General features: G+C 71.0%; 54 protein-coding genes and 3 pseudogenes (2 of these 57 only partly in view). 45 read left to right on the top strand and 12 right to left on the bottom strand.

The window, feature by feature from the left end; all coding sequences use genetic code 11:
- The 23 genes and pseudogenes from ACGF13_RS09525 to ACGF13_RS09635 all read left to right on the top strand — a co-directional run.
- A protein-coding gene (locus ACGF13_RS09525; RefSeq protein WP_392871014.1) for a flavin monoamine oxidase family protein crosses the window boundary here: on the top strand, window positions 1–323 show its 3' portion. Its footprint begins 1,138 nt before the window's first position; only the last 323 of its 1,461 coding nucleotides appear in the window; its start codon lies off the left edge, out of view; it ends in the stop codon at window positions 321–323.
- A gap of 73 nt (window positions 324–396) precedes the next feature.
- Window positions 397–1,545: a cytochrome P450 gene (locus ACGF13_RS09530; RefSeq protein WP_392871017.1), complete on the top strand. Its 1,149-nt coding sequence runs from the start codon at window positions 397–399 to the stop codon at window positions 1,543–1,545.
- A gap of 233 nt (window positions 1,546–1,778) precedes the next feature.
- The gene (locus ACGF13_RS09535; RefSeq protein ID WP_392871020.1) at window positions 1,779–2,150 is read left to right on the top strand and encodes an integrase core domain-containing protein; all 372 of its coding nucleotides are present in this window, start codon (window positions 1,779–1,781) and stop codon (window positions 2,148–2,150) included.
- 652 nt (window positions 2,151–2,802) lie between these two features.
- A complete protein-coding gene (locus tag ACGF13_RS09540; RefSeq protein WP_392871023.1) occupies window positions 2,803–3,399 on the top strand; it encodes a YybH family protein in 597 nt (198 codons plus the stop codon).
- A gap of 251 nt (window positions 3,400–3,650) precedes the next feature.
- Window positions 3,651–4,274 (top strand): isochorismatase family protein, encoded by a 624-nt coding sequence (locus ACGF13_RS09545; RefSeq protein WP_392871026.1) that lies wholly within the window; start codon window positions 3,651–3,653, stop codon window positions 4,272–4,274.
- Window positions 4,271–6,175, top strand: a complete 1,905-nt coding sequence (locus ACGF13_RS09550) for a chorismate-binding protein (protein ID WP_392871029.1) — start codon at window positions 4,271–4,273, stop codon at window positions 6,173–6,175. The genes ACGF13_RS09545 and ACGF13_RS09550 overlap by 4 nt, the downstream gene beginning before the upstream one ends.
- Window positions 6,172–6,519: a hypothetical protein gene (locus tag ACGF13_RS09555; protein ID WP_392871032.1), complete on the top strand. Its 348-nt coding sequence runs from the start codon at window positions 6,172–6,174 to the stop codon at window positions 6,517–6,519. Before ACGF13_RS09550 ends, ACGF13_RS09555 begins: the two co-directional genes overlap by 4 nt.
- Window positions 6,516–7,133, top strand: coding sequence for a phenazine biosynthesis FMN-dependent oxidase PhzG (gene phzG, locus ACGF13_RS09560; RefSeq protein WP_392871035.1), 618 nt, complete (start codon window positions 6,516–6,518; stop codon window positions 7,131–7,133). Before ACGF13_RS09555 ends, phzG begins: the two co-directional genes overlap by 4 nt.
- Window positions 7,134–7,163: 30 nt before the next feature.
- Entirely contained in the window at window positions 7,164–8,996 is a 1,833-nt protein-coding gene (gene asnB, locus ACGF13_RS09565; protein ID WP_392871038.1) for an asparagine synthase (glutamine-hydrolyzing), read from the top strand.
- A gap of 61 nt (window positions 8,997–9,057) precedes the next feature.
- Window positions 9,058–9,459: a RidA family protein gene (locus ACGF13_RS09570; RefSeq protein WP_392871041.1), complete on the top strand. Its 402-nt coding sequence runs from the start codon at window positions 9,058–9,060 to the stop codon at window positions 9,457–9,459.
- Between the two features lie 120 nt (window positions 9,460–9,579).
- On the top strand, window positions 9,580–10,071 hold the full coding sequence (locus ACGF13_RS09575) for a PhzA/PhzB family protein (protein ID WP_392871044.1): 492 nt from the start codon (window positions 9,580–9,582) through the stop codon (window positions 10,069–10,071).
- A gap of 36 nt (window positions 10,072–10,107) precedes the next feature.
- Window positions 10,108–10,518: a VOC family protein gene (locus ACGF13_RS09580; RefSeq protein WP_392871047.1), complete on the top strand. Its 411-nt coding sequence runs from the start codon at window positions 10,108–10,110 to the stop codon at window positions 10,516–10,518.
- A gap of 134 nt (window positions 10,519–10,652) precedes the next feature.
- Window positions 10,653–11,672: a methyltransferase gene (locus ACGF13_RS09585; protein ID WP_392871050.1), complete on the top strand. Its 1,020-nt coding sequence runs from the start codon at window positions 10,653–10,655 to the stop codon at window positions 11,670–11,672.
- A gap of 50 nt (window positions 11,673–11,722) precedes the next feature.
- A complete protein-coding gene (locus ACGF13_RS09590; protein ID WP_392871053.1) occupies window positions 11,723–12,208 on the top strand; it encodes a DUF488 family protein in 486 nt (161 codons plus the stop codon).
- Window positions 12,205–13,881, top strand: coding sequence for an asparaginase domain-containing protein (locus ACGF13_RS09595; RefSeq protein ID WP_392871056.1), 1,677 nt, complete (start codon window positions 12,205–12,207; stop codon window positions 13,879–13,881). The genes ACGF13_RS09590 and ACGF13_RS09595 overlap by 4 nt, the downstream gene beginning before the upstream one ends.
- A 57-nt stretch (window positions 13,882–13,938) precedes the next feature.
- Window positions 13,939–14,790 carry a PhzF family phenazine biosynthesis protein gene (locus ACGF13_RS09600; RefSeq protein ID WP_392871059.1) on the top strand — a complete coding sequence of 284 codons (852 nt, stop codon included), beginning with the start codon at window positions 13,939–13,941 and terminating at the stop codon, window positions 14,788–14,790.
- A 26-nt stretch (window positions 14,791–14,816) separates the two neighbouring features.
- On the top strand, window positions 14,817–16,166 hold the full coding sequence (locus ACGF13_RS09605; RefSeq protein ID WP_392871062.1) for a replication-associated recombination protein A: 1,350 nt from the start codon (window positions 14,817–14,819) through the stop codon (window positions 16,164–16,166).
- Window positions 16,167–17,103: 937 nt separating this feature from the next.
- A pseudogene (locus tag ACGF13_RS09610) lies at window positions 17,104–17,205 on the top strand (hypothetical protein); the annotation flags it as partial.
- 96 nt (window positions 17,206–17,301) lie between these two features.
- Window positions 17,302–17,772: a tetratricopeptide repeat protein gene (locus ACGF13_RS09615; RefSeq protein WP_392871660.1), complete on the top strand. Its 471-nt coding sequence runs from the start codon at window positions 17,302–17,304 to the stop codon at window positions 17,770–17,772.
- A 48-nt stretch (window positions 17,773–17,820) separates the two neighbouring features.
- Window positions 17,821–18,128, top strand: a pseudogene (locus ACGF13_RS09620) (IS481 family transposase); the annotation flags it as partial.
- Window positions 18,129–18,463: 335 nt separating this feature from the next.
- Window positions 18,464–19,930, top strand: a complete 1,467-nt coding sequence (locus tag ACGF13_RS09625; RefSeq protein ID WP_392871065.1) for a recombinase family protein — start codon at window positions 18,464–18,466, stop codon at window positions 19,928–19,930.
- Entirely contained in the window at window positions 19,827–20,330 is a 504-nt protein-coding gene (locus tag ACGF13_RS09630; protein ID WP_392871068.1) for a hypothetical protein, read from the top strand. Before ACGF13_RS09625 ends, ACGF13_RS09630 begins: the two co-directional genes overlap by 104 nt.
- 637 nt (window positions 20,331–20,967) lie before the next feature.
- Window positions 20,968–22,272 (top strand): hypothetical protein, encoded by a 1,305-nt coding sequence (locus ACGF13_RS09635; protein WP_392871070.1) that lies wholly within the window; start codon window positions 20,968–20,970, stop codon window positions 22,270–22,272.
- Between the two features lie 276 nt (window positions 22,273–22,548).
- Here the strand turns inward: ACGF13_RS09635 and ACGF13_RS09640 are convergent, their stop codons facing one another.
- Complete coding sequence (locus tag ACGF13_RS09640) at window positions 22,549–22,677, bottom strand: hypothetical protein (RefSeq protein ID WP_392871073.1); 129 nt, start codon at window positions 22,675–22,677, stop codon at window positions 22,549–22,551.
- Between the two features lie 104 nt (window positions 22,678–22,781).
- Between ACGF13_RS09640 and ACGF13_RS09645 the strand changes: the two genes are divergently transcribed.
- Window positions 22,782–24,347 (top strand): recombinase family protein, encoded by a 1,566-nt coding sequence (locus ACGF13_RS09645; RefSeq protein ID WP_392871076.1) that lies wholly within the window; start codon window positions 22,782–22,784, stop codon window positions 24,345–24,347.
- A 754-nt stretch (window positions 24,348–25,101) separates the two neighbouring features.
- On the opposite strand, the gene ACGF13_RS09650 is transcribed toward ACGF13_RS09645, so the two are convergent.
- From ACGF13_RS09650 to ACGF13_RS09665, 4 genes are all read right to left on the bottom strand, one after another.
- The gene (locus tag ACGF13_RS09650) at window positions 25,102–26,289 is read right to left on the bottom strand and encodes a serine hydrolase domain-containing protein (protein WP_392871079.1); all 1,188 of its coding nucleotides are present in this window, start codon (window positions 26,287–26,289) and stop codon (window positions 25,102–25,104) included.
- Between the two features lie 91 nt (window positions 26,290–26,380).
- Window positions 26,381–26,812 carry an erythromycin esterase family protein gene (locus ACGF13_RS09655; RefSeq protein ID WP_392871082.1) on the bottom strand — a complete coding sequence of 144 codons (432 nt, stop codon included), beginning with the start codon at window positions 26,810–26,812 and terminating at the stop codon, window positions 26,381–26,383.
- Between the two features lie 172 nt (window positions 26,813–26,984).
- Window positions 26,985–27,551: a TetR family transcriptional regulator gene (locus ACGF13_RS09660; RefSeq protein ID WP_392871085.1), complete on the bottom strand. Its 567-nt coding sequence runs from the start codon at window positions 27,549–27,551 to the stop codon at window positions 26,985–26,987.
- Window positions 27,552–27,867: 316 nt separating this feature from the next.
- Window positions 27,868–28,350 carry a hypothetical protein gene (locus ACGF13_RS09665; protein WP_392871088.1) on the bottom strand — a complete coding sequence of 161 codons (483 nt, stop codon included), beginning with the start codon at window positions 28,348–28,350 and terminating at the stop codon, window positions 27,868–27,870.
- 79 nt (window positions 28,351–28,429) lie between these two features.
- Between ACGF13_RS09665 and ACGF13_RS09670 the strand changes: the two genes are divergently transcribed.
- The gene (locus ACGF13_RS09670) at window positions 28,430–28,846 is read left to right on the top strand and encodes a PPOX class F420-dependent oxidoreductase (protein WP_392871091.1); all 417 of its coding nucleotides are present in this window, start codon (window positions 28,430–28,432) and stop codon (window positions 28,844–28,846) included.
- Window positions 28,847–28,984: 138 nt separating this feature from the next.
- Window positions 28,985–30,487: an MFS transporter gene (locus tag ACGF13_RS09675; RefSeq protein ID WP_392871093.1), complete on the top strand. Its 1,503-nt coding sequence runs from the start codon at window positions 28,985–28,987 to the stop codon at window positions 30,485–30,487.
- Window positions 30,488–30,924: 437 nt separating this feature from the next.
- On the opposite strand, the gene ACGF13_RS09680 is transcribed toward ACGF13_RS09675, so the two are convergent.
- Complete coding sequence (locus ACGF13_RS09680; protein ID WP_392871095.1) at window positions 30,925–31,647, bottom strand: DUF4331 family protein; 723 nt, start codon at window positions 31,645–31,647, stop codon at window positions 30,925–30,927.
- A 121-nt stretch (window positions 31,648–31,768) separates the two neighbouring features.
- Here ACGF13_RS09680 and ACGF13_RS09685 point away from each other — a divergent pair, with 121 nt between their 5' ends.
- The 13 genes and pseudogenes from ACGF13_RS09685 to ACGF13_RS09745 all read left to right on the top strand — a co-directional run bounded on the left by ACGF13_RS09685 (window position 31,769) and on the right by ACGF13_RS09745 (window position 45,089).
- Entirely contained in the window at window positions 31,769–32,266 is a 498-nt protein-coding gene (locus ACGF13_RS09685) for a hypothetical protein (RefSeq protein ID WP_392871097.1), read from the top strand.
- Between the two features lie 167 nt (window positions 32,267–32,433).
- Window positions 32,434–33,510 (top strand): terpene synthase family protein, encoded by a 1,077-nt coding sequence (locus ACGF13_RS09690; RefSeq protein ID WP_380454473.1) that lies wholly within the window; start codon window positions 32,434–32,436, stop codon window positions 33,508–33,510.
- 63 nt (window positions 33,511–33,573) lie between these two features.
- Window positions 33,574–34,965 carry a cytochrome P450 gene (locus tag ACGF13_RS09695; protein WP_392871100.1) on the top strand — a complete coding sequence of 464 codons (1,392 nt, stop codon included), beginning with the start codon at window positions 33,574–33,576 and terminating at the stop codon, window positions 34,963–34,965.
- Between the two features lie 287 nt (window positions 34,966–35,252).
- Complete coding sequence (locus tag ACGF13_RS09700) at window positions 35,253–36,329, top strand: polyprenyl synthetase family protein (RefSeq protein ID WP_392871103.1); 1,077 nt, start codon at window positions 35,253–35,255, stop codon at window positions 36,327–36,329.
- 317 nt (window positions 36,330–36,646) lie between these two features.
- Complete coding sequence (gene mvk, locus ACGF13_RS09705; RefSeq protein ID WP_224279311.1) at window positions 36,647–37,678, top strand: mevalonate kinase; 1,032 nt, start codon at window positions 36,647–36,649, stop codon at window positions 37,676–37,678.
- Window positions 37,671–38,723 carry a diphosphomevalonate decarboxylase gene (gene mvaD / locus ACGF13_RS09710; RefSeq protein WP_392871106.1) on the top strand — a complete coding sequence of 351 codons (1,053 nt, stop codon included), beginning with the start codon at window positions 37,671–37,673 and terminating at the stop codon, window positions 38,721–38,723. Before mvk ends, mvaD begins: the two co-directional genes overlap by 8 nt.
- Window positions 38,720–39,847: a phosphomevalonate kinase gene (locus ACGF13_RS09715; RefSeq protein WP_392871109.1), complete on the top strand. Its 1,128-nt coding sequence runs from the start codon at window positions 38,720–38,722 to the stop codon at window positions 39,845–39,847. Before mvaD ends, ACGF13_RS09715 begins: the two co-directional genes overlap by 4 nt.
- Window positions 39,844–40,935: a type 2 isopentenyl-diphosphate Delta-isomerase gene (gene fni / locus ACGF13_RS09720; protein ID WP_360348582.1), complete on the top strand. Its 1,092-nt coding sequence runs from the start codon at window positions 39,844–39,846 to the stop codon at window positions 40,933–40,935. Before ACGF13_RS09715 ends, fni begins: the two co-directional genes overlap by 4 nt.
- 29 nt (window positions 40,936–40,964) lie before the next feature.
- Window positions 40,965–41,993 (top strand): hydroxymethylglutaryl-CoA reductase, encoded by a 1,029-nt coding sequence (locus ACGF13_RS09725; protein WP_392871112.1) that lies wholly within the window; start codon window positions 40,965–40,967, stop codon window positions 41,991–41,993.
- A 2-nt stretch (window positions 41,994–41,995) separates the two neighbouring features.
- Window positions 41,996–43,171, top strand: a complete 1,176-nt coding sequence (locus tag ACGF13_RS09730) for a hydroxymethylglutaryl-CoA synthase (protein WP_224279294.1) — start codon at window positions 41,996–41,998, stop codon at window positions 43,169–43,171.
- A 137-nt stretch (window positions 43,172–43,308) separates the two neighbouring features.
- Window positions 43,309–44,289 (top strand): 3-oxoacyl-ACP synthase III family protein, encoded by a 981-nt coding sequence (locus ACGF13_RS09735; RefSeq protein ID WP_224279292.1) that lies wholly within the window; start codon window positions 43,309–43,311, stop codon window positions 44,287–44,289.
- Window positions 44,290–44,382: 93 nt separating this feature from the next.
- Window positions 44,383–44,694, top strand: a pseudogene (locus tag ACGF13_RS09740) (transposase); the annotation flags it as partial.
- A complete protein-coding gene (locus ACGF13_RS09745; protein WP_392871117.1) occupies window positions 44,691–45,089 on the top strand; it encodes a hypothetical protein in 399 nt (132 codons plus the stop codon). The pseudogene ACGF13_RS09740 and the gene ACGF13_RS09745, both read left to right, overlap by 4 nt.
- Before the next feature lie 33 nt (window positions 45,090–45,122).
- Here ACGF13_RS09745 and ACGF13_RS09750 read toward each other — a convergent pair whose 3' ends face one another.
- Window positions 45,123–45,926 carry an exodeoxyribonuclease III gene (locus ACGF13_RS09750; RefSeq protein WP_392871119.1) on the bottom strand — a complete coding sequence of 268 codons (804 nt, stop codon included), beginning with the start codon at window positions 45,924–45,926 and terminating at the stop codon, window positions 45,123–45,125.
- 355 nt (window positions 45,927–46,281) lie between these two features.
- Here ACGF13_RS09750 and ACGF13_RS09755 point away from each other — a divergent pair, with 355 nt between their 5' ends.
- A complete protein-coding gene (locus ACGF13_RS09755) occupies window positions 46,282–47,055 on the top strand; it encodes a GntR family transcriptional regulator (RefSeq protein ID WP_392871663.1) in 774 nt (257 codons plus the stop codon).
- A 216-nt stretch (window positions 47,056–47,271) separates the two neighbouring features.
- Here ACGF13_RS09755 and ACGF13_RS09760 read toward each other — a convergent pair whose 3' ends face one another.
- The 3 genes from ACGF13_RS09760 to ACGF13_RS09770 all read right to left on the bottom strand — a co-directional run bounded on the left by ACGF13_RS09760 (window position 47,272) and on the right by ACGF13_RS09770 (window position 50,645).
- A complete protein-coding gene (locus ACGF13_RS09760) occupies window positions 47,272–48,435 on the bottom strand; it encodes an ROK family transcriptional regulator (RefSeq protein ID WP_392871122.1) in 1,164 nt (387 codons plus the stop codon).
- A gap of 247 nt (window positions 48,436–48,682) precedes the next feature.
- Entirely contained in the window at window positions 48,683–49,060 is a 378-nt protein-coding gene (locus ACGF13_RS09765) for a hypothetical protein (RefSeq protein ID WP_392871125.1), read from the bottom strand.
- A gap of 40 nt (window positions 49,061–49,100) precedes the next feature.
- Entirely contained in the window at window positions 49,101–50,645 is a 1,545-nt protein-coding gene (locus tag ACGF13_RS09770) for a hypothetical protein (RefSeq protein ID WP_392871128.1), read from the bottom strand.
- 353 nt (window positions 50,646–50,998) lie between these two features.
- On the opposite strand from ACGF13_RS09770, the gene paaK reads away from it, so the two are divergent.
- Window positions 50,999–52,348, top strand: a complete 1,350-nt coding sequence (gene paaK, locus ACGF13_RS09775) for a phenylacetate--CoA ligase PaaK (protein ID WP_392871131.1) — start codon at window positions 50,999–51,001, stop codon at window positions 52,346–52,348.
- Between the two features lie 83 nt (window positions 52,349–52,431).
- Window positions 52,432–53,103, top strand: a complete 672-nt coding sequence (locus ACGF13_RS09780; protein ID WP_392871133.1) for a class I SAM-dependent methyltransferase — start codon at window positions 52,432–52,434, stop codon at window positions 53,101–53,103.
- Window positions 53,104–53,287: 184 nt separating this feature from the next.
- Here the strand turns inward: ACGF13_RS09780 and ACGF13_RS09785 are convergent, their stop codons facing one another.
- Window positions 53,288–54,724: an aminopeptidase P family protein gene (locus tag ACGF13_RS09785; protein WP_392871136.1), complete on the bottom strand. Its 1,437-nt coding sequence runs from the start codon at window positions 54,722–54,724 to the stop codon at window positions 53,288–53,290.
- A 111-nt stretch (window positions 54,725–54,835) separates the two neighbouring features.
- Here ACGF13_RS09785 and ACGF13_RS09790 point away from each other — a divergent pair, with 111 nt between their 5' ends.
- The 3 genes from ACGF13_RS09790 to ACGF13_RS09800 all read left to right on the top strand — a co-directional run bounded on the left by ACGF13_RS09790 (window position 54,836) and on the right by ACGF13_RS09800 (window position 56,936).
- A complete protein-coding gene (locus tag ACGF13_RS09790; protein ID WP_392871139.1) occupies window positions 54,836–55,456 on the top strand; it encodes a helix-turn-helix domain-containing protein in 621 nt (206 codons plus the stop codon).
- A 78-nt stretch (window positions 55,457–55,534) separates the two neighbouring features.
- Window positions 55,535–56,173 (top strand): DUF6461 domain-containing protein, encoded by a 639-nt coding sequence (locus ACGF13_RS09795; protein ID WP_392871142.1) that lies wholly within the window; start codon window positions 55,535–55,537, stop codon window positions 56,171–56,173.
- A gap of 364 nt (window positions 56,174–56,537) precedes the next feature.
- Window positions 56,538–56,936, top strand: a complete 399-nt coding sequence (locus ACGF13_RS09800; RefSeq protein WP_392871145.1) for a hypothetical protein — start codon at window positions 56,538–56,540, stop codon at window positions 56,934–56,936.
- Between the two features lie 96 nt (window positions 56,937–57,032).
- Here ACGF13_RS09800 and ACGF13_RS09805 read toward each other — a convergent pair whose 3' ends face one another.
- On the bottom strand, window positions 57,033–57,142 hold the end of the coding sequence (locus ACGF13_RS09805) for a response regulator (protein ID WP_392871148.1). It continues 544 nt past the right edge of the window; only the last 110 of its 654 coding nucleotides appear in the window; the start codon falls outside the window, past its right edge — the gene reads right to left on this strand; the stop codon is at window positions 57,033–57,035.

Below are 57,142 nucleotides of genomic sequence, written 5' to 3' on the forward strand. Positions count from 1 at the left end.
CGGCGACACTGCGCGACTACACCGTGACGGACTGGGAGGCGAACGAGTTCTCGCGCGGCGGTCCCGCGTACCGCCGGCCCTACCAGCTCACCCGGTTGCACAAGGCGATCAACCAGCCGTTCGGCCTGGTGAAGTTCTGCGCCGACGACCTCGCCCTCGGCTGGATCGGCTACATGGACGGCGCCATCGAATCCGGCCTGCGGGCCGCCGGCTCGCCGACGCTGTCGCCGACGCCCGGCGCGACCCCGCCGTCGGCCGTCGCCCAGCGCGTGGCCCTCCCGGCGGTCGACCGCAAGGTCTACCGGTCCATCTTCGGTCTGTGACAACAACTCAGCGGCCTTCAGATCAGAGGTAGTCATGCCGGCGCAAGAGAAATCCGCAACCGAACCTGTAGACGTGCTGTTCTCCTGGTTCCGCCAGATGCAGGGACAGCACGCGATCCACCACGACGACGAGTACGGGTGGCAGCTGTTCCGCCACGCGGACATCACCCGAGTGCTCACCGACCCGAAGACCTTCTCCTCGGACACCGTGCGGCTGTTCAACGAACCGCAGCCGGACCTCGACCTGTTCCTCACCGGGAACCTGGTCACCAACGACCCGCCCCACCACCGCAGGCTGCGTCGGGCCGTCAACCAGTCCTTCACCCCGCGCGCGGTGGCGGGCCTCGCGGAGCGGATCACCCGGACCACCGAGTCCCTCCTCGACGGGCTGTCCGGAGCGGACACCTTCGACCTGATCGACGCGGTCGCCTACCCGCTGCCGATCATCGTGGTCGCGGAGATGCTCGGCCTGCCGCCCGAGGACGTGCCGATGTACCGGGCCTGGGGCGACGCGCTGGGCGCGCTCGACGCGGCGACCGTGCCGCCGAAGGTGATGGAGTCCGAAGTCGCCCCGGCCATCCGGGAGATGAACGAGTACATCCTGGGCCACGTGCACCGACGCCGGCAGAACCCGGCCGACGACATGCTCACCGGGCTGGCCCACGCGGTCGTGGACGACGAGCCGCTCCGGGATGCCGACCTGATCGGCCTGGTCGGCCTCACCCTGTTCGCCGGACACGCCGCCTCGATGGCGATGATCGGCAACGCCATCCTCACCTTCGACCGCCATCCCGAGGCGCTGGCCGCCGTACGCACGGACCGCGGGCTGCTGCCCGGCGCCATCGAGGAACTGATGCGCCTGTACCCGCCCTTCTCCCGGATGGCGCGGGTGACCACCACCGAGACCGAGATCCGCGGGCAGCGGATCGGCAAGGACGAACTGGTCACCCTGTGGGTCGGCGCGGCCAACCGGGACACCGAGCGCTTCACGGACCCCGACCGGTTCGACATCCACCGCGACACCGGCGGGCACATCGCCTTCGGGCAGGGCATCCACTTCTGCCTCGGCGCCCCGCTGGCCCGGCTGGAGGTCGGCATCGCGCTCAACGCGCTGTTCGACCGCTACGACGACATCGCCGTGGACCACGCGGCCGGCGTCGAGTTCGAGAACCCGATGCAGATCATCTGCCCCCGGCGGCTGCCGGTCCGGGTGTCCGGCTGACGCCGGCCCCGCAGCCGACCCGCGCGGCCGTGCGCAACCACGCGCCGGACCGCGCGGGGTGAGCGGGTGGAGGGGCGGGGGCCACGGGTGGCCGGCCGGGGCGTGCCCCCGTGCTCCGGCCGGCCTCCCGGGTCCCTGCCCCTCCACCCGCCTGCGGCCGCCCTCCGGACGCCTCCGCGTCCGGGCACGCCGGCGCCGCCAGCAGGGCGACGACCTCGTCGCACCAGCGCCTCATGGTCGTGGCCGAGATCCGGTTGCCGCCGGCGAGGTCTGCGGAACGGTGCGCGTTCGACGCGGTCTTCACCGCCGACGGCATCGAAATCCTCAAGAGCGCGCCGCAGACACCGCAGATGAACGCCCACGCGGAGAGGTTCATACGCACCGTACGAGCCGAGTGCACCGACCGGCTGCTGATCTACAACGAGCAGCACCTGCGGCACGTGCTCGCCGAGTACGCCTGCCACTACAACTCCGGAAGACCGCACCGCGCGCTGCAGCTTCGCGCTCCAGCCGACGACTCCGACGTCATCCCGTTCCCCACACAGCGAATCCAGTGCCACGACGTCCTCGGCGGACTCATCCACGAGTACCGCAACATTGCTTGACGAAGATCACGACAGCTGACGAAGACACAGGTCAGCGCATGCGCGGGACTTTTGGAACCCTACAGGCCTGGCAGGGACGCTCTCTCGGATGTAAACGTTCACTGGCTCTGGACAGAAGTGATCACCACCGCGTTCGAGCGCCTCCAGGTCCTCCCGAACCCCGGCTGACCAGCAACGACATCCTGCCCCGACGAGCCATCCTCCGGCCGGAGTCGTGGAACCCGGCGCCCACCCGACGCGACAGCCGGGCCACGGGCCTGCCCGTCACCAGCCCGAGCAGCCGAAACGGTCCGCCGAACGAACCGACGGACCGTCATGAAAGATCAAGGCTGGTCGCCGACGGCGAAAATCTGCTCCGCCGGCCAGCGCCAACGGGGAATTGATCAAGAATTCCAGCTGTCGTGACGACGCATGAACCCGTACCCGGAAGATCGAAGAACAACTCCGCACAGCACTCTCTCCGAACCTTGACAGAATCCTCTTTCTGACTGTTGTATGACTGGCATCACGGGGGTTGGGATGGCAAACGGGGGCTAATGGGACCACGCCCGCCGCAGACGGATTGCGACATTCCGCTTGACGGCCGGCTGGAGGTCCGACGCCGAAGACGCGTGAGTCTTCCTGGCTGCCATCTCCGGTTTGGGGGGATGACATGAAGGCAATCCGACGGGGCTTGCCGGTCGCAAGCATCGCCATTGTGCTGGCGCTCGCGGGATTCTACAGTTCCGCTTCCGGCTGGGCCGGCACGGCAAAGGAACCGTCAATCATGAGCGAGGCGGCCGACGCCGTGACACCGGAGGACATCGACGGGGCCCGGCCCGTTGCCAGGACCCCCGCCCAGTTGCTGAAGATCCTGGGTGAGCGGATCAAGGCCAAGGACGTGGACGGGATCGTCGCCCTCCAGGAGTCCGAGGCCGCGATCGTCAACTACGACAAGTCGGTCATCAGGGGCCGCGCGGCCATCCGGGCGTTCTACGTCGAGTGGTTCAAGTCGGATCCGGTCCTCACGGTCAACCCCAAGCAAACCGTGATCGCGGGAGGAAAGCGCGCGGGTGGCGGCACGGTGCGTAACCGCACGGCGTCCATCATGGGCGAATACACCCTGGAGCAGACCAGGGCGGACGGCACCCGCGAGAGTTTCAGCGGGAATTTCTGCGACACCGTGCAGGAACAGTCAAACGGCACCTGGCTGTACGTCCAGGACAATCCTTATCCGCCGCACGGCGACGGAACGCCGGCTCACCACTGACCGCACCTCCTCGGCGGCCTTTTCCGCCGCCTGCCCGGCCCGCCGGGTGCACAACAAAAGCCTTTCCGTAGTTCCCGGAATCAGGAATTCCACGAACAGCGAGTGCCGACATGTTCGAGCTCTGGAGAAAACTTGAACGCCACCTCGCTCGTAGCTTCGACAGCCCCGGTCGCCCGGCAGCGGCCCCGGTGGAGGGACCTCGCGGAACACACCGCGGATGACGTGGAGTCGCACCGGGCCGGGGAGGGACGGTGTCGGGCGTAGCGCCGATCGCGGCCTACCCGCTTCCGACGACGGACGACCTGCCCGTCAACACCGCGCGCTGGACCCCCGATCCGCGCCGGGCGATGCTGCTCGTGCACGACATGCAGCGCTACTTCCTCGCGCCGTTCCCGCCGGCGGTGCGCGACCCGCTGGTGCGCAACTGCGCGCTGCTGCGGGAGCGCTGCACCGCCCTCGACGTCCCGGTGTCCTACACCGCGCAGCCCGGCGGCATGACGGAGCGGGAACGCGGTCTGCTCAAGGACTTCTGGGGCCCCGGCATGAGCGTGGCCCCCGACGACCGCCTGATCGTCGCGGAGCTCACGCCCCGGCCGGCGGACGACGTGCTCACCAAGTGGCGCTACAGCGCGTTCTTCAACTCCGCCCTGCTGGCCCGCATGCGGGACCAGGGCCGCGACCAGCTGATCCTCTGCGGGGTGTACGCGCACGTCGGTGTCCTGGCCACGGCCCTTGAGGCGTTCACCAACGACATCCAGCCGTTCCTGGTCGCCGACGCCGTCGGCGACTTCTCCGCCGAGTACCACCGGCTGGCCCTCGACTACGCGGCCGCCCGCTGCTCGGTGGTCACCACCACCGAGGAGGTCTTCCGATGAACCCGTCGCAGTTGCTCGGGCGCGTCCTGGGCCCCGATCCGGGCGCCTTCGCCCTCCTGCACCGCCCCGAGAGCCTGGGCCCGGACCGGATGGACGTCCTGCTGGGCCGGATCGGCACCCCGGCCCGGCTCGCCGACATCCCGCTGGGCGACCAGCCCCGAACCCCCGGCGAGGCCCGGCACGACGCGCTGGTCCTGGTGCCCCACCAGCAGATCGCCGAGCGCGGCTTCGCCGCCGTCCCGGACGGCTCGCCGCTGCTCGCGATGACGGTGACCGACCAGGGCCGGATCGCCACCTCCGAGGTGCTCAGGCGCCTGCCGGACGAGCCGATCGCCCTGGCCGGCGGATGCTTCGACACCGACGACGAGGCCTACGCCGACACGGTGCGCGCGGTGCTCGACCACGAGATCGGCACCGGGGAGGGGTCGAACTTCGTCATCAAGCGCTCGTTCGTCGCCACCGTCACCGGCTACTCGACGCGCAGCGCGCTGAGCCTGTTCCGGCGGCTGCTCACCCGGGAGACCGGCGCCTACTGGACGTTCCTCGTGCACACCGGCACCCGGACCTTCGTCGGCGCCACCCCGGAACGCCACGTCAGCCTGCGGGACGGCGTCGCGGCGATGACCCCGATCAGCGGGACCTACCGCTACCCCCCGAGCGGACCGGTGCTGTCCGAGGTCATGGACTTCCTGACCGACGGCAAGGAGACCGACGAGCTGTACATGGTCCTGGACGAGGAACTGAAGATGATGGCCCGCGTCTGCCGGAGCGGCGGCCGGGTGGTGGGCCCGTTCCTGCGGCAGATGGCCTGGCTCGCGCACACCGAGTACGTCATCGAGGGGCACAGCGACCTCGACCCCCGGGACATCCTGCGGGAGACCCTGTTCGCCCCCACGGTGACCGGCAGCCCGCTGGAGAACGCCTGCCGGGTGATCGCCCGCCACGAACCGCGCGGCCGTGGCTACTACGGAGGCGTCGCCGCGCTCATCGGCCGCGGCGCCGACGGCGCACGCACCCTGGACTCCGCGATCCTCATCCGCACCGCCGACATCAGTGGCCCGGGCCCCGACGGCGCGGGGCGTGTCGAGGTCGGGGTGGGCGCGACCCTGGTCCGGCACTCCGATCCCGCCGCCGAGGTCGCCGAGACCCGAACCAAGGCCGCGGGCCTGCTCTCGGCACTGGGCGCCGACGAGCGGCTCGACGAGCACCCGCTGGTCCGGGAGGCCCTGGGCCGACGCAACGGGACGATCGCGCGCTTCTGGCTCAGCGACACTGCGGCGCGGACCCGGCCGCACCCGGCACTGGCCGGCCGCCGGGCCCTGGTCGTCGACGCCGAGGACACCTTCAGCGCGATGCTGGCCCACCAGCTGCGCGCCGTCGGGCTGACGGTGCACCTGGCCGGCTTCGACGCGCCCCACCGCTTCGACGACCACGACCTCGTCGTCCTGGGCCCCGGCCCCGGCGACCCGCGCGAGGCCGGCCATCCCCGGATGGCCCGCCTAACCTCGGCGATCGAGGAGCTGCTGTCCCGGCGCACCCCCTTCCTGGCCGTGTGCCTGAGCCATCAGCTGCTGTGCCGGCACCTCGGCCTGCGACTGAGACGCCGCCAGGTCCCGAACCAGGGGACCCAACGCGAGATCGACCTGTTCGGCTCACGGGAGCGCGTCGGTTTCTACAACTCCTACGCGGCCTACGCGCGGGCCGAGCAGCTGGAGTGCCCCGGCGTGGGCGAGGTGCGGGTCAACCTGGACGCCGACACCGGCGAGGTGCACGCCCTGCGCGGGCCGCACTTCAGCTCGGTGCAGTTCCACCTCGAATCGGTGCTCACCCGGGACGGAGAACGCATCCTGGGCGCGCTGCTGGCGCCGTTGACGGAAACCAAGGAGGTGCTGAACGCGTGAAAGCCACCATCTCCTGGTGGGACCTCTCCGGGTCCGACCAGACCATCGACTCCCTGCGGGGCTACCTGCGGGACGAGGGCGTGGAGCCGTGGGCCGGGATCGACGGACTTCGTCTGAAGTTCTGGATCTCCGACCGGCGGACCAACCGCTGGGGCGCGGTGATGCTGTGGGAGTCCACGGCCGACCTGACCGCACCGATGCCGCCGAACCGGGCCACCGAGCTCATCGGCTACCCGCCGACCGTCCGGATGGCGACCGAGGTCGAGGCGCTCGTGGAGGGCGTCCGCTCCGGCGGGACGCTCGACCGAGGCCTCGCCTTCGAACCCGTCGAGGAGCCGTCGTGAGCGCGTCGACCCCGCCCCCGGCGTCCGACGAGTTCGCCGCCCCGCCCGCCGAACCGATGGGCCTGCTCCAGGCCTGGTTCGACAGCGCCGTCGCGAACGCCGTCCGCGAGCCGGGCGCGCTGGCGCTGGCCTCCGCCGATGCCCGCGGCCACGCCTCGAACCGGATCGTGCAGGTGCTCGCGGTCCGCGACACGGGCCTGGTGTTCGCCAGCCACGCCGACAGCCGCAAGGGCCGGGACCTGGCCGGGACGCCGTGGGCGTCCGGGGTGCTCTACTGGCGCGAGGCCGGCCGCCAGGCGATCGTGAGCGGCCCGACCCGTCCGCTGCCCGACGGCGAGACCGATGCCTTGTGGGCCGCCCGGCCGGCCGCCGCGCACCCGATGTCGGTGGCCTCGCACCAGAGCGCACCGCTACCGGACGAGCACGCCCTGAGGGCGGAGGCCGAGCGGCTGGGCCGCGACGGCAGGGCGCTGCCCCGCCCGGCCCGCTGGCTCGGCTACCTGCTGGAGCCCGCGGCGGTCGAGTTCTGGCAGGCCGCCCCGGACCGGCTGCACCAAAGGCTGCGCTACGAGCGCGACGGCTCCGGCTGGCGCGCCGACCGGCTCCAACCCTGACCGTGCCCTCCAACAGGAGAAGGTAAGTCGATGTGTGGAATCTCGGGCTGGGTCTCCTTCGACCGGGACCTGACTCAGCACCGCGCGGACCTGGACGCGATGACCCTGACCATGGCCTGTCGGGGGCCGGACGCCGAGGGTGCCTGGCTCGACCGGCACGCGGCGCTCGGCCACCGGCGCCTGTCGATCATCGACCTCGAAGGCGGCACCCAGCCGATGTCGGTGCGGACCGACGACGGCGAGGTGACGCTCACCTACAGCGGCGAGGTCTACAACTTCACCGAGCTCAGGGGTGAACTGGTCCGCCGCGGCCACCGGTTCCGGACCCGCAGCGACACCGAGGTGGTGCTCCACGGCTACCTGGAGTGGGGCGAGGCGGTCGCCGAGCGGCTGAACGGCATGTACGCCTTCGCGATCTGGGACGCCCGGGTCGAGAAGCTCGTGCTGATCCGCGACCGGCTGGGCGTCAAGCCGGTGTACTTCTACGCCACCGAGGACGGGGTGCTGTTCGGCTCCGAGCCGAAGGCGATCCTCGCCAACCCGCTGGCGGAGCGCGCGGTCGACCTCGACGGCCTGCGGGAGCTGGTCAGCTTCACCCAGACGCCGGGGGCCGCGGTCTGGTGCGGGATGCGCGAGGTGGTCCCGGGCGGCGTGGTCACTGTCGACCGCGGCGGCCTGCGCGAGCACCGCTACTGGACTCTGCCGACCCGCGTCCACACCGACGACCGGCAGACCACCGTCGACACCGTGCGCATGCTGCTCGAGGACATCGTGGACCGTCAGCTGGTCTCCGACGTGCCGCGCTGCACGCTGCTCTCCGGCGGGCTCGACTCCAGCGTGATCACCGCCCTGGCCGCCGCCCGGCTCGGCAAGGAGGTGCGCAGCTTCGCGGTGGACTTCGCCGGACGGGAGGACGACTTCGTCGCCGACGAGCTGCGGGGCACCTCGGACGGCCCGTACGCGCGCGAGGTGGCGGCGCACGTCGGCTCGCAGCACCAGGCCATCGTGCTCGACCACACGGCGATCGCAGACCCGGAGATCCGCCGCAAGGTCATCACCGCGCGGGACAGCCCGCTCAGCCTCGGCGACATGGACGCCTCGCTGTACCTGCTGTTCCAGGCGATCCGCGAGCACTCCACGGTCGCCCTGTCCGGGGAGTCCGCCGACGAGGTCTTCGGCGGGTACCGCTGGTTCCACCAGCCGGAGGCCCAGGCCGCGGAGACCTTCCCGTGGATGGCCGTCTTCGTCAGCGGCGCGAAGGCCCAGGTGTCCGACCGGTTCAACCCCGCCCTCACCGCCGCCCTCGACCTGCCGGCCTACATCCGCGAGCGCTACGCCGAGGGCGTCGCCGAGGTCGAGCGGGCCGACGGCGAGAGCGACCACGAGCTGCGGATGCGGGTGATGTGCCACTTGCACCTGACCCGATTCGTCCGCATGCTGCTGGAGCGCAAGGACCGGATCAGCATGGCCGTCGGACTGGAAGTCCGGGTTCCTTTCTGCGACCACCGGCTGGTGGAGTACGTCTACAACACCCCGTGGTCCATGAAGACCTTCGACGGTCGGGAGAAAAGCCTGCTGCGCGCCGCGACCGCCGATATCCTGCCCCAGTCGGTGCTGAAGCGGACCAAAGCGCCCTATCCCGCCACTCTCGCCCCGCAGTACGCCGTATCTCTGCTACAACAGAGCAGGGAACTGCTCGCGACCGACGATCCGGTGTTCGAACTGGTCGATCGCGACCGGATCGAACGAATTACGCGACAGGACCCGGACACGATGACCCTCGACGTCCGCAACGGCATGGAGAGGGTACTCGATCTGAGTGCGTGGCTGGACATTTACCGCCCCGAACTCCGTCTGTACTGACGGTGCCGATGCCAAGGCAATTCAGCACAGAAAAACCCATCTCACAGAAGAGGTAATCCAAGTGCCCCACACGATCGTCAATCCTGACGGTTTGCACGACCCGCGCCCGCTCGGCTACAGCCACACGGCCAGCGTCCCGGCCGGCACCGAGCTGGTGTTCGTCTCCGGCCAGTACGGCTCGGGCCCGGACGGCATGGTCGTCTCGGACGACTTCGCCGAGCAGGTGCAGCAGGCGTTCGGCAACCTCGGCACGGCCCTCGCCGCCCACGGCCTGGACCTCACCGACGTCGTCCAGCTCCGGACGTACGTGGTGGACCCGGACTTCGACAAGCTCAAGACGATCGGCATGGCCGTGGCGGGCAGCGGCGCCGGGACGCCGCCCACGCAGACCGTCATCGGGGTGGCCTCCCTGGCCATGCCCAACATCCTGTTCGAGGTCGAAGCGGTCGCCACGCGGTCCTGACGCCTCGCCGCCGCCTGGTCCGGGGCCTTCCCCGGACCAGGCGGCGGCCCGGGGCCGTACGACCGGTACGGGGGACGGGCACGACCGGGCGGGTCACACCAAGGAGCGAGGGGACACGAGATGGCAGACACCCATGCGCAGCCCGAGCACTTCGGAAACGACGTCGAACTCCGCCGCCGGCACCGCGAAGTGGTCGCGGACTACATGAGCCGGAAGGGCGAGAACCGCCTGACGCGGTACCTGCTCTTCGCCGAGGACGGCAGCGCCGGCCTCTACACCACCGACACCGGGGAACCGGTCGTCTCGCAGGGCCACGAGAAGCTCCGGCAGCACGGCGAGTGGTCCCTGCGGATGTTCCCCGACTGGGAATGGAAGAACGTCCGGATCTTCGACACCCAGGACCCCAACCACTTCTGGGTGGAATGTGACGGAGAAGGGCAGATCCTTTATCCGGACTACCCGTCGGGCCACTACCGGAACCATTTCATACACTCGTTCGTGCTGGCCGACGGGAAGATCAAGCAGAACCGCGAGTTCATGAACCCGTTCCAGCAGCTGCGGGCGCTGGGCGTGGAGGTCCCGGAGATCAAGCGCGGGGGCATCCCCACCTAGTCCGATTTCGTTCGTACTCACAGCGAGGAGCACCGGATGGGCTCTCGACTCAATCCGTGCATCGCCTTCGACGGAAACGCGCGGGAAGCGATGGAGTTCTACCGGGAGGTATTCGGCGGTGAACTCGAACTGGGCACGGTCGGCGATTTCGGATCGACGGACGCGCCCGACGCCGACAAGGTCATGCACGCCGTCCTGGTGACCCCGGACGGCTACACGCTGATGGGGTGGGACGCCCCGGCGCGGGTGCCCCTCCACCCCGGCAACAACGTCGCGGTCTTCCTCGGCGGCGACGACGCCGGGATCCGCGACCACTTCGAGAAGCTCGCCGTCGGCGGCACCGTGACGCTGCCGCTGGAGAAGCAGGCGTGGGGTGACGAGGCCGGCTCGCTGGTGGACCGGTTCGGGATCACCTGGATGGTCAACATCACCCGACCGCACTCCTGACCGGCCCCGGGGCCGCCCGTGTTCGAGGCGGCCCCGGACCGGACCGGGGCTCGGACCGTGACGACACGCCGTGGAGGACCACGGCGCAGTGGGCCGCCCGGTACCGGTCCGGGAGGCCGGAATGAGGAGTCTCCATGGCAGTCGACATACAGGCCACCCGGGATGTGATCGACGTCATCACCGGCGGCTGGCGGGCCCAGGCCCTCTACACCGCCGTCAAACTGGACCTGCCGGACCACGTCGAGGCCGGCCGGGACACAGACCCCGAACTCGCCCGGGCGACCGGCGCGGACGAACGGGGCGTGCACCGGCTGATGCGCCTCCTGGTGGCCATGGGCGTGTTCGAGGGCGACGGGACGACCGGCTACCGGAACACCCCGGTGAGCACGGCCCTGCTCGCCGGGCCCCAGTCCCTGCACGACATGTGCCTGCTCTACGGCGAGGAGTTCTACGCCGCCTGGGGCCACGCCCACCACGCCGTCTCCACGGCGAGCTCGGGCTTCGAGGCCGCCTACGGCCTGCCGTTCTACGACCACCTCGGCCAGGACCCCGCGCTCGCCCGGCGCTTCCAGCACACCATGAACGCCGGAAGCATGTTCTTCCACCAGGTGCCCGAGGTGTTCGACTTCTCCGGCCGGACGGTCGTGGACGTGGGCGGCGGGGGCGGGCACCTGCTCGCCACGATCCTCGCCGCGACGCCGGACGCCGGGGGCGTTCTCTTCGACCGCGAACACATGATGCTCAAGGCCCGCGAGCACCTGGTCGCTGCGGTCGGACCGGAGCGCGTCCGGCTGGTCGGGGGCGACATGTTCGAGGGCGTCCCGGCGGGCGGGGACGTCTACATCCTCTGCCGGGTGCTGGCGGGCTGGGACGACGACGCGGTCGTCGGCGTCTTCGAGAACTGCCGCCGCGCCATGGCGGACCCCTCCGCACGGCTGCTGGTCATCGACCGCTTCGTCGCGGACAAGGACTCCACCGTGCTGCCCGCCCTGTGGGACCTGCACCTCCTGGTGACGACCGGCGGCGCGCACCGCACCCTCGACCGGGTCACCTCCCTGCTCGACCGGGCCGGCCTGGACATCGTTCGGACCGCCGAACTGCCCATGGAGACCACCGCGCTGGTTGCCGAGCCCCGCCCCTCGTCGCAGCCGTAGCGGAGCCCCCACACACCCACCAACGAGCTACCGGCCGACGGGAGATTCCGGTGCCGAAGATCGCGACGATCGGCGTCTATGGCTTCGACGGCGATTCCTACCTGCAACGACTGCGGCAGGCGGACGTCCGCCTGCTGATCGACGTGCGCCAGCGCCGCGGGGTCCGCGGCCCCGCGTACGCCTGGGCCAACTCGCTGCGGCTCCAGGCGGCCCTCGCCGGCGCCGGGATCGCCTACCGGCACCACCTCGAACTCGCCCCGACGACGGAACTGCGCCGGCTCCAGTACGCCGAGGACGCCCGCAACGGGGTCGGCAAGCGCTCGCGCCAGGAGCTCGCCGCCGAGTACACCCGCCGCTACACCGGCGAGATACTCGACCAAGCCGACCTCGCACCGATCGTGGCGGCGCTGCCGGAGGACGGTGTCGCCGCACTCTTCTGCGTCGAGCGCGACCCCGAAGCCTGCCACCGCTCCCTGGTCGCCCGGCGGCTGGCCGAACGGCACCTCGTCACCATCGAACACCTGGGCCCGCTGTGACGGGCAGCCCTGGGCCGGCCGGCGCACCGCGACCGCGGATCGCGGTGTTCGCCGGGCCGACCGCGACGATCCTGAACACCCCGGACCTGGTCACGTCGAACAAGGCGCGCGCCCGGTACGGCCTCCCGCCGCGCGCCGCCCGCTTCGACCTGCTGCGCCCCCAGCGGCTCGCCGCACCCGCGACGGTCTACGTCGAGGCGTTCAGCGCGCACCCGCTCGAACGGGACTCGGCCCACCTGTACGCCCCGCCGGACGGCTGGCTCGACCGGGACGGCGCGTTCCACGAGGAGCCGCCCGGCGGCGACGCCACCCCGGTGCACGTCGTCGAGCTCCACCCCGACGACGGCCTCTACCCCCTGCCCTACATGGCCCGGCAGGCGGACGGGTCCGCCTGGGAGGAGACCGCGACCGCCCCGCTCGCATCCCCGGAGTTCGCCCGGCAGACCTTCTATCCCGACGCCCGCCGTCTCTACGAGGAGATCGAGCGGTTCGGCCTCGCCGACCACGGCACCCCGGTCGAACTGGGGTCGATCGCCGATTTCGACTTCTTCCGCGCCGCCCCCTCCGGCGGCTACACCGCAGGCCCCGGGTCCGAGCGCCTCGGGGAGGACTTCTTCGTCTACTACCCGTACCACCTCCAGACCGAGCCCGGCCTGGCGGACCTCGCCCGGGCCACCAACCTGGTCCAGGCCGTCCTCGCCACCGGGGAGTACACCGGCCTCCAGTGGCTGGAGGGCAGCCCGACCGTCGACGAGACCCTCTACTGGCTCGGGCTGCTCGTCGACACGACGGTGCCGCTCGTCGGACACGCGGCCCAGCGCCGGCACCAGACGTCGAGCGCCGACGGCGACCGCAACGTGGTCGACGGCGTGAAGTACATCGCCTCCGGCGTCGCCCTCGACGAACGGGGCGCGGACCGCGTCGGCGCCTGCGTGGTCGTCGACGAACTCGTTTACGCCGCCCGGGACGTGACCAAGGTCGACGCCAGGCCGGGGGGCTACGAGGTCACCGGCGGGCACGGTGGAATCGTCGCCGACCTCGGCGGCTACGGCCCCCCGCAGCTCACCTACCTGCCCGCCCGCGGCCACACCCACCGCTCGGACCTGCGTCTGACCGCGCTCCCCGAGCGGGTGACCGGCGTGACCGGGACGCTGGACGCGGGTGTGACCACCGTCGACGTGGTGACCAGGGACGCCGGCGGGCTCGTCCCCACCGCCATGCCGCACGTCACGATCACCAAGTACAGCCGGTACGCGGCGACGGGCACCGGCAAGGACGGCCGGTCCACCCCCGACGACGAGGTCGAGGTGCTCGCCCGGATCGGGACGAACCTCGCCAGGGCGCCGCTGTCCGGCTTCGTCTGCGAAGGCATGTCGCCGTTCGGGATGGCCGACCCGACGAGGAACGCGGCCCTGGCCGTCGCCGTTTTCGCCGGCATGCCGGTGGTCCGCACCGGCCGCGGGAACACCGGTGGCATGGCGTACCGAACCGACCCGGTGTTCGTCTCCGGCAACAACCTCACCGCCACCAAGGCGCGCCTGCTCCTGATGGCCGCGCTGCTCAAGTTCGGCGCGCTGCCGCCCGCCGCCGACCCGTTCGACCCGACCGCGCAGGAGCGGGCGGCCACCGAGCGGGCCGTCGCCCGGTACCAGGCCCTGTTCGACACCCACTGACCAGGCATCCGTCCCCCGGCCCGCGCGGCGTGCGGGGGACTTCGAGAACGGAAACCCATGGGTAGATACGAGTACGTGGTGGCCGACGTCTTCACCGACGTCCCGCTGGAAGGCAACCCGACTGCGGTCTTCGTGGACTCCGCCGGGCTCCCTCCCGAGCGCATGCAGCGGATCGCGCAGGAGATGCACCTGTCGGAGACCGTCTTCGTCCTCCCCCCGGAGGGCGACGGCGACGTGCGGGTGCGGATCTTCACCCCGGTGAACGAGCTGCCGTTCGCCGGCCATCCGACCCTGGGGACGGCCATCGTGCTCGGCGAGGCGGACAAGGCGGAGACGATCCGGATGGAGACCGCCATGGGCACCGTGGCGTTCGAGTTCGAACGGGCCGACGACGGGCGGGCCGACTCCGCCCGCATGTGGCAGCCCGTCCCGACCTGGGAACTCTACAAGCGCGCGGACGAGTTGCTCGCCGGTCTCGGCCTGGCCTCGGCCCCCCGGACGCTGCCGGTCGAGGTCTACCGCAACGGACCGCGGCACGTGTTCGTCGGCCTGGACAGCGTGGCCTCGCTCTCCGCCCTCGAACCGGACCAGCGGGTGCTCGCCCGGCTGCCCGACATGGCCGCCAACTGCTTTGCGGGCGCGGGCTCGCAGTGGCGGCTGCGGATGTTCTCGCCCGCCTACGGCGTCGTGGAGGACGCGGCCACCGGCTCGGCCGCCGGCGCGCTGGCGGTGCACCTGGCCCGGCACGGCCTGGTCCCCTTCGGGGAGTGGATCGAGATCCGCCAGGGCGTCGAGATCGGCCGCCCCTCGACGATGCGGGCCCGGGCCTTCGGCACGCCGGAACGGATCGAGTCGGTCCAGGTCGCCGGGTCCGCCGTCGTCGTCGCCCGCGGAACGCTGTACGCGTAGCCGCGCGACGGGCATAGGGTCCCCCCATGACCTATCAACCCGCAGAGGACGAGGGGCTGTTCGCGCTACCGATCCCCGAGGCCCCGCCGGCCGGGCCGGCCCCGGCCGGCTCGCCGCTGGCGGTGCGCTTGCGGCCCCGCTCGCTCGACGAGGTGGTCGGCCAGCCGCACCTGCTGCGGCCCGGCACACCGCTGCGGCGCCTGCTGGAGGGCGGGGAGGCGGCGTCGGTGCTGCTCTACGGCCCGCCCGGCACCGGGAAGACCACGATCGCCCGGCTGCTCGCCGGCGCCGGCACCCGGCGCTTCGTCGCCCTCTCGGCCCTGTCCAGCGGCGTCAAGGACCTGCGCGAGGCGATCGACGGCGCGCGCCGCCGCCGCGACCGGCGGACCGTGCTGTTCGTCGACGAGGTACACCGCTTCTCCAGGACCCAGCAGGACGCGCTGCTCGGGGCCGTCGAGGACCGGATCGTGCTGCTCGTCGCCGCCACCACGGAGAACCCGTCGTTCTCGGTGGTGGCGCCGCTGCTCTCCCGGCTGCTGGTGCTGAAGCTCCGGCCCCTGGACGGGGGCGAGGTCCGCGCCCTGCTGCGGCGGGCGGTGGCCGACCCGCGCGGGCTCGACGGGGCGGTCTCGCTGTCGGCCGAGGCCGAGGACACGCTGGTGCGCCTGGCCTCCGGCGACGCCCGCAGCGCGCTGACCGCCCTGGAGGCCGGCGCCGACGGGGTCCTCGACACCGGCGGCACCGTGATCGACGTGCCGGCCGTGGAGCGGGCCGTGGCCGAGGCCACCGTGCGCTACGACCGGCAGGGCGACCAGCACCACGACGTCGTCAGCGCTTTCATCAAGTCCGTCCGCGGCTCGGACCCCGACGCCGCGCTGCACTACCTGGCCCGCATGCTTGTGGCCGGTGAGGACCCACGGTTCATCGCGCGCCGGCTGCTGGTGCACGCCAGCGAGGACGTCGGGCTGGCCGACCCCACGGCCCTGCAAGCCGCCGTGGCCGCGGCGCAGACCGTCGACCTGATCGGCTTGCCCGAGGCCCGCCTCGCCCTGGCCCAGGCCACCGTGCACCTGGCCCTGGCCCCCAAGTCGAACACGGTGATCGTTGGGATCGACGAGGCCATGGCCGACGTCCGGGCCGGCGACCTTGGCGAGGTTCCCGCCAACCTGCGGTACAGCCGCTACGCGGGCGCCGCCGAGCTGGGTGGCGCGACCGGTTACCGCTACCCCCACCGTGCCCCCGACGGGGTGCTGGAGCAGCAGTACCCGCCGGACGCCCTGGTCGGCAAGAACTACTACCGCCCCACCCGGCACGGCTGGGAACGCACCCTGCACGAGCGCCTCACCGAGCTCCGCCGCACCGTCCGCGGCGAATGACGCCGAGGGGCCCGCCCCCCAAGCCAACGGGTCGGGCCCCTCCGGACGTCCGCCCCGGCGCCCGTCAGACGTTGAAGCGGAACCACTGCCAGCCGACCCCGACCTGCGGCGGAGCTCCGCCCAGCCCTCTGACCAGGCGCTTCACTGTCGGGCCAGGTTGGACCCTGGTTCGCGGACCGCTTCGCCGGCAAGACCCCGCCCACCACCTGCTGACGCCACCCGAGGTGGAAAGGGTGGGGTGTGCGGGCCCGGCACACGCAGGGTGCCCGCACCCTCGCCGAGGCGGGCAGCCTGTTCATCGCCACCGAATCCTGGCTGGCAGCCGGCCCACGGTGGTCGGGTGGGTTCAGTGCTGGCCGGGGCCGATTCAGCGCGGGTGGGTGCGGGGACGGGGGCGGGGGTGGGCGTCAGGCGGTGGAAGATGTGGGCGAAGGCGAGGAGGGTGAAGATGTCGCTGAGGACGGGTGCGGAAGACGAAGGGGCGCGGGTCGCTCTGTGGCACAGGGCGATCAGGGCGTAGGCGGTGCTGATCGGGTCGCTGGGCGAGCCGGGTTGCCGGCCCCAGCCGCCGTCGGGGTTCTGGGTGTCCAGGATGTGTGCCAGGGCCTTCGATCTGAGCGGGTGCGCGTGGGGCTGGTCGAAGTGCGAGGCGGAGAGGACGGCGCGGAACATCGTCTGGAGCCGGCTGGCGCTCCAGTCCGGGGGAAGGTGCCGTCGGTGCGCTGCTGGGCGGTGAGGCTTTCCAGGGCGCAGGGGAGGACGGTGGGGTCGGTGGGCGGCCGGAGGGAGAGCGCGTTGAGGGCGGCAGCGGTCATGCAGGCTTCGGAGGGGGCGCCGGCGGCATAGGTCGGAAAGCCCCAGTCGGGGCCGCGGGTGGTGAGCAGGGCCTAGCCGAGCCTCGCTCCTCGGCCGTGGTCATCCGGACACGCTCGACAGCGCGGCCCATCTGGCCGGCGTTCTGGAGGGTCTGCATCGCGTGCCGGAAGCCGTCGCATTGCGCCGGGACGTGCTCGAGCGGCGTAGACGTGCCCTCGGGCCGGGTCATCCCGACACCCTGAAAGATGCGAACGAGTACACGGCATCGCCAACGAGGGCGGGCCGGTGGGCGGAGGGCGAGAGAGAACTGCGTGATCTGATCGATCGTCTCGAACGGCAGGTCGAGGGCGATCACGACGCGCTTCTCACCGCGCGTGCAAATCTCGGCGCGGTCCTGTGCCGGCTCGGCCGCCTCGACGAGTTGGAGCGGGTGCTGAGCGCGGTTCTGGCCTCGTACGAGAGCACCGGCGGGCGGGGCGATGGCGAAACGCTCTCCATCCGCAACGACCTCGCAGCCGTGCTCCACGCGCGGCGCCGGTACGAGGAAGCCGCCGTCGTGCTGCGCGAGGTGGAGGTCAGTACCGTCCGTCGGTACGGCGAAGGCCACCCGAGCACCCTCCGCGCCCGACACAACCTTGCCAACGTCCTGGTCGACGTGGGCAGTCGGCAGGAAGCGGCGGAGATCCTGAAGAGCTGCCTCTCCGGTTACCGGCGGATCCTCGGCCCGGACCACCCGCTCGTTCGCTCCATCACCGGGCAGCTCGACTGGCTGATCGACGAACTCGCCTGATGCCAGTTTGTCGAAGAGGCACATCATCAAGGTCCGCGTCCTGCGGCGCTGGGGCCGGCCCGCATCGCCTACCTGCTGAAGCTCAACCCGGCCACCGTGCACGCGTGCTGAACCGCTACCGCCTCGACCGCCTCTCGCACCTGGACCGTGCCACGAGTCGCGCGATACGGCACTACGAGCAGTGCGCACCAAGCGAGTTGGTCCACGTCGACACCAGGAAGCGCGGCAACATCCCCGATGACGGCGGTCACCGGTTCCTCGGCCGCCAGGCTGGCCGCAAGAACCGCTCCCGGGCTGGCTGGAGCTACCTGCACAACGCCGTCGACGACCACTCCCGCTTGGCCTACAGCGAGATCCTGGTTCTACAAAACTGGTCGATTCATCACTTCCCCGTCGAGCTGTTGGTCGTCTGCGGGCCGCGCGAGTCGATGTGAGTGAACCCTGTGCTGGTTGCGGGCGGTCAGCGTAGGGGCAATGCCCTGTTGGGTTGCCAACTGTGGAAATCTGGCGGTCAGTTAAGGTCGAAATCGAACTCGGCGGTGACGGGGGCGTGGTCGGACCAGCGTTCCGCGTGGGTGGCGGCGCGCTCGACGTAGGCGGCGATGCACTTGTTCGCGAGGCCCGGGGTGGCGACCTGGAGGTCGAAGTGCCAGCGGATAGACGCCTTTTCGAAAAAGGTCCACCCGTTCGAGTGCTGCTGGACGTCCCCGCCGAGGTCACGCCGTGGAAGCGCCCGGACCTGGGCCCGTGGCTCACCGAGCGCCAAGGCGAGTGGGACGCGATGGTGTGGGCGAAGGTCGACCGGGCATTCAGGTCCGCGAAGGACTGTGCGGACCTCGCCCACTGGGCCGAGGAGAACCACAAAGTCCTGGTCTTCACCGACGACGGGATCACCCTGGACTACCGGGAGGGCCGGGAGTCGTCGTTCGGGAATGAGCTGGCCAAGACCTTCCTGATGCTGGCGTCGATCTTCGCGGAGATGGAGCTCAAGCGGATCAAGGCCCGCGTCACGGCCGCGCACAAGCACCTGCGCAAGACGGACCGCTGGGCCGGCGGGCAGCCGCCGTACGGGTATCGGATCGTCGACCGCTCCGGCGGTGGCCGCACACTTGAACCGGACTCGGTCACCTCCGAGGCCGTCCGCTACATGGGCAAGCTTCTTCTGGAGGGGCAGAGTCAGTGGATGATCGCCATGGCCCTGGAAGGCGCCGGGTTCGACACCCCGTCGATGCACGCGTACAAGAACCAGGGCGACACCTACACGAGCAAGCGCAAGACCGCGCCGTCGAACCACTGGAACCCGACCAGCGTGGGCAAGATCCTTCGCTCGCCGGCGACGATGGGCCTGAAGCTGACCGGCCGCTCCGTGAAGGCACGCAAGATCGCCCGGGACGCGAAGGGCCTGCCGATCCGGATGGCCAAGCCTCTGTTCACGGAGGGGGAGTGGGCCGCGGTCCAGGCGGCGATGGACGAGCGTGCGATCACCAAGGAACGCTCGAACGGCGCCTCGCCCTGGCTCGGCGTTGCGCACTGCGACCGCTGCGGCGATCGGTTCTACCGGCAGGTGAACCTCGCCAAGAACGGCAAGATCTACGAGTACTACCGGTGCGCGAAGACGGCCGGCAAACCAGCGTGCAAGGGCCAGTCCGTCAGGGGCGAGCGCGTCACCACAGCGATCGCCGCTCTGGTGGACCGGTTGGCCGGCCTGGCGATGACGGTGCGCAGGTTCATCCCCGGCGAGGACCACACCGAGCAGCTCAACCACGTCACCCAGGCCATGAAGGACCTCCGCGAGGAAAAGCGCCGCAACCTTTTCGACTACCCCGGAGGCGACGACGAATACTCCGAAGCCCTCGAAGTCCTCGTTGACGAACGCCGCCGCCTCGCAGCCCTCCCACAACGTTCCTCCACCTGGGTGGAAGTCGAGACCGGCCAGACCTTCGCGGATGCCTGGGCCCAGCCCGACCAGGACGACCGCCGCCAACTCCTTCTCGGGCGGAGGCGAGTTCGGGCTCTACGCCACCAAGATCGCGGTCCCGGCCGACGCCAGGCCGGTGCTGAGGTTCGTTGCCCGGGCGAAGGAGGGGCCGGCCCCGTACGCGCGCTTCTCCTACGAGGACGGCACCTCGCAGACCGTACCGGCGACGAGCTCGGGTGACGGGTGGCAGGAGTTCGGCGGCAGTCTCGACGCGGCCGGCAAGACCATCGAGCGGATCTCGGTGGGCTTCGCCGACTCCGAGCGCCTGGTGAACACCGTGCTCGGTCAGCTTCGCCTCTACGACGCGTCGAAGGACGTGAAGCCGGATCCGATCGAGGTCTCGTCCACGGCGTCCACGATTTCCTGGACCGGCCCGGCCAGTCCGTCGATCGCCTACTGGAACGTCTACGCGCGCCAGGGCGGGTGCCTCAACTTCCTGGATCTGGCGTTCACGACGACCTACGACACCTCGCTCCCCATGTACAGCCCGCCGCAGCCGGCCGACGACTACGTCATCCAGCCCGTCTCGACGAGCGGCACGGCGGCCACCTTCGGGGACCTCTGCTGCGGTGATCGCTAGGCGAGGAAAGAGGCAGCCACCGGGGCCCCAGGACGCCACGGTGCGTGCTCGAACGGCCGTCAGGCAGCGCCAATCGGCTGAGCCGCACCCGACACGACACCGATCACCCCGGCGTCGGGCGGACAAGGTGGATAACTAGGTCCTGTCACACTGTCAGACGAGTCGACCGCCCTCGTTCCCACTCTCACACGGTGCCCACCCTCACACCGGGGCCTCGAAACGTGCCGGGCGTGCCCGGGGCGCCGGGAGGTCGCAACGGCCGCACGCGGCTGGGGGTTGCCTCGGACGACGCCGTCACCAGTGGCCGAGCGGGGTTGGCTCACCAACCCCGCTCGGAGGATTGATGCACGTATCACGTGCCTTGCGTTCGATCGTCGCCGGCGCCTCACTGGGAGCAGCTCTGGTGGCCTCCCCGGCGTGGTTCGCCACGCCCGCCGCCGGAGCCGGCCTCAAGTCGACCGTCCACGGGACGGCCACGCGGTCCACTGACTCCGGACCCGCGCTGCACCATGACACCTCGCCACCGTTGCGTGACCTGGCGCACGGACACGGACAGCGCCGGTCCGCCCCCGGCGTCGTGCCCCCCGCAGATGCGCAGCACCCGTCCCTCACCAGGGCCGCTCCTTCGGACGGGGTGGTGCAGGAACACGACGGCAGCCGGGGCCGGATCCGGTTGGACGTCAGTTTCGACGGCATCCGGGAGGCCGGGGGCGTCCCTCCCGACCCCAACGCCTCGGTGGGCTCCCGCCAGATCGTGGAGATCACCAACTTCGACCTCGCGGTGTACTCCAAGACCGGTGCCACGGAACTGGGGCAGCTGACCACCCAGACGCTGTTCAGCGGGTTCGGCGGACCGTGCGAGACCGCTCCGAACCCCGACATCGGGGACCCCGTGGTCCGCTGGGACTCCCTGGCCCACCGCTGGATCCTCAACCAGTTCGCGCTCGACCAGGCAGGCGGCCCGAACCTCCTGTGCGTGGCCGTCTCCAGCAGCGAGGACGCCACCGGCGCGTACTACCGGTACGCCTTCGGGTACCAGCACTTCATCGACCACCCGAAGGTCTCGGTCTGGCCGGACGCCTACTACGCGGCCTTCACCGCCGGGGCGTTCCCCGAGACCTGCGCCTGGGACCGGAGCAGGATGCTGCGCGGAGCCGACGCCGACCAGCAGTGCTACATCGTCCCGACCCCGACCATCCCGCTCCCCTCGGACCTCGACGGCCCGACCCCGCCCCCGCAGGGCGAGCCCAACCTGCTGATCGCCCTCAACCCCGCCTACAACAGCCTGCAGTACTGGCGGTTCCACGTGGACTGGGCGGACCAGACCCGCACCGCCGTCACGGGCCCGGAGGAACTGCCGGTGGCCCCCTACACCCCGGCCTGCATGAGCACCGATCCCACCCGATGCGTCCCCCAGGCCGGCACCACCCAGCAACTGGACTCGCTCTCCTACTCCGCCATGTACCGGCTCGCCTACCGCAACTTCGGCGACCACGAGTCCTTGGTCGTCAACCACGCGGTCGACGCGCCCGGCGGTGTGGGGGTTCGATGGTACGAACTGCGGCTGGACCACGGCCGGCCGGTCGTTCATCAGCAGAGCACCTACGCGCCGGGGTCCACGTACCGGTGGATGGCGTCCGCGGCCCAGGACAGGAACGGCGACATCGCCCTGGGGTACTCGACGTCGAACTCCCAGGCCCGTCCCTCGATCAGCGTCACCGGACGCCTGGCGGACGACCCGCTGAACGCGATGACGTTCCGCGAGACCACCGTGTGGACCGGCACCGGCTCCCAGACCGGGAGCAACCGCTGGGGTGACTACACCTCCATGGCGATCGACCCGGAGGACGACTGCACGTTCTGGTACACCAACCAGTACCAAGCGGTCGACGGCACCGGAAACTGGAACACCCGCATCGCCTCCTTCCACCTCTCCGGCTGACGCGGCCACCACGGCCACGGGCGACACCCGGGGCGGACGGCACACCGCCGACCGCCCCGGGCCTCAAGTCATCGCCTGTGCCGCGCGGCGACTCTCGCCAGACGGCCTTGGTTTTTACAAACCGAGGCGTTTCCAGAACATCAGCTGACTGTCAGTCAGAGCGGCGGATCGCCGCATAGTGCAGTTGCAGTGCCAGTAGCAGCCCCAATCGTTGCTCCGGTAGGGCGTGCGATGAACCGAAGCAGTTGAAGCCAGCTTCCCGAACTCGGCTCAGCGCTACAGGAGTTGGTCGAGGTCGAAGGCGGCTGTCACTGGTGAGTGGTCGCTCCAGCGCTCGGCGTGGGACGCCGCCCGCTCGACGTGCGCCTCGGTGCAGGTGTCCGCGAGGTTTTGACTGGCCGTCAAGAGGTCAATCCTCCAGCGGATAGACGCCTTTTCTAAAAAGGTCCACCCGTTCGAGTGCAGCCTGTTCGAGGGTGCCTGCTGGCCTGGGCGGTAGGGGGAGACCCATGGGCATCATGACGGTGTTGGCGCCGGTTCGGGCGGTGGTGGGTTCGCGTGTGTCGGATACGCATGGGGACGAGGGCAAGGTCTCGCATCTGGTGCAGGCGGAGTCGGCGACGCGTCATGCGGTCTCGAAGGAGTGGGAGATCGTCGGGTCGTTCGAGGACCTGGACGTCTCCGCCGATGTCACGCCGTGGAAGCGCCCGGACCTGGGCCCGTGGCTCACCGAGCGCCAAGGCGAGTGGGACGCGATGGTGTGGGCGAAGGTCGACCGGGCATTCAGGTCCGCGAAGGACTGCGCGGACGTGGCGCACTGGGCGGAGGAGAACCACAAGGTCCTGGTGTTCACCGACGACGGGATCACCCTGGACTACCGGCAGGGTCGGGAGTCGTCGTTCGGGAACGAGCTGGCGAAGGTCTTCCTGATGCTAGCGTCGATCTTCGCGGAGATGGAGCTCAAGCGGATCAAGGCCCGCGTCACGGCCGCGCACAAGCACCTGCGCAAGACGGACCGCTGGGCCGGCGGGCAGCCGCCGTACGGCTACCGGATCGTCGACCGCCCCGGGGGCGGCCGAACTCTCGAGCCGGACCTGGTGACGTCCGAGGCCGTCCGCTACATGGGCAAGCTGCTCCTGGAGGGGCAGAGTCAGTGGATGATCGCCATGGCCCTGGAAGGCGCCGGGTTCGACACCCCGTCGATGCACGCGTACAAGAACCAGGGTGAGTCGTATTCGAGCAAGCGCAAGACCGCGCCGTCGAACCACTGGAACCCGACCAGCGTGGGGAAGATCCTTCGCTCGCCGGCGACGATGGGCCTGAAGCTGACCGGCCGCTCCGTGAAGGCGCGCAAGATCGCCCGGGACGCGAAGGGCCTGCCGATCCGGATGGCCAAGCCTCTGTTCACGGAGGGGGAGTGGGCCGCGGTCCAGGCGGCGATGGACGAGCGTGCGATCACCAAGGAACGCTCGAACGGCGCCTCGCCCTGGCTGGGCGTTGCGCACTGCGACCGCTGCGGCGATCGGTTCTATCGGCAGGTGAACCTGGCCAAGAACGGCAAGATCTACGAGTACTACCGGTGCGCGAAGACGGCCGGCAAACCAGCGTGCAAGGGCCAGTCCGTCAAGGGCGAGCGCGTCACTGCGGCGATCACGGCTCCGGTGGAGCGCTTGGCCGGGTTGGCGATGACGGTGCGCAGGTTCATCCCCGGCGAGGACCACACCGAGCAGCTCAACCACGTCACGGCGGCCATGAAGGACTTGCGCGAGGAAAAGCGCCGCAACCTTTTCGACTACCCCGGAGGCGACGACGAATACTCCGAAGCCCTCGAAACCCTGGTCGACGAACGCCGCCGCCTCGCAGCCCTCCCACAACGCCCCTCGGCCTGGGTTGAGGTCGAGACCGGCCAGACCTTCGCCGACGCCTGGACCCAAGCCGATCAGGAACATCGCCGCCAACTCCTCCTCGGCCTCAAGGCCTGCCTCTACATGACCCCCACCATCGAAGGCTGGTACCTACCCGCCGAACTCCAAGCACGAGCGCCGGAGCTGGAACGGACTGGAAGCTCGGCGTAGCTGGGCAGATACTCGGCTAGCTCGCTGCCGCCGAACTGTGCCAGAGTGGCTGATCCGCGTAGACGGTCCTCCAGTGTGTGGCGCCGGCCTGTCAGGTACCGGCTGTGCGCTCATTAGGGGCGGCACACCGCTGCTTGAGTCCTCCATACCGATCAGATTGCCGATGACCGGAACCTGCTGTCGTTGGCCGAAAGGCGGTGGGCATGGTTCGGAACCCGTAGTGTGCACGCGAGACGCGCTTCGCGTCGAAGTGGAGTGTCCGATTCGGGTGTGTCTGGGTCTTCGGAATGCTTCGTCGTTCTGGATCGGATCCCAGGTTCCCGCTGGTCGGCCAGCGTGGCGCGCAACGCCATGTCCCGGAGTCCCCGGGCGTGGGCGAGCGCGATGGCGGTTGCCCTCCTGACCGGCCGAGGATCGCAACTGCCAGGCCAGGATGTTGGTCACGGAGTTTCTGGAGCCGCTCCGAGCCGGCGGAGGCGGGCACCTGGTGCTTGGCGGCCTCTGGGTGATGCAGGCGCTCCTCCTCCGGCCAGGTAGGCCGGTTGTGGTTGTGGTCGTGGTTGTGGGCTGCGGTTTCGCGGACGAGCTGGGCGAAGCGTCCGCGGCTGCGCTGCTGGTGCTGTTCGGCGGGCTTGTCGTCCCGGTCCTCCACGTCATTGTGTTGTGGCGAGCCCGGAACCCAAGTCTGCGGCCGGCACCTGGCGCGAACAGCCGTCGTGTCGTCGGGTCTCCGGCGGCCACCCGGAGGTGTGGTTCAACGGCACAGGGCGGCGTTCATGACGTCGTCGAGCTGCGCCGAGTCGTCGCCGGTCGACTTGAGGGTCAGGGTGACGCTGACGGCGTGGCCGTCGTCGGTGACGCCGGCCCGGGTCCGGTAGCCCGGGATGTTGCCGTTGTGGCCCCAGAAGACGCCTCCGCAGGGCAGGGGCATGCTCGACAGGCCCAGTCCGTAGCGGACGCCGGGGCCGGCGTCGTCGGCGGGGACGGTGGTGCGCATCTGGGCGAGCTGGGCCGTCGGAAGGAGGCGTCCGCCCAGCAGGGCGGTGTAAAAGTGGTTGAGGTCGGAGTCGGTGGAGACCAGCTGGCCTGCCGCCCAGGCCCAGGAGGGGTCCAGCTCGGTGAAGTCCCGCGGCGGTGCGCCCGGGGCGTCCCGGTAGTAGCCGTTGGGGTGGGGTTCTCGGATGGTCTGGTCGCCGGGGGCGGGGAAGTAGGTGTGGCGCAGCCCGATGCGCCGGATGACGCGCCGGTCGATCTCCTCGGCGAGGGGGCGGCCGGTGACCTGCTGGACGATCAGCCCGGCCAGCAGGTAATTCGTGTTGCTGTACTGCCATTTCGTGCCGGGGGCGAGGTCGGATTTCTGGGCCAGGGCCAGGTCGAGGACGTCGCGGGGTTCGAAGTAGTGGTGCCGGATGGCGGCGAGGTCGGCCATCCGAGGGGAGAGCATGTACTCGGGGAGTCCGCTGGTGTGTTGGAGGAGTCGGTGGACGGTGATCAGGCGGCCGTCGATCCCCTCGCCGCGGACCAGGCCCGGCAGGTAGGTGTCGACCGGTTCGTCGAGGCCGACCTTTCCTTCGGCGACGAGCTGCAGCATGACCACCGCGGTGAACACCTGGGTGTTGCTGCCGATCCGCACCTGCCCGTCGACCGGCACCTCGGCACCGGTGGCCGGGTCGGCGACGCCCGCGGTGTAGTTGCGGGTACGCCGGTCGTGGTCGGTGACGCTCGCCAGCGCGGCGGGTGCGATGCCGTCGCGCACCAGCGTGTTCAGGCCCTGCTGGACGGCGTCCGGTCGACCGGCGGCGAACGCGCCGGGCGGTGCCGTCGCCCCCGCCGTCAGGACGCCGACGGCCGCCACGGCTGCCACCGCCGCGGCCACTGCCGTCCGGCGGCGACCGCTGCGCCGCCGGTCGGCGCCCCGTCCTTGTCGTGCCTGCCCGTGCATACGTCAACTCCTTTGGAGCGGTGGGGAAATGATCTGACCGTCGGCCGGGTCGGGGCGTCCAGGGCGGCCCGACCCGGCCATCGGTGTGGTGCTACAGCGTGCCCGCCTCGCGGACGCTGTGGAGGTGGACCAGGACGTCGTAGGCCTGGCCGACGGCGAGGTCGTCACCCTTGTCGGCCGGGTATATCGCACCGAAGCTGTACGTCGGGCGCGCGACGTTCAGCCACTCCTTGGCGGCGGGCGGAGCCTTGCGCAGGTCGACGTAGTAGTCGCGGAACCGGATCTGGTCGAGCGTGTACTCGTTGGTGTCGGGAGCGGCCGGGCCGACGGTCCACTTCTTCCAGGGGGTATCGGCGACCGAGCCATCGTTCTTGTCCTTGGAGAGGAAGGAACCCTGGTCGAAGGAGGCGCCGATGACGAGGTAGTCCTTCTTCAGGATGCTGCGGAGGATCGAACCCTGGCTCTCCGGATACATCACGGGGTCGGAGGTCGCGTAGCCGGCGTGATCGTCGTGGGCCGACATCGGGACCACCCGGCGCTGCGGCGCCCGTGAACGCACCGCCCTGACGCCAGCACGGCAACGTAGCGGGTCAGGTGCGCGCATCCCGACCCATCCCCGCCGCGTGACCCGGCAACCCGGCGAACGTGTGCGGTCACCGCGGTACGTGGCGGAGGCGAGTGATGCACGCCGCCCCTCACAGGAGGCGCCGCACGGCCTCCATGATCGCGTTCCGGCAGTCCTCCGGGTCCGACGTCAGGACAGTCGTCGCCGGCATGCTCGCGGCATTCGTCGGGCTCCAGGCCGAGGCGATGGCCAGGACGAGGGTGAGAAGTGTGGCCGGGGTGAAGCCCGGTGTGCCCACTCCGCCCTTCCGAACCGCTTCCAAGGAGGCGAGCTTGTCGTCGTGGGTCTGCTTGGCGACGGCAGGGTCCCGTTCCACGGCAGTGCCGCGTTCCAGCCGGTGCCAGGTCGCCAGGCGGAGCACCTCGGGGTGCTTCTGGTAGAAGTCGAACAGCCGCCCGGCGTAGCCCGGCAGGTCGTCAGGTGTGAAGGGCACCATGTCGAGGCCGCGCCCGAGGTGTGCGTCGAAGACGGCGTCGAAGAGCCCGTCCTTGTTGCAGAAGTAGACGTAGATGAGGTTCTTGTTCGCCGAGGCGACCTTGGCGATCCGGTCGACGCGGGCTCCCGCGATCCCGTACGCCGCGAACTCCTGGGTCGCTGCGTGGAGGATGCGCGCCTTCGTGGCCTCGGCTCGGGACATGGGAGTCATGCTAACAGCGCCTACTGGATCTTGCCGGGGCGTAGGACCCGTTGCCCTCGCCAGGTGAGCGCGTTCGCCGCTGGAACCACGGTGGATTCGTTTGAGACATGAGGCGATTCGTTCGGGAGTCCCGTCGGTGGTCTTGCTCCGGGTGAACCGGTGAGGGGGAGAAGTGCCTCGCCGGTACGGTGAGTTGCCACCGCCCGGCGATGACCGGGCCGACGGTCGGCGCGATGCGCAGACCCACGACGAGGCAGGCCGGGGGACCGCGGCGACGTGCTCCTCGCGATCAGGGACCGGTACGCAGCGTGTGTCGTCACCGCAGTCCGAAGGCGTCGATCACTGCCTCGGAGGCGAGCAGCATGACGGTGCACCACAGGGTGACACCGGCCATCAGCCAGCCGATCAGCCGCCACCGGGGCAGGCCCAGCGCCGTGCCAAGCATGGCCGATCCCCAGGTGCCGAAGAGCGCAGGCCCGATGATGCCGAAGCCGATCACGCCGTACCGGTTCACCAGGCGCCGGGCCCGTCGGCCGGTGGGGCCGTCAAGGCGGTTCCGGCGGTTGCGGCGGTTCTCGGGCGGCGGCCCGGCGGTGACGGGCCGCCGCTTCGAGCGCCAGAGCAGCCAGCGGGTACGCAGCCACCCGGCCGCGAAGACGGCGGACAGCAGGCATCCGGCCGCGCCGAGGAGTACGGCGACGAGCGCGACGGGCGGGGGGAGGGGGATCGAGAGGCCGAAGGGTACGGCCGGGGTGCCCAGGGCGAATCCGGCGAGCACGGCCAAGGCGAAGTTCAGCACGCAGCACTCCTCATCTCGGGGACGGGCGCCACGTCGGTTCGCGGCGACAGTGAATTAACTAACCAGTTATGCTATCGCGGTGACCACCTCACCATCCGCCTCAGCATCCTTGCCGGGCAGTTCGGTTGAACGACTGGCGGCATCCAGGTACGTACTTCTCACGACGTTCCGCCGGGATGGGCGGGCCGTGCCCACTCCGGTGTGGGTGATGGGGGACGGGGACTGCCTGGCCGTGTGGAGCGCGGCCGACGCCGGCAAGGTCAAACGGATCCGCAACAGCGGCCGGGTGACCGTCGCTCCCTGCAACTGGCGGGGAGTCCCGAAGGGGGAATCCGTGCCCGGTGTCGCCGAGTTGCCCGCCGACCGGGACACCGTCCACTACCTCGACCTGATGAAGCGCAAGTACGGCCTCGTCGCGCGGGTCGGCTTGCTGGGCGGCCGACTGAAGGGGTCCGGGTACCGCGCGGTGGGCATCCGGATTCGACTCGCGGAGTGACCCTCGCGGACCTCCGTCGCATCCGGCCATCGCTCTTTGCCCGAAGTTGTGTTGACGGTCCGTCGGATCTCGGGCAGCCTTGCCTCGGAATATTAACCATCCAGTTAGTCAATCTATTTCGAACGGAGTGGCACCGCCATGTCGGCATCCACCACTGAGCTCACCAGCATCCCGCCCGAATCAGGACCCCCGTCCCCGCGGTCCTCGCTGCGGTGGTGGGCGCTGGCCGTGATCGGCCTGGCCCAGTTGATGATCATGCTGGACGCCACCATCGTGAACATCGCGCTGCCGTCCGCCCAGGCCGACCTGGGCTTCTCCGACAACGACAGGCAGTGGGTCGTCACCGCCTACGCACTCACCTTCGGCAGCTTGCTGCTGATCGGCGGGCGTGTCGCCGATCTCTTCGGCCGCAAGCAGGCCTTTCTCGCGGGTGTCATCGGATTCGCCGCCGCCTCGGCGCTCGGCGGAGCCGCCGGCAGCTTCGAACTCCTGGTGCTGGCCAGGGCGATCCAGGGCATCTCGGGTGCCCTGCTGGCCCCGGCGGCCCTCTCCCTGCTGACGACCATCTTCACCGACGTCAAGGAGCGGGGCCGGGCCTTCGCGATCTTCGGTGCCATCGCGGGCGCCGGCGGCGCGCTCGGCAACCTGCTCGGCGGCCTGCTGACCGAGTACCTCAACTGGCGTTGGACCCTCTACATCAACCTGGCGTTCGCGGCGGTGGCGCTCCTGGGCGGTCTGCTGCTGATCGAGCGTCAGTCGCGGGCGGAGCAGCGCCCCAAGCTCGACGTCCCCGGTGCGGTACTCGTCACCCTGGGGCTCTTCGGCCTGGTCTACGGGTTCTCCAACGCCGAGTCGCGCGGGTGGAGTTCTCCCGCCAGCTGGGGTCTGCTGGTCGGAGGCCTCGCCCTGATCGCCCTCTTCGCGTACTGGCAGTCGACGACGGCCGGGCCGCTGCTGCCCCTGCGCATCCTCCTCGACAGGGATCGAGGCGCCTCCCAGATCGCCATTCTGGTCGCCACCGGAGGCATGTACGCGGTCGCGTTGTTCCTCGCCTACTACATGCAGCAGACGCTCAAGTACACCCCGGTCGAGGCGGGGCTCGCCTTCCTGCCCATCCCCGCCGCACTGGTCGTTGCCTCCGCCCTGGCCGTGGGGGTCCTGATGCCCCGGGTGGGGCCGAAGATCGTGATTCCCCTCGGGATGGCGCTGCTGGGCGTGGGCATGGTCTGGTTCACCCGCCTGGATCTGGACAGCACCTACACGGGAGGCATTCTGCCGCCGCTGCTCGTCCTGGGCCTCGGTCTCGGCCTGGTCTACGCGCCGGCGATCGACCTGGCCACCTACCGGGTTCACGAGGATGACGCCGGGGTGGCCTCCGCGGCGGTCAACACCTCGCAGCAGATCGGTGGTTCGTTGGGGATCGCCGTTCTCAACACGCTCGCGGCGACCGCCGCGGGCAGCTATCTCAGCAGCCGGCAGGCCACGCCCGAGGTGATCGCCGGGGCGGCGTTGCACGGCTACTCCACCGCGTACTGGTGGGCGGCCGGCCTCGCAGCCGTCGGGCTCGTCGTGACCTTCGCGCTGTACCGTCCCGGTGTTCGGGAGAAGTCCCCCGACGCGGTGAAGGCCGTCGCCATGTGACACCTGCTCCACGAAGTCCCTCCATCCTTGAATCGCAAGCAGCCCCCGGGGCCGTGCCGCGCCCCTCGGGGGCCGGTCGCCGCCCCGGGGGCTGCTTGGTCGGGCCGCCCTTGAGCGACTGATGGCGGAAGCCGAGTACGGCACCCGCAGTCCTCCCCGGGCTCCGGGGGCGGCACGGCACGAAGCCGCCTCGGCCCGAAGCCCGGCAGGACGGTGCGTAGGGCCTGTTCGGCGGCCTGCGGGTCGTAGTCCCCGAAGTGCTGGAGGACGGCGGACCAGGGTTCGCGGTAGGTGGCCCAGTCGTCGGCGGGCTCGCCGGCGTTGTAGGCGTCCTTGACCTCTTCCGCGTTGAAGTACGCGGTCAGGGAGGGGTGGGCGCCGCGGTCCACGGACGTCAGCTGCCCGTTCTGGCGCAGGCTGACCCGGCCCCAGATGGGTCAGCCGATCTCGGGGTGTGTGCCGAGTTCGGCGTTCGGCACTTCCAGGACGATGGCGAAGACGTTCTTGTCGGCGCCCCAGTCCACGCCGGTCCACTGGAACTTGGCGACGATGCCGTCGAGGTCGGCGAAGAACGGGTCGCTGCGGAACCCGGCGTAGAACGTGTACGGCCCGGAGTGCGCCGCGGTGGTCTCGGCGCCGAAGTTCACCGGCACGTCGATGAAGAGCTCCTGGCCGAGGGCCTCGTGGGAGCGGGCCTGCTCGTCCGTGGCCCGCAGGACGGTGACGCCCTGCCGGCCGTCCTCAGGCGGGGAGAAGACGAAACTGTACGCCACGTCGGAGCGGTGGTCGCCGTCGGTGTCGACGTTGACGCGGTAGACGGCGTCCGGGTGGAACGCTTGGCCGCCGGTGGGGGCGACCGGGTTGACGTTCAGGATCAGCACGGTCCGGTCGCCAGGCACGGTGAAGGCGAACAGGTCCGTCATGTCGAGGCGGGCGTCGTCCAGGGGGAGCGGAGGTTGGGGCCGCTGAGGTGATGAGACATGCCCACCAGCATGAGCAGCCCTGCCCCTTCGTGCCCGGCTGGCGGGCTCTTCGTGCCGCGGATTCACACCGATGCCGCCCCGCCGCGTCCGTCGGGCCGTGCTGGTGGAGCGGGTCACCGAGCGGGCTCCCCGCCACCGACGCTGACGGCCGCGCCTTGTTGCCGGCCCGCTGTCCATCGATTGTCTGCCGGGACGCCGGGCCCAGGCGCGACCCGGGGTGCCGCGGCCGTGTTGACCAGGGCGTTGACTGTGCGCCGACGAGGTCGTTGATCGCTCGTCTACCAGTCTCCCCGACTGTATGTCAGGTCCGGTCACGGGCTCGGCGGCTTCCGGGCGGGGCCGCCGGCAGACGACTCAGGAGGACTCGCATGTCCCGTATTCCCCTTCGCGTCCGCGCCGCGGCCGTCGCGGCCCTGGTGACGGCCGTCGCGCTGCCCTCGCGGGCACGGCCACCGCCTCGGCGGCGGTTCCCACCGGTGTCCAGAGCTCGCAGAGCTCGATCCTGGGCGCCGATTCGCCCACGACCTGGGCGGAGAAGAACGGCGGCTACATCCAGATCAACTGGACCCCGCCGAACAACGTCGGCAAGTACGACTGGATCGGCCTCTACAAGCGGGACCCGAACGCCATCGGCATCGACAGCTACGAGACCTGGCAGTGGGCCTACAACCACGGCACCTCGTACCTGACCAGCGTTCCGGCGGTCAGCGGCGACTACTGGACGGCCTACATCTCCTACGACTACGCCTCCGGCCAGTACCGGCTGATGTCCTCGCAGATGAACATCCTCGCCTGAGCGGTGGCCCTGCGCCGCTTTCCCTCAACATGTTCGGTCCGAAAGAAGGAGAAGACCATGAAGGTCTCCCGCCCAAGGCCGTCCAATGCTCCGGGTTGATTCCGAGGGCCACTCCAGAATTACTGTGACATTCCTGCCGCCCAGTCCTGCCCGAAGGGATTTTTGGCATGACAACCGTGCGCCGCACACTTGGCGTTCCGCCATTTTTCTGCCCTTTGCCCGACGCCGTGTACGACAAGCCGGAGGAAATAGATGCCGGCGCCGTCGCCTGGATGTTCCGGCAAGGGTTCCGCAAGGAGGGTGACTGGCTGCCGCGCATGAATGCGGGTTCGTACACCGCACACTGCATGCCGTACGTCCTCGACCGGTGCGCCGAGATCATCACCTATGTCATGTACTGGGGCGGCGCCTGGGACGACGACCTCGACGTGATCCCGGGGCTGGACCAGCCCGCACCGCTGACGGTCCACGTCAGCCGTCTCAAGCACATCCTCGCCTCGCCCAAGTCCGTCGTGCCGCCCGGAGACGCGTACCTCTCCTCTTTCCAGGACTTCTGGAACCACATCTCCACCGTGTCGACCCCGGGCCAGCTCGAGCACCTGCGCCAGGGTTTCTGCAGCTACTTCGACGGCGTGCTGTGGAAATGTGCGAACCAGAGCCTCGGTGAACTCCCCGAACTGGGCGACTACCTGATCATGCGTGGCAACGATGTGGCCGGCCCCTGGCTGACCGCACTCACTCCGATCGGCGGCGGCTACGAACTGACCGCAGCCGAACGCCTCGATCCCCGGGTGCGCGCCGCCTCCGAAGCCGTATCCGTCATCGTCGGTCTCGACAACGACCTGATCTCCATTCACCGGGAGAATCTCCAGGGCTTGTTCGACCAGAACGCCATCAGCATCATGGTGCGCGACCGGCAATGCACGCCCGAGGAAGCGGTCGCCGAGGTCCGCGCGCTGCGCGACCGAATCATGTCCCTTTATCTGAATCTGCGTGACCAGGTCTCCGCGACCGCCCGCCCGGAACTGAGGCGATACGTCCACGAGATCGGCTACTGGATTCGCGGGCACATCATCTGGGCGGACTTCACCACCCGTTACTGCGCGCCTGTCGACCCGGAGACCGGCGAAGAACAGGACTTCGGTGGCTACGGCCTGGTCTGGGCCGACGAGCCGGCTGACGCCAACCCTGCGCCCCTGCCGATTCCACAGATCGCCTGGTGGTGGGACCAGTTGGAGAAGTGACAGCGGCGACGCAAAGTCCGACAGGTCCACAAGTTCGCCACTAACCGCATGGAGGTTTGTTCCGTGACAGGCCAGGAAACCCGCAGTTACACGAAGGGCAGCGCACCGAATGCCCTGCCCGTGCTCGGGCACGCGAATCAGCTGCGCAGCGACCCGCTCACCTTCCTCCGATCACTGCCCGAGCAGGGCGATCTCGTGAAGATCATGGTGGGGCTGACCCCCATGTACATCGCGTGCCACCCTGATCTGGTCCACGAGATGCTGACCGACAAGGTCAAGGACTTCGTCAAGGGCGGTCCCGTGATGGACCGCGTGCGCACGGTCCTCGGAGACGGGCTGGTCACGGTCGACGGCCTCGTCCATCGCAAGCAGCGACGCCTGATCCAGCCGTCCTTCCACCCTGCGCGCATCGCCGAGTACGTCGGCATCATGCAGAAGCAGGCAGCCGTGTCGGCTCATGAATGGCCGGAAGGCAAGAACGTCGACCTCCTGATGCAGATGGGCAACCTCAGCGCCGACGTGGCGCTGAGCTGCCTCTTCTCCGAGCCCGGTGAGGGCGAGGTGCGCCGGGGCGGTCACCACGGTCTCCCGACGGCCCTGAACACCGTGATCGACGGCATGTTCTTCCGCATGCTCAACCCGCTGCCGGCGCTGTCCTTCCTGCCCACTCCCGGCAACCAGCGCTACAAGCGGGCGGAGGCGCAGCTGCACCAGGTGGTGAACGAGACCATCGACCGCTACCGCCGCTCGGGCGACGGCGGCGGTCTGTTGCGCACGATGATGACGGAGGTCGACGAGGAGGGGCACCGCTTCACCGACCAGGAGCTGCACGACCAGTCCATCACCCTGCTCCTCGGAGGCGCGGAGACCACCGCCGTCCTGATGTCGTGGATCTTCCACCTGCTGCACGAGAACCCGCAGGTCGCCGCCAAGTTGCACGCGGAGCTCGACGAGGTGCTGGCCGGCCGCCCGGTGACGGCCGAGGACCTGAAGAAGCTGCCGTACACCCGCAACGTCGTCGCCGAGGGTCTGCGCCTCTACCCGCCGGCCTGGCTGCTCAGCCGTCGTGCCGCTGTCGACACCACGCTCGGCGGGCTGCCCGTGCCGGCCGGCACCGAGCTGTCGTACAGCCCCTTCCTGCTGAACCGGGACGCCCGCTACTTCGACGCCCCCGACAGCTTCGAGCCGGACCGGTGGCTCACCATGTCGACCACTCCGCGCAAGGGCGCCTACCTGCCCTTCGGCGCCGGGAACCGCAAGTGCATCGGTGACGCGTTCGCCCTCACCGAGGCCCAGGTCATCGTGGCCACCGTGGCCCAGTACTGGAAGCTGGACCGCGCCCCGGGCACCCGCCCCACGCGCGCCCTCGTGCGGATGAGCCTGCGTCCCGACCAGCTCACGGTGGTGCCGACCCGTCGGCAGCTGGCACGCGAGCCGCAGTCCGCCGCGAGCTGAACCCGTTCCGTTCGACCGACAGGGGCCCGGCGGGTGCCGCACCGGGCCCACCCCTGCCCGGCATGCCCTCCACCATGTGAACCCGCATGTACGGAGGGCATGCCATCCGGCGCGGCCCGAACACCCACCGCTCGCCCCTCCCTCGGCGACCCGCACCTGCGGTGCGGCCCGGCGACTGCCGGGACCCTCCTTCGCCCGGCCGGAAAGTGATGCCTCTCGGCGCTTTCCCTCCCATGCCACGTCCTCGCGGACGCGGCCACATGGTCTTGACGAACAGGAGTAACGACATGAACCCGACCACCAGCCTTCGCGAGCCGGGAGCCGACGCCCTGGACTCGGTTCATCTGCGCGGCCTGATAGACGAGCGATTGAACGCCTTCCTCGACGCCAACTGCGACAGGCAACCCCACCTGGTCTCGCTCATCGAGCACCTGCGTGGCTTCCTGACCGCCGGCGGCAAGCGCATCCGGCCGCTCTTGTGCATGGTGGGCTGGCACGCGGCGGGCGGATACGGCGACACGGGGCCCGTCATCGGCGCGGCGGCCTCGCTCGAACTCTTCCACGCCTTCACCCTCATCCACGACGACGTGATGGACGCCTCCGACACCCGGCGTGGCCGTCCGACCCTCCACCGGACGCTGGAGACGGGTGCGGACGCCACGACCGCCGAGCGGTTCGGCACCAATAGCGCGATCCTGCTCGGCGACCTGGTCATGGTGTGGTCGGACGAGCTGCTGTACTCCAGCGGCATCGACCACGAGCGACTGGTCGCCGTCCGACCGCTGCTGGACGCCATGCGCACCGAGGTGATGATCGGTCAGTACCTGGACCTGCTGGCCACCGGGAAGCCCAACGAGGACGTCGAACGGTCGCTGGCCGTGATCCGCTACAAGACGGCGAAGTACACCGTGGAGCGGCCGCTGCACATCGGCGCGGTCCTTGCCGGAGCGGACCAGGCCCTGCTGGACGTCTTCACCGCCTACGCCCTTCCGATCGGCGAGGCCTTCCAATTGCGCGACGACCTCCTCGGCGTCTTCGGCGACCCGTCCAAGACCGGCAAGTCGGTCCTGGACGACCTGCGGGAGGGCAAGGCGACCGCTCTGATGGCACACGCCCTCCACGTCGCCGGCGCCGAGCAGGCGCGGGTGCTGAGGTCCCTGGTCGGCGACCCGGACCTGGACGAGGCAGGTGCCGAGACGGTTCGCGGGATCCTGCGGGCCACGGGCGCCGCCGACAAGGTAGAGCAGATGATCACCGATCGTGTGCAGCGTGCCCGGCGGGTCCTGGACGAGACCCCGTTCCCGGACGAGGTCAGGAAGACCCTCGAAATCTTCGTCACCACCACGACACTCCGGACCACCTGAGCACCACGTCGGCGCGGGTCGCCACCGTCCCGGCGCCGCCACACGCGTCGCTCGCCTCGCGAGCCCACCCTGTCCGGAACCCGCTGCCGGGGGCGACCGGGGGAGAACCGGCCCGGCACCCGCCAGGGACGCGGTTCCGCGAGCACGCACCGTCGGGTGCGGCTCGACGCCCTGGCCCGCCCTGCGCGATGACATCGCTCGCGCCGGCGGCCGCGACCGCCGGCCACGGTGGTCCGGGGGTGGCCCGGGCATGACGCGGCGCGCGGTCGAACGGGCTTACTTCATTCCTTCCTAGAAATCTGGATGACGCGATCTCAATGGAATTTCGACAAGGGGAGCTGAGCACGTCGACTCCACCGGCCTCGGCGGCAGGGACAGCGGACAGCCGCCGTGCTCGCTCGGTCGGCACCGGCCACGCCCATGCCAAGGCCATTTTGCTGGGGGAGCACGCGGTCGTCTACGGAGCCCCGGCGCTCGCCCTGCCCGTTCCGCAGCTGTCGATCACCGCCAGCGTCGGGTTCTCCACCCGCGGTGAAGAACCGGCAGGTGTGTCCTTCACGATGACCGGATCCGCCTGGAAGGAGGTCGGAACGCAGGCATCCGAGGGGCTGCGTCGGCTGACCACCGACTTCAGGGCATCCACGGGCATCGACGACGGCCGGCATCTCGATGTGATCATCGACGGTTCGATCCCGCTCGGCAGGGGGCTCGGCTCCAGCGCGGCCTGCGCCCGTGCCGTCGTCCTCGCCCTGGCCGACCTCTGCGGCCGCGAGGTCTCGCAGCGGACGGTGTTCGACCTGGTGCAGACCGCCGAGAACGTGGTGCATGGCAAGGCCAGCGGCGTCGACGCCATCACCGTCGGCGCGAGCGCGCCGTTGCTGTTCCACGCGGGCGAGGCCCGCACGCTGCTGGTGGGCTGCGACGCGCTGTTTGTCATCGCGGACAGCGGCACCGTCGGCAGCACCAAGGAAGCGGTCGACAAGCTGCGGGAGAGGTTCCGACTCCACGCCGGAGCACAGGAGCGGTTCGTCCGCCGGGCGTCGGAACTGACCAGCGAAGCCGTGACCACCCTCGCCGCCGGTCGGCCGGAGGAGCTCGGCTTCCTGCTGACGGAGTACCACGGAATGCTCCGCGAGGCCGGGCTGAGCACTGACCGGATCGAAGGGATGGTGAGTGCCGCGCTCGCCGCAGGAAGCCTCGGCGCCAAGATCACCGGGGGTGGACTGGGCGGCTGCGTCCTCGCTCTGACCCAGCCCGAGCAGGCGAGAGAGGTCACCCGGCGGCTGCACGAAGCGGGGGCCGTGCAGACGTGGATCGTCCCACTGAGGAGGCTCGTCACGCATGTCTGAGCAACAGATCACCGTGCGCCGCCCGCAGGACCGGCAGGGCGCGAACGGGGCCACCGCCGTCGCGCACCCGAACATCGCGCTGATCAAGTACTGGGGGAAGCGCGACGAGCGCCTCTTCCTGCCGTGGACCAGCAGTCTGTCGATGACTCTTGACATCTTCCCCACGACCACCCGGGTCCACCTCGACGCCGAGGCTTCGGGCGACGAAGTGACCTTCAACGGCGTACCCGCGGCGGGCGAGGAGCGGCGGCGCATCGCCGGGTTCCTCGACCTGGTGCGACGGCGGGCCGGGCTCACGCACCGGGCCGTCGTCGACACCCGCAACACCGTACCCACCGGGGCGGGCCTGGCGTCCTCCGCCAGCGGCTTCGCCGCGCTCGCCGTCGCCGCCGCCGCCGCGTACGGACTGGACCTCGACGGCACCGGTCTCTCCCGCCTGGCCCGCCGCGGTTCCGGCTCGGCCTCGCGGTCGATCTTCGGCGGCTTCGCCGTCTGGAACGCCGGCAACCCCACGGCGCCGCCCGCGGAGGCCGACCTCAGCTCCTACGCCGAGCCGGTACGGACGGGCGACCTCGACCCCGCACTGGTCATCGCGGTGGTCAACGCTGGCCCCAAGGAGGTGTCCAGCCGCGCGGCGATGCGCCGCACCGTCGAGACCTCGCCCCTGTTCGAGCCTTGGGCCGCGTCGAGCCGGGACGACTTGACCGAGATGAGGGCGGCGCTCCTGCGCGGCGACCTCGACGCGGTGGGTGAGATCGCTGAGCGCAACTCTCTCGGCATGCACGCGACCATGCTGGGCGCGCGCCCTGCGGTGCGCTACCTCGCGCCCGCCTCGCTCACCGTCCTCGACAGCGTGCTGGGGCTGCGGCGCGACGGCATACCGGCCTACGCGACCATGGACGCCGGACCGAACGTCAAGGTGCTCTGCCGTCGTACGGACGCCGACCGGGTCGGCGAGGCCGTGCGCGACGCTGCCGCGGGCGGCACCGTGCACATCGCCGGGCCCGGACAGGGCGCCCGCCTGGTGGACGCGGGCGGACGATGACCTCCGGGCGAACGGTCGTCCGCAGTGCGCCCGGCAAGCTGTTCGTCACGGGCGAGTACGCGGTGGTGGAGCCCGGTACCCCGGCCATCGTGGTGGCCGTGGACCGGGAGATCACCGCCACGGTGACCCTCTCCGAAACGGCCGACATCGTGATCTCCTCCGATCTCGTCCCCCGGGCGGTGAACTGGCGATGGCTCGACGGCCGGCTCCACGCTCCCGGCACGGAGAACGGGGAAGCCGACGGACACGGCGCGCGGGGCGCACTGACGCACGTGGTGGCAGCGGTCGAGACCGTGGGACGACTGCTGGCCGAACGCGGCCTGCCCATGCCCGGGCTGGACCTCTCGATCGGCAGCCGGCTGCATGACAACGGCCGCAAGTACGGCCTGGGGTCGAGCGGCGCGGTGACCGTGGCCACGATCGACGCCATCACGTCCCTGTGCGGACTGGACCTCTCACCCGACGCCCGGTACCGCCTGGCCGTGATCTCCTCGGTCGGGATCGACCCCGTGGGCTCCGGCGGTGACCTCGCCGCCAGTACCTGGGGCGGCTGGATCGCGTACCAGGCACCCGACCGGGCCTTCGTGCTCGACCTCACCCGCCGGCACGGCGTCGAGGAGGCGTTGCGCACGCCCTGGCCGGGCCACTCGGTCCGGAGGCTTCCGGCCCCGCGCGGCCTCGCCCTCGAAGTCGGCTGGACCGGCAACCCGGCCTCCACCGCCTCGCTCGTGTCCGGTCTGCACCGCCGGATCTGGCGCGGCACCGCGTCGCACCGCGCGTTCGTGGAGACCTCCACCGACTTCGTACGCGCCTCGATCACCGCTCTCGAGGCCGGCGACGACCAAAGCCTGCTGTACCAGATCCGCCGTGCCCGGCGGGAGTTGGCCCGCCTCGACGACGAAGTCGGGCTCGGCATCTTCACACCCGAGCTGACGGCCCTGTGCACGGTCGCCGAAACCGTCGGCGGTGCCGCCAAGCCGTCGGGCGCGGGCGGCGGCGACTGCGGCATCGCGCTGCTCGATGCCGAGGCCATGCACGACATCTCACATGTACGGCAGCGGTGGGCCGCGGCCGGGGTGCTGCCCCTGCCCGTCCGGCCCGCCCCGGAAGGGACCGAGAAATGAGCGCTCAGCGCAAGGACGACCACGTCCGGCTCGCCATCGAGCAGCAGGACACCCGCAGCGGGATCAACCAGTTCGACGAGGTGTCCTTCGTCCACCACGCCCTGGCCGGCATCGACCGGCCGCAGGTGTCCCTGGACACGACCTTCGCCGGGATCTCCTGGCAGGTGCCGCTCTACATCAACGCGATGACCGGCGGGACCGCCAAGACCGGCGTCATCAACCGGGGTCTGGCGATAGCGGCCCGCGAGACCGGGGTACCCATCGCGTCGGGCTCGGTGCACGCCTACTTGAAGGACCCGACGTGCGCCGACACCTTCCGCGTCCTGCGCCAGGAGAACCCCCACGGTTTTGTCATAGCAAATGTCAACGCGACGGCATCGGTCGACGACACCCGGCGTGCCCTCGATCTGCTGGAGGCCGACGCCCTGCAGATCCACGTCAACACGGCGCAGGAAACGGCCATGCCGGAAGGCGACCGGTCCTTCGGGTCCTGGGTCCCGCAGATCGAGAAGATCGCGGCGGCCGTTGACGTACCCGTGATCGTCAAGGAGGTCGGCAACGGCCTGAGCCGGGAAACCGTCCTGCTGCTGCGACAACTGGGGGTCCGCGCGGCGGACGTCGGCGGCCGGGGCGGCACCGACTTCGCCCGGATCGAGAACGGCCGGCGACCGCTCGGCGACTACGCGTTCCTCCACGACTGGGGCCAGTCCACCGCCGCCTGTCTCCTGGACGCTCAGAGCGCCGGTCTTCCCGTGCTCGCCTCCGGCGGCGTCCGCCATCCCCTCGACGTCGCCCGCGCCCTGGCCCTGGGCGCCTCCGGCGTCGGGGCCTCCGGAGTGTTCCTGCGCACCCTGCTCGACGGCGGTCCCGAGGCGCTGATCGAGCAGCTCACGAACTGGCTGGACCAGCTCGCGGCCCTCCAGACCATGCTCGGCGCGCGCACTCCCGCCGACCTCGCGAGCAACGACCTGATCATCCACGGCACCCTCCGTTCCTTCTGCGCCGACCGGGGCATCGACACGGGGCGACTCGCCCGGCGTTCCCGATCGGCCGACACCCTTCACAACGCGACAGGAAAAGCACAGTGACCGACACACACGCCATTGCCAGGGTCCCCATGAAGTGGGTCGGACCCCTTCGAGTCTCCGGGAACGTCGCCAACACCGAGACCCACGTTCCCCTCGCCACCTACGAGACACCGCTGTGGCCCTCCGTGGGCCGCGGCGCGAAGGTGTCCATGCTCACCGAGCAGGGCATCGTCGCCACCCTCGTTGACGAGCGCATGACCCGCTCGGTGCTCGTCGAGGCGACCGACGCCCAGACCGCGTACACGGCCGCCCGCGCCATCGAGGCGCAGATCGAGGAACTGCGCGCCGTGGTCCGCAGCTGTAGCCGGTTCGCCGAGCTGCTCACCGTCCGGCACGAGATCGCGGGCAACCTGCTGTTCATCCGGTTCGAGTTCAGCACCGGCGACGCCTCCGGCCACAACATGGCCACGCTCGCCTCCGACAATCTGCTGACGCACCTGCTGCGGACCATTCCGGGAATCTCCTACGGATCGATCTCCGGGAACTACTGCACGGACAAGAAGGCGACCGCGATCAACGGCATCCTCGGCCGCGGGAAGAACGTGGTCACGGAACTGCTCGTCCCGCGCGACGTGGTGGAAGGCGTCCTGCACACCACTGCCGCCAGGATCGTCCAGCTGAACATCCGCAAGAACCTGCTCGGGACCCTGCTGGCCGGCGGCATCCGCTCGGCCAACGCCCACTACGCCAACATGCTGCTCGGCTTCTACCTGGCCACCGGCCAGGACGCGGCCAACATCGTCGAGGGCTCCCAGGGCGTCACCCTGGCCGAGGACCGCGACGGCGACCTCTACTTCTCCTGCAATCTGCCCAACCTGATCGTCGGCACCGTGGGCAACGGCAAGGGCCTGGAGTTCGTGGAGACGAACCTGACCCGCCTCGGCTGCCGCGTGGACCGCGCCCCCGGCGAGAACGCGCGCCGGCTCGCCGTCATCGCGGCGGCGACGGTCCTCTGCGGCGAGCTCTCGCTGCTCGCGGCGCAGACCAACCCGGGTGAACTCATGCGTGCACACGTCGAACTGGAGCGCGACAACAAGACGGCAAAGGTCGGTGCCTGAACATGTCCAACGCCGCTTCCTTCGGAATCCACGATCTGTCCTTCGCGACGACCGAGTACGTCCTGTCGCACGCGGCACTCGCCGAGTACAACGGCACGGAGATCGGCAAGTACCACATAGGCATCGGCCAGCGGTCGATGAGCGTGTGCGCCGCGGACGAGGACATCGTGACCCTGGGGGCCGCCGCCGCGGCCCCGATCATCGCCCGGCACGGTTCCGAACGGATCCGGACGGTGGTCTTCGCGACGGAATCCTCGATCGACCAGGCGAAGTCCGCCGGCATCTACGTGCATTCACTGCTCGGCCTGCAATCGGCCTGCCGCGTCGTCGAACTGAAGCAGGCCTGCTACGGAGCCACGGCCGCCCTGCAATTCGCCATCGGACTCGTACGACGCGACCCCGACCAGCAGGTCCTGGTGATCGCGAGCGACGTCTCCAAGTACGAACTGGACAGCCCCGGCGAGGCGACCCAGGGTGCCGCCGCGGTGGCGATGCTGGTCAGCGCCGACCCCGCCCTGGTCTGCATCGAGAACGCCTCGGGCCTGTTCACCGCCGACGTGATGGACTTCTGGCGGCCGAACTACCGCACCACCGCCCTCGTCGACGGGCAGGAATCCGTCGAAGCGTACCTGCAGGCGGTCGCAGGCAGCTGGAAGGACTACGGCGAGCAGGGCGGGCGCACACTCGACGAGTTCGCCGCGTTCTGCTACCACCAGCCGTTCACAAAGATGGCCTACAAGGCACACCGCCACCTGCTCAACCACGCGGGCCACAGCGCCGACCAGGCCGACATCGAGCACGCCATCGGGCAGACCGTGGCCTACAACACCTCCATCGGCAACAGCTACACCGCCTCGGTGTACCTCGCTCTCGCCGCGCTGCTCGACCAGGCGGACGACCTGACCGACCGGCCCATCGGCTTCCTCAGCTACGGTTCCGGCAGCGTCGCCGAGTTCTTCGCGGGCACGGCCGTCCCCGGCTACCGCGAACACCTGCGGACCGCAGCGAACCTGGCGGCGATAGCCAGGCGCAAGCCGGTCGACCACGCCCGCTACCGCGAGCTGCACGAGTGGTCCTTCCCGGCCGACGGAGGAGACCACCCCACCCCGCAGCAGACCACCGGGCCCTTCCGGCTGGCCGGCGTCAGCGGTCACAAGCGCATCTACCAGGCGCGCTAGAACACCTGCGATCCCGAACACCTGCGGTCCCATGCGTGCGGGGGCAGCCTCCGCGGCTGCTCCCGCACGCGCCCGCCACGGCCGCAGGCCAGTTCTACACACACCGTTCTCCATCCATTTGAGGGGAGGGCAGCCGTATGACCGACGTCAGGATTCTCGGTACGGGTGCCTATGTGCCGGAGCGAATCGTGTCCAATGACGAGGCCGCGGCGGCGGCGGGGGTCGACGACGCGTGGATCACCGACAGGACCGGCATCCGGGAACGGCGATGGGCTGCCGACGGCCAGGCCACCTCGGACCTGGCCACCGCCGCGGGGCGTGCCGCGCTGCGGTCGGCCGGCATCTCCGCCGAGGAACTGTCCGTGATCGTGGTCGCCACGTCCACACCCGACCGGCCGCAACCGCCCACCGCCGCCTACGTCCAGCAGCGGCTCGGCGCGAGCGGCGCGGCCGCGTTCGACGTCAACGCGGTCTGCTCCGGCACGGTGTTCGCGCTCTCCGCGGCCGAGGGCGTACTCGCCCGCACCGGCGGCCATGCGCTGGTCATCGGTGCGGACCTGTACTCCCGCATCCTGAACCGGGCCGACCGCAGGACCGTGATCCTGTTCGGGGACGGCGCCGGAGCCGTGGTCCTGGGGGCGCCGGTCGACCACGGACCACGTGTCCGGCACCTCTCACTGCACTCGTTCGGCGAACTGTCGGGGCTCATCGAGGTGCCCGCCGGCGGCAGCCGCATGCCGGTGGACCAGACGGTCCTCGACGCAGGGCTCCAGTACTTCGCGATGGACGGGCGAGGCGTGCGGAACTTCGTCGGTGACCACCTGCCGCAGCTGGTCAAGGGATTCCTGCACGAATGCGGTGTCGCGCCCGACGACATCGACCACTTCGTACCGCACCAGGCCAACGGCACCATGCTGGACAGCGTCTTCGCCGACCTGGCACTGCCTCGCGCGACCATGCACCGCACCCTGACGCACTACGCCAACACGGGAGCCGCCTCCATCCCGATCACCCTGGACGCGGCCGCCCGCGCCGGCGCCTTCACCCCCGGCGACCTGATCCTCCTGGCCGGCTTCGGCGGCGGCATGTCGGCGGGATTCGCGCTGGTCGAGTGGTGAGAAGGTCCGGGCCGGTGGGGAAAGCGCCGTAGCCGAGGAACGGGCCGGCGGCCCCCACCGGCTCGGCGCGGAACGCCGAGCCGGCCCGTGTCGCGGGCCTCAGCTCCGTCCCTGGTGATCATCGACACCCAGTCCGTGCGCGTGGCAGCCGGGGTGCCGAAGGAGACCACGGGACTGGACGCGAACAGGAAGACGCCCGGCAGGAAGCGGGGACTCGCCGTTGACGTGCTGGGCCTGATCATCGGTGTGGTGATCCTCGCCGCGAGCGCGCACGACAACGAGGCCGGCATCGCCCTGCTGGACAACGCCGCCTCCCGCGTCTACTGGGCCTCCACCGCGGGCATGCTCCGCCGCCTCGCCACCCCCAGCCCCGCCTGGCGCGACGACTTGGGGCTGGCCGCGTGAACGTCACCGAACTCCTGCGGCTGTTGCAGGCCGAACACGACGAGACCGCCGCACGCGCCGACGGCCTGCGAGAGCAGATCGAGCAACTCACCCGTGCCCTGGCCGATATCGAGGCCCGCCTCGCCGAGATCGTCACCACCCGCAAGGTCATCGACGGCCTCGCCCTGCCCGACCACGCACAGGCCTGCGAGGAGCCCGCCACCGTCTATCAGCGCATCGTGACCGCCTTCAACGAGCACCCCCGGCGCGTCTTCCAGGTTCGGGACCTCCACGAACTCCTCGGGTTGCCCACCGACGAGCCCTCGATCAATGTCACCCGCTCCCGCCTGGGACGACTCGTTCGTCAGGGACTACTCGACCAACCCGGACGCGGCCGCTACCAGAAACGGACTTAACGTCCTCTTAGGAGCCCTGCCCATGGAGAGCGGTCAGAACTGGTGGTCGAACGCCACGGTCACTGGTGCGTGGTCGCTCCAGCGCTCGGCGTGGGTGTCGGCGCGCTCGACGTAGGCCTCGACGGCCTTGGCGGCGAGGCCGGGGGTGGCGACCTGGAGGTCGATCCTCCAGCCGGAGTCGTTGTCGAAGGCGCGGCCGCGGTAGGACCACCAGGAGTAGGGGCCGGTGCGGTCGGGGTGGAGGGCGCGGACGACGTCGACGTAGCCGGCCTCGTCGTAGACGCGGGAGAGCCAGGCGCGCTCTTCGGGGAGGAAGCCGGCGGACTTCTGGTTGGACTTCCAGTTCTTGAGGTCCTCGGGGCGGTGGGCGATGTTCCAGTCGCCGCAGACGACGACCTCGCGGCCGTCGGCGGCGGCGCGGGTGCGCAGGGCGGTGAGGTGGACGAGGAACTCCGCCATGAAGCGTTCCTTCTCGTCCTGGCGCTCGGTGCCGACCTCGCCGGAGGGGAGGTAGAGGCTGGCGACGGTCAGGCCCGGCAGGTCGATCTCGACGTACCTGCCCGAGTCGTCGAACTCCTCGGAGCCGAATCCGATCACCGTGCGCTGCGGCTCCTGCCGGGAGAGGACGGCGACGCCGGCCCTGCCCTTGGTGGCGGCGGGGGCCCAGACCGCGTGCCAGCCGTCCAGGTCGCGCAACTCCACGGGCAGCTGCGCGGGTTCCGAGCGCACCTCCTGCAGGCAGACCACGTCCGCCTCGGTGCCGGCCAGCCACTCGACGAAGCCCTTCTTGGCCGCTGCCCGGATTCCGTTCACGTTCACACTCGTCACCACGATCACCCGGGCAGCCTACCGACTGGTGGTTGCCGACCCGAATCGTGACGCGCGGGCCGAGGCCCCGGAGGGCGCGGATGCGGCCCCGGACGCGGCCCCGGATACGGGCGCCGACGTGGATGGTGACAGCGGCTGACAGGAGCTGTCGTGAACGCGGCATGAAGATGTGCGGCGGCCCCATCAAGCCGCGCCATTGGTCTTGACCATCTCCGGACGGAGCGCCTAGGGTCACTTACTGCAAGGACCTTTAATAAAGAAGGACGGATAAAGGCCCGCTCTCCCACCTGCCGCGACAGCGGACAGTGGGCCCGGGATCCGGCCTCCTTGCCGCAGGGCGGACAGCATCAGGGTGGAGGACACGGTGGGGACGACAGGACAGCTTTCTGCGGTGCCGGAGCCGAAGTACTGGCACCTGCGCACGGTGCTGCTGCGGGCCATCGACTCGGAGTTCTCCACCGGTCAGATCCTGCCCAACGAGCGCGAGCTCTCGGCCCGTTTCGGCGTCGCCCGGGCCACGCTGCGGCAGGCGCTCGACCAGCTGGAGCTGGAGGGCCGCCTGGTGCGCCGCCGGGGGATCGGCACCCTGATCGCCGCCCCGCGGGTCGGCGTCCCGGTCAGCCGGCAGGAGGAGGGCTGGCCCGGCGCCGCGCGCAGCCAGTCCTGGCGCACGATCGACTGCACCACCGCCCCCGCCCCCGCCCAGCTGGCGAAGGGCCTCGGCATCGCCGAGGGCGCGACCGTGCACACCGTGCGCCGGGTCCGCCTGGTCGAGGGCCGCGCGGTGGCCTCCGAGGCACTGCACGTTCCGGCCGCCGCCCTCCCGCACCTGCCGGGCTTCCGCGCCGAGAGCGACCGCGCCCGTTCGGTGCTGCGCCAGCTGGAGCGCCTGGAGGTGGACGGCGAGTCCCGCTCGGTGGAGCTGGGCGTCGCCGAGGCCGAGCAGGCCGCGCTGCTGGAGCGCCCGCCCGGCGCGCCGGTGCTGGTGATGACCACCCAGTACGCCTCGGCCGGCCGGCTGGTGGCGCTGGCCGTCTCCACCTACCGGGCGGACACCTGCAAGCTGACCTTCGGCGAGGCCGGACTCGTCGAGGTCACCCCGGTCGGTGCGACGGCCGAGGTCCGTACCGCCTCCTGAACCATTTTCCGAACACCCTCAGGTAGGGGCCCGGACGCCAACTGGCGTCCGGGCCTTTGCCGTTGGCCTGCATGGCGCGCGTGGCCCGCGTGGCCCGCATGGCATCGGAAGATCCGGCAGTGTGGCGGGGGAAGGGCGGTGTCGTGAGCCTTTGACGATCCGCTCCGCCCACGAGGGAGCCGCCCCACCGACGTGACGAGCCGCCCCGCCGGGGCGTCAGGCCCGGGGCGGGTCGACCGCGAAGAGCTGCTCCTCGACGTGGTCGAGGGCGACGCGCAGGGCGCCCATCGCCACCACCTCCGAGCCGAGGGCCGCCAGGGCGACCTCCGGGGCGCGCAGGGTCAGCTGGGCGAGGCGTTCGCGCAGCGGGTCCAGGACGCCGTCGAGGCCGGCCGCCCAGCCGCCGATCACCACCAGCTGCGGGTCGATGGCCAGGACGAGCGCGGCGACGCCCTGGACGAGGCGGGTCAGGAAGCGGTCCATGGCGACCTTGGCGACCTCGTCGCCCTCCCGGGCCAGCCGCAGCACGCGGGCCACGGCGGCCTCGTCCAGCGGGTTGAGGGGCTTTCCGGTGGTGGAGAGCAGGCGCTCGGGGGTGACATCCTGCCCGAGCAGGTGCAGGGCGCCGATCTCGCCGGCCGCGCCGCCGAAACCGCGGTGCAGCTTGCCGCCGATGAGGGAGCCGGCGCCCGGGCTGAGGCCGGCCATCACGAAGACGACGTCGTCGGCGCCGACCGCCGAACCCTGCCAGTGCTCGGCGATGGCGGCCAGGTTGGCGTCGTTCTCGATCAGGACCGGGCAGCGGAAGGAGCGCCGCAGCCGGGCTCCGAGGTCGAGCCCGGTCCAGCCGGGCATCGCGGTGCCCAGCCGGATGGTGCCCTCGCGGTCCACGATGCCGGGGGTGCCGATGCCGACCGACCACAGGTTGTCCCGGGAGATGCCGGCCTTGCGCAGCACCTCGGCGACGGCGGTGCGGACGGCGGCGAGCCGGTCCTCGGCGTCGAGGCTCTCGTCCACGGGCTTGAAGTGACTGCCCACCACCTCGCCGGTGAGGTCGGCCAGGATGACCCGGATGTCGTGCACGCCGATCTCGATGCCGAGGATGTGCCCGGCCTCGGCGCGGAAGCGGAACCAGCGGGCCGGGCGACCGCGGCGGCCGGTGCCTGGTTGGCCGTCGTCCCTCGGCTGGTCGACCTCGGCGACCAGTCCGGTCTCGACCAGGCCCTCGATCACGCCCTCGACCGTCGGGCGGGAGAGTCCGGTCTCGCCGACGAGCTGAGTGAGGGTCACGGAGTGGCCGTTGCGCAGCGCCCGGAGCGTGACCGCCGCGTTGATCCGCCGCAGCAGCGAGGAGTCTCCTCCGGTGAGCCGATCCGCCAATGCGATGCCCTTCGCCGTTCGCGCGACTGCCCTGGCGCGCGGTGTCGAGTGCGCGGTGCCCACCGAATGGCCCGCGGGGTTGCGCCCCCCGGAGAACGCGGCAGGGCGGCAGGGGGCCGCCTGCGCGAGGGCCGGAGGACAAGCGGAGCCTACCCGGGGACCGGCCCGGGCGGCGAGGATCTTCGCAGCTCATCCCGGCTTCGGTATCGAAATGGTACGGATCGGGTGGCGGTGCGTGATCCGGACTTCACCGCCCGGCCACGGTGGGCGGGCAGGCGAGCCGCCGGGGCCCCGCCGACCGGCGGGAACGTTGCGACAGCAGCGAGTCGAGGCCGAGCCGGGAGCCGGCCGACAGGGCACCGAGGGTGGAACAGGCCGACCTGATCGAGCCGATGGAGCCGACGGACAGGATGGACCCGATCGAGCCGAGGGACCCGATCGACCCGATGGAGCCGATGGAGAGGACGGACCCGATCGAGCCGACGGAGAGGATGGACCCGATGGACCCGATGGACAGGACGGACCCGATGGACCCGATGGAGTCGATCGACAGTAGCGATCCGAGGGAGCCGAGGGAGGCGAGGGAGCCGCGGGCGGGTCGGGCCGGACGCGTGGAAGCGGTCATGACCCTTGAGCGTAGCCAGCCTTGCCCCCGGCGTCTCCCGTCAGTCCACCCGCGCCGCGAACAGTCGCTGTCCCAGCAGCGCCATCGGGTGCCCCTCCTCCGGCAGGGTCAGCACCGTCGGGCAGCCCGCGGCGGTGAGCGCGGCCCGCCAGTGTTCGGCCGGGCGGGCGGTGAGGCCGTGGGGGTCGCCGGTGATCAGCAGGTCGAGCTGTTCGGCGGTGGGCGCGAGCAGCAGTAGCCGGCCGCCGGGGGAGAGCAGCCGGACCAGCTCGGGGACGTCCCGCGTCGACTGCCCGGTCACGCTCGCGATGACGACGTCGTAGCGGCCGCCGTCGGGGGCGGTGTGGTGCTCGGTGTTCGGTCGGGGCCGGGCGGCGAGGGCGCGGGCGACGGCGGGTTCGCCGCCCTCGGCGTCGAGTTCGAGGACGCGCAGCGGCCCGGGCCCCTGGTGGGCGTCGGCGCTGCCGCGCACCAGCGCGCCGAGCGCGGCGCCGAGGAAGGCCCGGGCGGCGGCCCAGCGGACCGGGGAGGCGGCCGGCCGGGGGGCCTCCGCGCCGGTGATCAGCCGGGGCAGCCGCAGGGCGCCGCGGCGGACCCGGTCCAGGGCGGCGGCCGGGCCGAGCCCGTCCGCCCAGGTCTCGACGGCCGGGCGCCAGGTCTCCCGGACCTCGGCGGCGGCCGGTCCGGGCCCGCCGTGGAAGACCGGGCCCTGGGCTCCGCCGTCCTGACGGGCGAGCAGGCCGTGCCGGGCGAGCGCATCCAGCCAGCGGGTGACCAGGGGGCGCTGGGCGGGGGTGACCATGGCCGCGGCCAGGACCTCGGCCTCGGGGTAGCCGCGCGCGGGGTCGGTCAGCGCGCCGCTCTGCTGGAGGGTGTGCAGCAGAGCGGCGAGCACGGCCCGGTCGAGCTGGGCGCCGAAGTCGCGGACCTGGGCGGCGGTGATGCCGATGCCGTACTTCCAGGCGGCGGCGGAGGCGCTCTCGGCGTCGGCGCGCAGCCGGCGGTCGGCGGCCTCGGCGTTGCTGTCCGGGGCGCGGACGTGGGCGAGGACGGCGCCGAGCGCGTCGACGGCGGCGTACACGTCCTCCTGGCGGGGCTCGGGGCCGACGTGCAGGACCAGGCGCAGGGCGCCGAGGTCGTGGGCGGCGAGGCCGGGCTGGCGGCTGAGCGGCCAGAGCAGGGCGGAGGGCAGGCTGAGGTGGGTGGCCCGGGCGGCGACGACGGCTTCGAGCTGCTGTTCGGGCTGCTGCTCGGGGTCGCCGCAGTGGACGGTGCCGCCGGCCAGCAGGGTGGCGAGGGCGAGTTCGACGGCGAGGTCGGTGACGGGGTGCAGCACGGTGTGCCGGATCGGGGGCGCGCCGAGGACGCCGGCCCAGTAGCGCAGCCGCTGCTCGGCGGCCCGGGCGGCGGAGGGCGCCAGCGCCGCGTGCTCGGCGACGCGCCGGGCGAGGGCGCGGGGCAGGCCGCCCGGCGGGGAGACGCCGAGCAGCAGGCCGATGCCGCTGATCGCGCGCCCGTCGGCGACGACGGCGGGTCGGTCGCCGAGTTCGCGCAGCGCGCTGACCAGGGCGGGAGTCGTGGGCACGGTGATCACTCCGGGGTACGGGGCAGAAACCGCACTACTGAACCACGGGGGCGGGGCGCGGGAGGCCGGTAGCAAGTCAAGCTTCTGTAATGATTTTCATATCGGATAGCCAAGCTGCCGAGGTGAAGTCACCGCGAAGTGGTCGGAACCGTACATTCCGGAAGCTCTGTGCGATCCCTTGACAGGTGGTTCGGGTGCTGGATCAATGGACCCGAACGGGCCTGACCGAACGATCGGTAGGCAGCCTGGGGCGGACGGGACACGGACAGAGCCCGGCAGGACACAGGCGGCGCCCGCCAGGACGCGGCCGGAGCCCGGCAGGACGCAGGCAGAGCAGCAGCGAAGGAGCGACGATGACCGGCACCGCACCCGTCCCGCGCCGACACCTCGGGGAGCCGATCCCGCCCGAGCTCCTGGACGCCGGTGAGCGGATGACGCCGGACGAACTGCGCGCCCACCAGCTCACCCGGCTACGGGCCACCCTGCGGCACGCGTACGACAACGTCGAGCTCTACCGCCGCAAGTTCGACGCCGCCGGGGTCCGCCCCGAGGACTGCCGCACCCTGGACGACCTCGCCCGCTTCCCCTTCACCACCAAGGCCGACCTGCGCGAGGGCTACCCCTTCGGCATGTTCGCCGTCCCGATGGAGCAGGTCCGCCGGATCCACGCCTCCAGCGGCACCACCGGCCAGCCGACCGTGGTCGGCTACACCGACAACGACCTCTCCATGTGGGCCGACGTGGTCGCCCGCTCGATCCGCGCGGCCGGCGGCCGAGCCGGCCACAAGGTGCACATCGCCTACGGCTACGGGCTGTTCACCGGCGGCCTGGGCGCCCACTACGGCGCCGAGCGGGCCGGCTGCACCGTCATCCCGGCCTCCGGCGGCATGACGGCCCGCCAGGTGAGGCTGATCCTGGACTTCGAGCCCGAGATCATCATGGTCACCCCGTCCTATCTGCTGACCCTGCTGGACGAGTTCGAGAAGCAGGGCGTCGACCCGCGCAGCACCTCGCTGCGGGTCGGCATCTTCGGGGCCGAGCCCTGGACGGAGGAGATGCGGCGCGAGATCGAGGAGCGGCTCGACCTGCACGCCGTGGACATCTACGGCCTCTCCGAGGTCGTCGGCCCGGGCATCGCCCAGGAGTGCGTGGAGACCAAGGACGGGCTGCACATCTGGGAGGACCACTTCTACCCGGAGGTCGTCGACCCGCTGGCCGATCAGCCGGGGGCCGACGCGGTGCTGCCCGAGGGGGAGAGCGGCGAACTGGTCTTCACCTCGCTCACCAAGGAGGCCCTGCCGATCATCCGCTACCGCACTCGCGACCTCAGCCGGCTGCTGCCCGGCACCGCCCGGCCGGCCTTCCGGCGGATGGAGAAGGTCACCGGGCGCAGCGACGACATGATCATCCTGCGCGGGGTGAACGTCTTCCCGACCCAGATCGAGGAGATCCTGCTGCGCACCTCGGGCGTCGCCCCGCACTTCCAGCTGCGGCTCGGGCGGCAGGGGCGGATGGACAGCATGACCGTCCGGGTGGAGGCCCGGCCGGAGGCCGCCACCGAGCAGCGGGAGTCGGCGCGGGCCGGTATCGCCCGCGCGGTGAAGGACGGGGTCGGGATCACCGTCGCGGTCGAGGTGGTGGACCCGTACACGCTGGAGCGCTCGGTCGGGAAGATCAAGCGGGTGGTGGACGAACGGGGTTGAGCCGGTGCGCGGGTGACGGGATGACGGGCGGAAGCGTGGCAGCGTGGCGGAGCGACCCCCGCGCGGGCTCTATGCTGCGGGGCATGCCGAGTGAGCTGCGCACTCTTCAGCCCGCCGAGGACCTCGCCTTCATCCGGCGGGAGACCGAGCTGAAGCCCGTCCCGTTCGTGCCCGAGATCCGCCTGCACATGGCCGAGGACGCCATCGCCCTGTGGGAGACCACCGAGCGGGCACGCGGGGAGGCCGGGCTGCCGCCGCCGTTCTGGGCCTTCGCCTGGGCGGGCGGTGTGGCGGTGGCCCGCTACGTCCTTGACCACCCCGAACTGGTCGCCGGCCGAACGGTGTTGGACGTCGCGGCCGGCTCCGGGCTGGTCGGGGTGGCCGCCGCGCTGCGCGGGGCCACGGAGGTGCGGGCCGCCGAGATCGACGCCTACGCGGTGGCCGCGATCGGGCTGAACGCGGGGGCCAACGGGGTACGCGTGGACGGCGCCCTGGTGGACCTGGTGGACGGCGACGGCGGGCCCGCCGAGGTGGTGCTCGCGGGCGACGTCTTCTACGAACGGGCCATGGCCGCCCGCTTCCTGCCCTTCCTGGAGCGGGCCGCGGCGCGCGGCGCGACCGTGATCGTCGGCGACCCGGGCCGGGCCTACCTGCCCCGGGAACGGTTCACCGCGGTGGCGGCGTACCAGGTGCCGGTGGTCGCGGACCTGGAGGACACCGCGGTCAAGACCACCACGGTGTGGCGCCTCGGCTGACGGCCGCCCACACCGAGGAGTCATCGTCCGAGCGCCGCGGGGCGGCCGTCCGAACGTCGTGGTCGGCCGGTCAAGCCGCTGCCGGCCCGACCGCCCGCCGGCCGCCGCACATCCGCCCGACCGAGCCCGGGGCCGGTGCTCCCGCCCCGTCAGGACGGGAGCACCGGCCCCGGGCGTTCGTCCGTCAGCCGCGCAGGCGGGCCAGCCAGGCCTCGACCTCGTCGGAGCGGCGCGGGAGGTCGGCGGAGAGGTTCTCGTTGCCGTCCTCGGTGACCAGGATGTCGTCCTCGATCCGCACCCCGACGCCCCGGTACTCCTCCGGCACCGTCAGGTCGTTCTCCTGGAAGTAGATGCCCGGCTCGACGGTGAGCACCATGCCCGGCTTGAGCGGGCCGTCGACGTGCTCCTCGGTGCGGGAGTGGGCGCAGTCGTGGACGTCGATGCCCAGCATGTGGCCGGTGCCGGCCAGGGTGAAGCGGCGGTGCAGGCCCAGCTCGTACACCTTGTCCGCACTCAGGTCGCCGAACAGGCCCCAGGAGGTGAGGTGTTCGGCGAGTTCGCGCTGGGCGGCGTGGTGGAAGTCGCGGAACTGCCCGCCCGGCCGCACGGCCGCGATGCCGGCCTCCTGGGCCGCGTACACGGCGTCGTAGACCTTGCGCTGGAGGTCGGTGAACCGGCCGGAGACCGGCAGGGTGCGGGTGACGTCGGCGGTGTAGAGGTGGTTGGTCTCCACGCCCGCGTCGAGCAGCAGCAGGTCCCCGGGGCGGGCGTGGCCGTTGTTGCGCACCCAGTGCAGGGTGGTCGCGTGCGGGCCGGCCGCGGCGATGGTGCTGTAGCCCACGTCGTTGCCCTCGATCCGGGCGCGGACGAAGAAGGTCCCCTCGATCAGCCGCTCGGCGGTCTCCGAGTCGGTGCCGAGGACGCGCACCACGTCCTCGAAGCCGCGGGCGGTGGCGGCGCAGGCGAAGCGCAGCTCCTCGATCTCGAACTCGTCCTTGACCAGGCGCAGTCCAGAGAGGAAGACCTCGAACTCCTCGTCCCGCTCGGCGTCCGCCCGGTCCGCGAGGGCCGCCTCCACGCCCGCGTCGTGGCGGCGCAGCACCCGCGCCGGGCCGGTGGCGGCGCGCAGGTCGGCGCCGACGGTGCGCACGTCCCGGCAGGGCAGGCCGAACAGCTGCTCGCTCTCGGTCAGGCTGTTGCGGCGGCCGTCCCACAGCTCGCCGTGGCCGTCCAGCCAGAACTCGCCGTTGTCGACGCGGGAGCGGTTGCGCAGGTAGAGCGCGGCCTCGTGGCCGTTCTCGCCGGTGGGGGTGAGCACCAGGACGCCGTCCTCGGACTGGTCGCCGGTCAGGTAGGCGTAGTCGGAGGAGGGGCGGAACGGGTAGTCGGTGTCGTTGGCCCGCACCTTGGGGTTGCCGGAGGGGACCACCAGCAGCTCGCCGGGGAAGGCGGCGGACAGCTCCGCGCGGCGGCGGGCGGTGTGCGCGGCCTGCGGGACCGGCTCCAGGGCGGTGCGCTCGGTGTCGGCCCAGCCCTGCGTCATGCTCTCGGCGAGTTCGTCCGTGACGCCGCGGGTCAGGCCGTTCTTCCGGTACTTGATGGTTTCGGCGGGCTCGGTCACTGCGGTCTCCTGGTGAGGTGAGGGAAGTGAGGCGTTTCGCTACGCTGCCCCGTCCGTCGGTGTGCGTCCCGTACGGTATATCGAACAGTGCCTGGTGAGAAGAGGTCGAGAGTGAACGACGCCGAGGAATCCGTCCGGGGCGTCCTCGCCGCCAATCTGAAGCGGGTACGGGCCCAGCGTGGCTTGTCCCTGTCCGAGCTGTCCCGGCAGGCCGGGGTCGGCAAGGCGACGCTCTCCCAGCTGGAGTCCGGGGCCGGGAACCCGACGCTGGAGACGGTGCTCGGGCTCTCCCGGGTGCTCGGCGTGCCGATCTCCGACCTGGTCGAGGCCCGGCCGGGCGGCGAGGTCACGGTGGTGCGGGCGGCCGAGACCGAGGTGCTCAGCGGGCGGGGCGTCGACCTGCGCCCGCTGCGCCGGATCGAGTCCGGGGACGCGGTGTTCGAGCTGTACGACCAGGTGGTGCGGGCCGGCGCCGCGCAGGAGTCCGGCGGCCACACCGGCACCGAGCACACCGTCGTCCAGACCGGCCGGCTGGGCGTGCGGGTCGACGGCCGGGAGATCGAGCTCGGCCCCGGCGACTACATCGGCTTCGACGCCGCCCTCCCGCACGCCTACACCGCGCTGGACGGCGAGCGGGTCCGCTCGGTGCTGGTGCTGCAGTACCGGGCCGAGCAGCACGGCCACCTCGCCGAACCGGCCCGGCCGGCCGCCTCCTGGGGGCTCTGGCACTGAGCGGTCCCGGCGGTTCGGCGCACCGCCGGATCGTTCGGAATACCGAACGTGTCCGGCCCGTGGGGCAGGATGATCACCATGACGGACGCACTCAGCTGGCTGGCGGAACCCGAGTCGATCACCTACGGCGGCTACAGCGTCGTGCTGGCCCGCGGCCTGACGCCGGAGGAGCTGGTGGCCCGGATCGCCGAGGAGCTTCCGGGGCGCACCGCACGACCGCTCGGCGAACTCACCGCGGAGGACCTGGTCGAGGACTACGAGCTCGAGTTCGCCGGCGAGGTCGAGGACATCGCGCTGCACCACGGGCGCAGCGGCGACCTCGCCTTCGCGGTGGCGTACGGCTACTGGCAGGGCGAGCTGACGATCCCGCCGTCCGTTTCACGCGGCGGTGCCGAGGTCTTCCACCTGGAGTTCGAGGAGGAGAACGGCAAGCCGGTGCCGCCGTTCTTCAGCAGCTACCGGGACGGGCGGGAGCACTGCTACCTCAACCTCCACCTGGACCCCACCTGGGGCCCCGGTGACGTCCGGGGAGAGCCGGCCACGGCCGCCGCCCTGACGGCGGAGCTGGCCGCCGCCGGGCTGCCGGACCCCGAGCGCGAGAGCGGTGACCTCCACCGCACCTGCCTGGAGGTGCTCGGCCGCCACTTCGCGCTCACCCTGCCGCGCACCCTGGTGCGGGAGGCCGAACTCCCCGCGGTGCTGCTGGAGACCGACTGATCCGAGGCGCGCCGCCGGCCGGGTGCCGGAAAGGGCACGGGCGGCCGTAGCGTGGTGGGTCGGGAACTCGGATTCGACCACGTCAGGACCGGTGCCTCCTTCCAGGGCATCGGGTTCGACGGCGGTGCGGGCCTGCTTCTGCGGGAGGGCCCGCCGCCCCGCCCGGCACCGGAGTCCTGACGCCCCGGGGACCGTTCCCCGGACGCGTCGTCAACCGGGCGGGCACATCTCCCCCTTGGGGCGCGAACGGCGCGGGAACGGGCCGTGAATTGTTCCTCGGACGGGTGGCCGTCCGGCCGGTCGACGGGGCCCTGCGGGCATCATGGGCCGCGACACGGGACGTCGCGGAACAGGGAGTCGACCGATGGGAAGGCCGCTGGCGGAGTTCGGCTGCGCGAAGTGCTACGGCGAGGACGAACGGGCGGTGTGGGGGCGGCAGCGTGAGGGGTTCGAGCACGAGACGGCGGTGGTGGACGGCTCGCGCTTCGCCGTCAACCTCCGGCGCTGCCGGGAGTGTTCGCAGCGGTACGTCTGGATCTACACCGAGGTCGTCGACTGGATGGGCGGCGACGACGCCCAGTACGTGACGATCATGCCGGTGACCGACGGTGAGGCCACCGGCCTGACGGCGGGCACCCTGCGCCCGCGGGAGCTGGGCGCGCTCGGCCGCGACCGCCGCCACCTGAACCACGACTGGCCCACCGGCGGCCCGGCGCGCCTGCACTGGCGCTCCGGCCGCTTCCTGGTCGCGCAGGACCGCTGAGCGGTGGGTGGCTCGGCGCCGCCGCGCCGCCGCGCCGCCGCTCGCGCATGCCGAAGAAGCGCCGGGCTGTCCGCCCGTGCCGACGCCAGAGGCCGGTCAGGCCTGGGACGCTCCGAGGAAGCGCAGAACGGCGAGCACGCGGCGGTGGTCCGTGTCGATCACCGGCAGGTCGAGCTTGGCGAAGATGTTGTTGATGTGCTTGGCCA

The sequence above is a fragment of the Kitasatospora sp. NPDC048286 genome (genome assembly GCF_043201735.1).
Lineage (GTDB): Bacteria > Actinomycetota > Actinomycetes > Streptomycetales > Streptomycetaceae > Kitasatospora.

Excerpts from the sequence above, each read along its gene's own strand:
- ACGF13_RS09535 (WP_392871020.1), top strand. The coding sequence starts at position 1,779 with ATGGTCGTGGCCGAGATCCGGTTGCCGCCGGCGAGGTCTGCGGAACGG.
- ACGF13_RS09540 (WP_392871023.1), top strand. The coding sequence starts at position 2,803 with ATGAAGGCAATCCGACGGGGCTTGCCGGTCGCAAGCATCGCCATTGTG.
- ACGF13_RS09550 (WP_392871029.1), top strand. The coding sequence starts at position 4,271 with ATGAACCCGTCGCAGTTGCTCGGGCGCGTCCTGGGCCCCGATCCGGGC.
- asnB (WP_392871038.1), top strand. The coding sequence starts at position 7,164 with ATGTGTGGAATCTCGGGCTGGGTCTCCTTCGACCGGGACCTGACTCAG.
- ACGF13_RS09575 (WP_392871044.1), top strand. The coding sequence starts at position 9,580 with ATGGCAGACACCCATGCGCAGCCCGAGCACTTCGGAAACGACGTCGAA.
- ACGF13_RS09580 (WP_392871047.1), top strand. The coding sequence starts at position 10,108 with ATGGGCTCTCGACTCAATCCGTGCATCGCCTTCGACGGAAACGCGCGG.
- ACGF13_RS09585 (WP_392871050.1), top strand. The coding sequence starts at position 10,653 with ATGGCAGTCGACATACAGGCCACCCGGGATGTGATCGACGTCATCACC.
- ACGF13_RS09600 (WP_392871059.1), top strand. The coding sequence starts at position 13,939 with ATGGGTAGATACGAGTACGTGGTGGCCGACGTCTTCACCGACGTCCCG.
- ACGF13_RS09605 (WP_392871062.1), top strand. The coding sequence starts at position 14,817 with ATGACCTATCAACCCGCAGAGGACGAGGGGCTGTTCGCGCTACCGATC.
- ACGF13_RS09645 (WP_392871076.1), top strand. The coding sequence starts at position 22,782 with ATGGGCATCATGACGGTGTTGGCGCCGGTTCGGGCGGTGGTGGGTTCG.
- ACGF13_RS09650 (WP_392871079.1), bottom strand. The coding sequence starts at position 26,289 with ATGCACGGGCAGGCACGACAAGGACGGGGCGCCGACCGGCGGCGCAGC.
- ACGF13_RS09655 (WP_392871082.1), bottom strand. The coding sequence starts at position 26,812 with ATGTCGGCCCACGACGATCACGCCGGCTACGCGACCTCCGACCCCGTG.
- ACGF13_RS09660 (WP_392871085.1), bottom strand. The coding sequence starts at position 27,551 with ATGTCCCGAGCCGAGGCCACGAAGGCGCGCATCCTCCACGCAGCGACC.
- ACGF13_RS09675 (WP_392871093.1), top strand. The coding sequence starts at position 28,985 with ATGTCGGCATCCACCACTGAGCTCACCAGCATCCCGCCCGAATCAGGA.
- ACGF13_RS09680 (WP_392871095.1), bottom strand. The coding sequence starts at position 31,647 with ATGGACAGCGGGCCGGCAACAAGGCGCGGCCGTCAGCGTCGGTGGCGG.
- ACGF13_RS09685 (WP_392871097.1), top strand. The coding sequence starts at position 31,769 with ATGTCAGGTCCGGTCACGGGCTCGGCGGCTTCCGGGCGGGGCCGCCGG.
- ACGF13_RS09690 (WP_380454473.1), top strand. The coding sequence starts at position 32,434 with ATGACAACCGTGCGCCGCACACTTGGCGTTCCGCCATTTTTCTGCCCT.
- ACGF13_RS09700 (WP_392871103.1), top strand. The coding sequence starts at position 35,253 with ATGAACCCGACCACCAGCCTTCGCGAGCCGGGAGCCGACGCCCTGGAC.
- mvk (WP_224279311.1), top strand. The coding sequence starts at position 36,647 with ATGGAATTTCGACAAGGGGAGCTGAGCACGTCGACTCCACCGGCCTCG.
- mvaD (WP_392871106.1), top strand. The coding sequence starts at position 37,671 with ATGTCTGAGCAACAGATCACCGTGCGCCGCCCGCAGGACCGGCAGGGC.
- ACGF13_RS09715 (WP_392871109.1), top strand. The coding sequence starts at position 38,720 with ATGACCTCCGGGCGAACGGTCGTCCGCAGTGCGCCCGGCAAGCTGTTC.
- fni (WP_360348582.1), top strand. The coding sequence starts at position 39,844 with ATGAGCGCTCAGCGCAAGGACGACCACGTCCGGCTCGCCATCGAGCAG.
- ACGF13_RS09725 (WP_392871112.1), top strand. The coding sequence starts at position 40,965 with ATGAAGTGGGTCGGACCCCTTCGAGTCTCCGGGAACGTCGCCAACACC.
- ACGF13_RS09730 (WP_224279294.1), top strand. The coding sequence starts at position 41,996 with ATGTCCAACGCCGCTTCCTTCGGAATCCACGATCTGTCCTTCGCGACG.
- ACGF13_RS09735 (WP_224279292.1), top strand. The coding sequence starts at position 43,309 with ATGACCGACGTCAGGATTCTCGGTACGGGTGCCTATGTGCCGGAGCGA.
- ACGF13_RS09765 (WP_392871125.1), bottom strand. The coding sequence starts at position 49,060 with ATGACCGCTTCCACGCGTCCGGCCCGACCCGCCCGCGGCTCCCTCGCC.
- paaK (WP_392871131.1), top strand. The coding sequence starts at position 50,999 with ATGACCGGCACCGCACCCGTCCCGCGCCGACACCTCGGGGAGCCGATC.
- ACGF13_RS09780 (WP_392871133.1), top strand. The coding sequence starts at position 52,432 with ATGCCGAGTGAGCTGCGCACTCTTCAGCCCGCCGAGGACCTCGCCTTC.
- ACGF13_RS09795 (WP_392871142.1), top strand. The coding sequence starts at position 55,535 with ATGACGGACGCACTCAGCTGGCTGGCGGAACCCGAGTCGATCACCTAC.
- ACGF13_RS09800 (WP_392871145.1), top strand. The coding sequence starts at position 56,538 with ATGGGAAGGCCGCTGGCGGAGTTCGGCTGCGCGAAGTGCTACGGCGAG.